49 protein-coding genes and 2 pseudogenes (2 of these 51 running past the window's edge) are annotated in these 57,671 nt (G+C 54.5%); 16 read left to right on the top strand and 35 right to left on the bottom strand.

All coding sequences use genetic code 11. The features are described from left to right. From ACL02P_RS23425 to ACL02P_RS23380, 10 genes are all read right to left on the bottom strand, one after another. Positions 1-1,021, bottom strand: the 5' portion of a protein-coding gene (locus tag ACL02P_RS23425) for a Gfo/Idh/MocA family protein (RefSeq protein WP_009226295.1). The gene continues 68 nt to the left of window position 1, outside the view; only the first 1,021 of its 1,089 coding nucleotides appear in the window; its start codon is at positions 1,019-1,021; its stop codon lies beyond the left edge, outside the window. Continuing rightward, a complete protein-coding gene (locus ACL02P_RS23420; RefSeq protein WP_009226294.1) occupies positions 1,018-2,052 on the bottom strand; it encodes a helix-turn-helix domain-containing protein in 1,035 nt (344 codons plus the stop codon). The genes ACL02P_RS23425 and ACL02P_RS23420 overlap by 4 nt, the downstream gene beginning before the upstream one ends. Before the next feature lie 35 nt (positions 2,053-2,087). Beyond that, a complete protein-coding gene (locus tag ACL02P_RS23415) occupies positions 2,088-3,077 on the bottom strand; it encodes a Gfo/Idh/MocA family protein (RefSeq protein ID WP_260069893.1) in 990 nt (329 codons plus the stop codon). A 242-nt stretch (positions 3,078-3,319) separates the two neighbouring features. After that, entirely contained in the window at positions 3,320-4,939 is a 1,620-nt protein-coding gene (gene groL, locus ACL02P_RS23410) for a chaperonin GroEL (protein WP_412838183.1), read from the bottom strand. Between the two features lie 57 nt (positions 4,940-4,996). After that, positions 4,997-5,278: a co-chaperone GroES gene (groES, locus tag ACL02P_RS23405; RefSeq protein ID WP_016313170.1), complete on the bottom strand. Its 282-nt coding sequence runs from the start codon at positions 5,276-5,278 to the stop codon at positions 4,997-4,999. Between the two features lie 1,574 nt (positions 5,279-6,852). Next, positions 6,853-7,611, bottom strand: a complete 759-nt coding sequence (gene tatC, locus ACL02P_RS23400) for a twin-arginine translocase subunit TatC (RefSeq protein ID WP_260069899.1) — start codon at positions 7,609-7,611, stop codon at positions 6,853-6,855. A gap of 107 nt (positions 7,612-7,718) precedes the next feature. Further along, entirely contained in the window at positions 7,719-7,940 is a 222-nt protein-coding gene (locus ACL02P_RS23395; protein ID WP_412838182.1) for a twin-arginine translocase TatA/TatE family subunit, read from the bottom strand. A 164-nt stretch (positions 7,941-8,104) separates the two neighbouring features. Continuing rightward, positions 8,105-8,590: a molybdenum cofactor biosynthesis protein B gene (locus tag ACL02P_RS23390; RefSeq protein ID WP_009226288.1), complete on the bottom strand. Its 486-nt coding sequence runs from the start codon at positions 8,588-8,590 to the stop codon at positions 8,105-8,107. A 134-nt stretch (positions 8,591-8,724) separates the two neighbouring features. Continuing rightward, positions 8,725-9,189 (bottom strand): cyclic pyranopterin monophosphate synthase MoaC, encoded by a 465-nt coding sequence (moaC, locus tag ACL02P_RS23385; protein ID WP_009226287.1) that lies wholly within the window; start codon positions 9,187-9,189, stop codon positions 8,725-8,727. Beyond that, the gene (locus ACL02P_RS23380) at positions 9,176-9,853 is read right to left on the bottom strand and encodes a 5-formyltetrahydrofolate cyclo-ligase (protein WP_009226286.1); all 678 of its coding nucleotides are present in this window, start codon (positions 9,851-9,853) and stop codon (positions 9,176-9,178) included. Before ACL02P_RS23380 ends, moaC begins: the two co-directional genes overlap by 14 nt. Before the next feature lie 264 nt (positions 9,854-10,117). Here ACL02P_RS23380 and ACL02P_RS23375 point away from each other — a divergent pair, with 264 nt between their 5' ends. Beyond that, on the top strand, positions 10,118-12,085 hold the full coding sequence (locus tag ACL02P_RS23375) for an ABC-F family ATP-binding cassette domain-containing protein (protein ID WP_009226285.1): 1,968 nt from the start codon (positions 10,118-10,120) through the stop codon (positions 12,083-12,085). 702 nt (positions 12,086-12,787) lie between these two features. On the opposite strand, the gene ACL02P_RS23370 is transcribed toward ACL02P_RS23375, so the two are convergent. Then, a complete protein-coding gene (locus ACL02P_RS23370; RefSeq protein ID WP_090728280.1) occupies positions 12,788-14,032 on the bottom strand; it encodes an IS110 family transposase in 1,245 nt (414 codons plus the stop codon). Positions 14,033-14,442: 410 nt separating this feature from the next. Here ACL02P_RS23370 and ACL02P_RS23365 point away from each other — a divergent pair, with 410 nt between their 5' ends. Beyond that, complete coding sequence (locus ACL02P_RS23365) at positions 14,443-15,324, top strand: hypothetical protein (protein ID WP_009226284.1); 882 nt, start codon at positions 14,443-14,445, stop codon at positions 15,322-15,324. Between the two features lie 302 nt (positions 15,325-15,626). Here ACL02P_RS23365 and ACL02P_RS23360 read toward each other — a convergent pair whose 3' ends face one another. Then, the gene (locus ACL02P_RS23360) at positions 15,627-16,928 is read right to left on the bottom strand and encodes an IS1380 family transposase (protein WP_089550006.1); all 1,302 of its coding nucleotides are present in this window, start codon (positions 16,926-16,928) and stop codon (positions 15,627-15,629) included. 149 nt (positions 16,929-17,077) lie between these two features. Between ACL02P_RS23360 and cysK the strand changes: the two genes are divergently transcribed. Both cysK and ACL02P_RS23350 read left to right on the top strand, forming a co-directional pair. Beyond that, entirely contained in the window at positions 17,078-18,022 is a 945-nt protein-coding gene (gene cysK, locus ACL02P_RS23355) for a cysteine synthase A (protein WP_412838181.1), read from the top strand. 50 nt (positions 18,023-18,072) lie between these two features. After that, positions 18,073-18,423: a rhodanese-like domain-containing protein gene (locus ACL02P_RS23350; RefSeq protein WP_036646112.1), complete on the top strand. Its 351-nt coding sequence runs from the start codon at positions 18,073-18,075 to the stop codon at positions 18,421-18,423. 199 nt (positions 18,424-18,622) lie between these two features. On the opposite strand, the pseudogene ACL02P_RS23345 reads toward ACL02P_RS23350, so the two are convergent. From ACL02P_RS23345 to ACL02P_RS23330, 4 genes and pseudogenes are all read right to left on the bottom strand, one after another. Continuing rightward, positions 18,623-18,709, bottom strand: a pseudogene (locus ACL02P_RS23345) (NAD(P)H-dependent oxidoreductase); the annotation flags it as partial. Between the two features lie 5 nt (positions 18,710-18,714). After that, positions 18,715-19,521, bottom strand: a complete 807-nt coding sequence (locus tag ACL02P_RS23340; protein ID WP_036646140.1) for an aminoglycoside N(3)-acetyltransferase — start codon at positions 19,519-19,521, stop codon at positions 18,715-18,717. A gap of 38 nt (positions 19,522-19,559) precedes the next feature. Next, positions 19,560-19,788, bottom strand: a pseudogene (locus ACL02P_RS23335) (pyridoxamine 5'-phosphate oxidase family protein); the annotation flags it as partial. A 411-nt stretch (positions 19,789-20,199) separates the two neighbouring features. Continuing rightward, positions 20,200-21,174 carry a hypothetical protein gene (locus tag ACL02P_RS23330; protein WP_412838180.1) on the bottom strand — a complete coding sequence of 325 codons (975 nt, stop codon included), beginning with the start codon at positions 21,172-21,174 and terminating at the stop codon, positions 20,200-20,202. A 220-nt stretch (positions 21,175-21,394) separates the two neighbouring features. On the opposite strand from ACL02P_RS23330, the gene ACL02P_RS23325 reads away from it, so the two are divergent. Then, positions 21,395-22,414, top strand: a complete 1,020-nt coding sequence (locus ACL02P_RS23325; protein ID WP_412838179.1) for a M23 family metallopeptidase — start codon at positions 21,395-21,397, stop codon at positions 22,412-22,414. 3 nt (positions 22,415-22,417) lie between these two features. Further along, the gene (locus ACL02P_RS23320) at positions 22,418-22,897 is read left to right on the top strand and encodes a bactofilin family protein (protein ID WP_412838178.1); all 480 of its coding nucleotides are present in this window, start codon (positions 22,418-22,420) and stop codon (positions 22,895-22,897) included. A gap of 94 nt (positions 22,898-22,991) precedes the next feature. Here the strand turns inward: ACL02P_RS23320 and ltrA are convergent, their stop codons facing one another. The 5 genes from ltrA to tsaE form a co-directional block, all read right to left on the bottom strand. Continuing rightward, positions 22,992-24,377, bottom strand: coding sequence for a group II intron reverse transcriptase/maturase (ltrA, locus tag ACL02P_RS23315; RefSeq protein WP_412838177.1), 1,386 nt, complete (start codon positions 24,375-24,377; stop codon positions 22,992-22,994). Between the two features lie 466 nt (positions 24,378-24,843). Then, positions 24,844-25,884: a tRNA (adenosine(37)-N6)-threonylcarbamoyltransferase complex transferase subunit TsaD gene (tsaD, locus tag ACL02P_RS23310; RefSeq protein ID WP_009226276.1), complete on the bottom strand. Its 1,041-nt coding sequence runs from the start codon at positions 25,882-25,884 to the stop codon at positions 24,844-24,846. After that, the gene (gene rimI / locus ACL02P_RS23305; RefSeq protein ID WP_036646106.1) at positions 25,878-26,372 is read right to left on the bottom strand and encodes a ribosomal protein S18-alanine N-acetyltransferase; all 495 of its coding nucleotides are present in this window, start codon (positions 26,370-26,372) and stop codon (positions 25,878-25,880) included. The genes tsaD and rimI overlap by 7 nt, the downstream gene beginning before the upstream one ends. A gap of 18 nt (positions 26,373-26,390) precedes the next feature. Then, entirely contained in the window at positions 26,391-27,272 is an 882-nt protein-coding gene (gene tsaB, locus ACL02P_RS23300; protein ID WP_412838176.1) for a tRNA (adenosine(37)-N6)-threonylcarbamoyltransferase complex dimerization subunit type 1 TsaB, read from the bottom strand. Next, on the bottom strand, positions 27,269-27,769 hold the full coding sequence (gene tsaE, locus ACL02P_RS23295) for a tRNA (adenosine(37)-N6)-threonylcarbamoyltransferase complex ATPase subunit type 1 TsaE (protein WP_260071596.1): 501 nt from the start codon (positions 27,767-27,769) through the stop codon (positions 27,269-27,271). Before tsaE ends, tsaB begins: the two co-directional genes overlap by 4 nt. A 488-nt stretch (positions 27,770-28,257) precedes the next feature. Between tsaE and ACL02P_RS23290 the strand changes: the two genes are divergently transcribed. Further along, positions 28,258-29,232 carry a Ku protein gene (locus ACL02P_RS23290; protein ID WP_009226271.1) on the top strand — a complete coding sequence of 325 codons (975 nt, stop codon included), beginning with the start codon at positions 28,258-28,260 and terminating at the stop codon, positions 29,230-29,232. Positions 29,233-29,278: 46 nt separating this feature from the next. Here the strand turns inward: ACL02P_RS23290 and ACL02P_RS23285 are convergent, their stop codons facing one another. After that, positions 29,279-30,226, bottom strand: coding sequence for a DNA ligase (locus tag ACL02P_RS23285; protein WP_412838175.1), 948 nt, complete (start codon positions 30,224-30,226; stop codon positions 29,279-29,281). A 228-nt stretch (positions 30,227-30,454) separates the two neighbouring features. On the opposite strand from ACL02P_RS23285, the gene ligD reads away from it, so the two are divergent. Further along, on the top strand, positions 30,455-31,354 hold the full coding sequence (gene ligD / locus ACL02P_RS23280; RefSeq protein WP_009226269.1) for a non-homologous end-joining DNA ligase: 900 nt from the start codon (positions 30,455-30,457) through the stop codon (positions 31,352-31,354). Between the two features lie 46 nt (positions 31,355-31,400). Here the strand turns inward: ligD and cls are convergent, their stop codons facing one another. Beyond that, complete coding sequence (cls, locus tag ACL02P_RS23275; protein ID WP_260071587.1) at positions 31,401-32,831, bottom strand: cardiolipin synthase; 1,431 nt, start codon at positions 32,829-32,831, stop codon at positions 31,401-31,403. Positions 32,832-33,011: 180 nt separating this feature from the next. Here cls and ACL02P_RS23270 point away from each other — a divergent pair, with 180 nt between their 5' ends. Both ACL02P_RS23270 and ACL02P_RS23265 read left to right on the top strand, forming a co-directional pair. After that, positions 33,012-34,010 carry a M23 family metallopeptidase gene (locus tag ACL02P_RS23270; protein WP_009226267.1) on the top strand — a complete coding sequence of 333 codons (999 nt, stop codon included), beginning with the start codon at positions 33,012-33,014 and terminating at the stop codon, positions 34,008-34,010. Between the two features lie 32 nt (positions 34,011-34,042). Then, positions 34,043-34,459, top strand: a complete 417-nt coding sequence (locus ACL02P_RS23265) for a bactofilin family protein (RefSeq protein WP_009226266.1) — start codon at positions 34,043-34,045, stop codon at positions 34,457-34,459. 75 nt (positions 34,460-34,534) lie between these two features. On the opposite strand, the gene ACL02P_RS23260 is transcribed toward ACL02P_RS23265, so the two are convergent. The 7 genes from ACL02P_RS23260 to ACL02P_RS23230 form a co-directional block, all read right to left on the bottom strand. Continuing rightward, positions 34,535-35,305 carry an ABC transporter permease gene (locus tag ACL02P_RS23260; RefSeq protein WP_009226265.1) on the bottom strand — a complete coding sequence of 257 codons (771 nt, stop codon included), beginning with the start codon at positions 35,303-35,305 and terminating at the stop codon, positions 34,535-34,537. Then, complete coding sequence (locus ACL02P_RS23255; RefSeq protein ID WP_157273505.1) at positions 35,298-36,206, bottom strand: ABC transporter ATP-binding protein; 909 nt, start codon at positions 36,204-36,206, stop codon at positions 35,298-35,300. Before ACL02P_RS23255 ends, ACL02P_RS23260 begins: the two co-directional genes overlap by 8 nt. A gap of 263 nt (positions 36,207-36,469) precedes the next feature. Further along, complete coding sequence (locus ACL02P_RS23250) at positions 36,470-38,341, bottom strand: ABC transporter ATP-binding protein (RefSeq protein WP_412838174.1); 1,872 nt, start codon at positions 38,339-38,341, stop codon at positions 36,470-36,472. After that, on the bottom strand, positions 38,338-40,146 hold the full coding sequence (locus tag ACL02P_RS23245; protein WP_009226262.1) for an ABC transporter ATP-binding protein: 1,809 nt from the start codon (positions 40,144-40,146) through the stop codon (positions 38,338-38,340). Before ACL02P_RS23245 ends, ACL02P_RS23250 begins: the two co-directional genes overlap by 4 nt. A gap of 143 nt (positions 40,147-40,289) precedes the next feature. After that, positions 40,290-44,888 carry a glutamate synthase large subunit gene (gene gltB / locus ACL02P_RS23240; RefSeq protein WP_260071597.1) on the bottom strand — a complete coding sequence of 1,533 codons (4,599 nt, stop codon included), beginning with the start codon at positions 44,886-44,888 and terminating at the stop codon, positions 40,290-40,292. Between the two features lie 506 nt (positions 44,889-45,394). Beyond that, complete coding sequence (locus ACL02P_RS23235) at positions 45,395-47,584, bottom strand: YhgE/Pip family protein (RefSeq protein ID WP_412838173.1); 2,190 nt, start codon at positions 47,582-47,584, stop codon at positions 45,395-45,397. A gap of 56 nt (positions 47,585-47,640) precedes the next feature. After that, the gene (locus ACL02P_RS23230) at positions 47,641-48,228 is read right to left on the bottom strand and encodes a TetR/AcrR family transcriptional regulator (RefSeq protein ID WP_009226259.1); all 588 of its coding nucleotides are present in this window, start codon (positions 48,226-48,228) and stop codon (positions 47,641-47,643) included. Between the two features lie 309 nt (positions 48,229-48,537). Between ACL02P_RS23230 and ACL02P_RS23225 the strand changes: the two genes are divergently transcribed. Next, positions 48,538-49,719, top strand: coding sequence for an MGDG synthase family glycosyltransferase (locus tag ACL02P_RS23225; protein ID WP_009226258.1), 1,182 nt, complete (start codon positions 48,538-48,540; stop codon positions 49,717-49,719). Here the strand turns inward: ACL02P_RS23225 and thpR are convergent. Continuing rightward, the gene (gene thpR / locus ACL02P_RS23220; RefSeq protein ID WP_412838172.1) at positions 49,716-50,282 is read right to left on the bottom strand and encodes an RNA 2',3'-cyclic phosphodiesterase; all 567 of its coding nucleotides are present in this window, start codon (positions 50,280-50,282) and stop codon (positions 49,716-49,718) included. The genes ACL02P_RS23225 and thpR overlap by 4 nt on opposite strands. 157 nt (positions 50,283-50,439) lie before the next feature. Between thpR and ACL02P_RS23215 the strand changes: the two genes are divergently transcribed. Next, complete coding sequence (locus ACL02P_RS23215; protein ID WP_412838171.1) at positions 50,440-52,137, top strand: methyl-accepting chemotaxis protein; 1,698 nt, start codon at positions 50,440-50,442, stop codon at positions 52,135-52,137. 68 nt (positions 52,138-52,205) lie between these two features. Here ACL02P_RS23215 and ACL02P_RS23210 read toward each other — a convergent pair whose 3' ends face one another. Further along, positions 52,206-52,670, bottom strand: a complete 465-nt coding sequence (locus tag ACL02P_RS23210; RefSeq protein ID WP_009226255.1) for a Dps family protein — start codon at positions 52,668-52,670, stop codon at positions 52,206-52,208. 255 nt (positions 52,671-52,925) lie between these two features. Beyond that, positions 52,926-53,306, bottom strand: a complete 381-nt coding sequence (locus ACL02P_RS23205; RefSeq protein WP_009226254.1) for a DivIVA domain-containing protein — start codon at positions 53,304-53,306, stop codon at positions 52,926-52,928. Between the two features lie 201 nt (positions 53,307-53,507). Between ACL02P_RS23205 and ACL02P_RS23200 the strand changes: the two genes are divergently transcribed. After that, a complete protein-coding gene (locus ACL02P_RS23200; protein ID WP_028539018.1) occupies positions 53,508-54,467 on the top strand; it encodes an MraY family glycosyltransferase in 960 nt (319 codons plus the stop codon). Between the two features lie 140 nt (positions 54,468-54,607). Here the strand turns inward: ACL02P_RS23200 and ACL02P_RS23195 are convergent, their stop codons facing one another. Beyond that, entirely contained in the window at positions 54,608-54,835 is a 228-nt protein-coding gene (locus ACL02P_RS23195) for a twin-arginine translocase TatA/TatE family subunit (RefSeq protein WP_009226252.1), read from the bottom strand. A 160-nt stretch (positions 54,836-54,995) separates the two neighbouring features. On the opposite strand from ACL02P_RS23195, the gene ytaF reads away from it, so the two are divergent. From ytaF to ACL02P_RS23180, 3 genes are all read left to right on the top strand, one after another. Next, positions 54,996-55,613, top strand: coding sequence for a sporulation membrane protein YtaF (gene ytaF / locus ACL02P_RS23190; RefSeq protein WP_412838170.1), 618 nt, complete (start codon positions 54,996-54,998; stop codon positions 55,611-55,613). A gap of 127 nt (positions 55,614-55,740) precedes the next feature. Further along, positions 55,741-56,688, top strand: coding sequence for a hypothetical protein (locus tag ACL02P_RS23185; RefSeq protein ID WP_412838169.1), 948 nt, complete (start codon positions 55,741-55,743; stop codon positions 56,686-56,688). A 69-nt stretch (positions 56,689-56,757) separates the two neighbouring features. After that, positions 56,758-57,003: an NHLP leader peptide family RiPP precursor gene (locus ACL02P_RS23180; protein WP_009226249.1), complete on the top strand. Its 246-nt coding sequence runs from the start codon at positions 56,758-56,760 to the stop codon at positions 57,001-57,003. A 44-nt stretch (positions 57,004-57,047) separates the two neighbouring features. On the opposite strand, the gene ACL02P_RS23175 is transcribed toward ACL02P_RS23180, so the two are convergent. After that, on the bottom strand, positions 57,048-57,671 hold the end of the coding sequence (locus tag ACL02P_RS23175; protein ID WP_412838168.1) for an ATP-binding protein. Its footprint extends 1,296 nt past the window's final position; 624 of the gene's 1,920 nt are visible here — the last part of the coding sequence; its start codon lies beyond the right edge, outside the window; it ends in the stop codon at positions 57,048-57,050.

Genomic DNA, 57,671 nt, shown 5'->3' with positions numbered 1-57,671 from the left:
TAATCGCCTGTTGGATCAAAATTTGCTCGCCGGGGATCGGCGCAGGACGACCGTCGCGAACCGCTTCTGCGAAGTCTCGGACCTTCTCGTCGAACAGGTTCAATTTGTGCTCGATGAGTGGAATCGGGGTCTGGGTGTTACGGCCGTATTCGTCGTGGTACAGCGTAACTGAACCTACCGAGCCGTCCCATACGCCGGACCATGGACCGCTGCCTGCCGGCGTGATTTTGAGCCCCGCATCGGTACCAAGGAACATCGTTGCGCCTAACGTGTCCATGTGCATCGCCCAAGAGATTTTGAACTGCAACACAAGATCGTTCTCGAAGCGAACCATCGCCACGCCAAAGTCCTCTACCTCGAATCTGGACGCTTCAGGATGATAGAGCGGGTTACGGCCAAAATGGTTCGACGTAAAAGCAGATACCGAAAGCGGACGAGGATACCCCAGCGTATTCAGCGCCATGTCCAGCGAATAGCAGCCGATGTCTGCCATCGCCCCGGCTCCCGCCAGCTTCTTGCTGATAAACGTGCCTCCCGGCATGCCACGCCGACGGCCGCCGCCCGTCTCGGCGTAGTAGACCTTGCCTAAACGCCCGGATTGCACAATTTCCTGCAGCAGCTTCATATTCGGGTCATAGCGGGGCTGGAACCCGATGGACAACATGTTGCCGGTGTCGCGCGCAACCTGGGTCATTTCCAGCGCCTCCGCCAACGTGACGGACATCGGCTTCTCCAGCAGCACTTGCTTGCCCGCCTTCAGCGAATCGACCGTTGTCTCATGGTGCGAGACGTTTGGCGTACAGATGCTGACGGCATCCAACTCTTGCTCGAGCAGCTTGCGATGGCCGTCATAGGCTGCTGCGCCAACCAATTGCAGCGCCTCCACGAAATCCGCGGCTTTGCCCGGAATCACGTCGGCGACTGCCACGATCTCTACGAACGGAAGCTTCCGGTAAGCCGCTACGTGGGCTTTGGCAATTCCGCCGCTTCCAATAATGCCGATACGCAATTGTTTACTCATATGCTCGCTTCCTTCTCTCGTTTGGAATGGGGCGCCGAATGCTCGCCCGCATGCATTTTGCGGTACGCGCTTGGCGTTACTTCATACTTGCTCTTGAACACCGGATACAGATAGTTTGGATTCGCAAAACCGTGGGCGATGGCGATCTCCTCAATCGCTTTGTCTGTCAGGAGCAGGTCCGAACAGATCGCGGTCAGCCGCGTATGCTCCAAATAATCGCGGAACGTCGTTCTCCCTTCACTGCGGAAGATCCGCTGAAGCTGCCGGGGACTGATCCCGATTGCCTCCGCAACCTGCTCCAGCGAGATCGGCATGCTCTCGTTGTCCTGAATGTATTGCGTGGCCAACTTGTAGCGATGGAAGCTCATATCCCGTTCTGGAATTCCCCTTCTGTCGTCGGCCCGGTCCAGCACGCGAACGGTGCGCAGCAAAATCTGCACGATTTCCTGCTTCAGCAGCGTGTAGAAGCCGATCGGCTGCTCCTCCAAAATACGGTACGCCTCCAGAAAACCGCTCATCGCATGGAACCGGTCAACGACCGGTGCGATGGGCAAACGATCCAACGAGGTGATGCACTCCTCCGCCTCCGCTGCCTCCAACTCGTCTCCCCAGCCGCCGGGCTGGGCGTCCGCCTCCAGCGGCTCGATCTCCAAATGAAGACAAAGCTCATACATCGGATCTTCCGGGTCCGATTCCTGGTAATGCACCAGATCCGGTCCGGTCAAATAGAATAGCCCCTCGTGGAGATCATAAGTCTGGTCAACGAGAATCACTTTGCCCTTGCCTTTCGGAATATAATGGAATTCATAGCCCGAGTGCTTATGAAATTGAATGATATGTCCAGGAGGAAACGAGGCCAGATGGCAGCGCAGCACGCGAATTCCGTAACCACCCCAGCGGAATTGCAGCTCCAGCCGGTCGAGTGCATCCTGCCTTTCCGCCATTCTGGCGTACGGAAAAGGACTTGCGCTCCCCGCCGCTTTACGGTCAACCGGCTTCTTCCCTGTCGATTCGCGATGATCTGCCCGCATCTTGATCCCTCTTTTCCTTCGATGATAATCCGTTATTATTCCGCCAGCTCGTCGATCCGGATCGGGCGGCCTTCCGCCACTGAGCGATTCGCAGCTTCCATGAGTTTGGTCAGATCGACAGCCGCTGCGATGTTTTCCGTCGCCTCGGTGCCTTGCTTGATATGTTCCACCCATTGGCTGAACGCATAAGGTAATCGGTCCTCCAGCGCCAGCTTCTCCCATTGTCCGCTCCCGCCGTTGTAACGAACGACAGGAACCTCATCCGGGAACCCGTACAGCAGCGTGCCTTCCGTTCCGTGAAGCTCGATGGAGAACGGCGAGTGGCTGTTCACGAAGCCCGCTTCGGCGATGCCAAGCGCGCCTTCCGCATAACGCAGGATGGCTACGGCATTGTCTTCGACTTCCTTGCCCGTCACATAACCGAAATTCGCACTTACACTTTCGGGCATACCCAAAAAACGCCGTACCAGGTACATCGGATGGCAACCCAAGTCAATGAGGGCGCCGCCGCCGCACTGCTCCTTCGAGAAGAAGTGCTCGGGCAGCCAGTTCGCGGTCGCGCCGTTATGCGACAGCCGCACTCGCGCCATGGTTAGCTTGCCGAGCTTGCCGCCTTGAAGCACGCGGTCAATCGTCTGCGTATAGCCGTCGTACAGGCGCGGCAGGGAAACCATCAGCTTCACCCCTGCTTTTCGAACCGCAGCAAGAATGTCCGATACTTCCTTCGCCGTAGGAGCGATCACTTTCTCCGTGAAAATATGCTTGCCCGCCTCCGCCGCCTTCACCATGACCTCGCGATGCATATTCGTTGGTGCATCCACGATGACCGCATCGATGTCGTCCTGCGCGAGCATCTCATCCAGCGAGGCATAATACGGTACTCCGTACTGCGCCGCTTTGGCCTGCCCGCGTTCGGGAAGTTCATCCCAGATCGCGGCCAGCTCCGTCTCGGGATGCTCTAGTGCCTGCTTCGTGTAATCTTCTGCATGAACGTGCCAATAGCTGATTTTGCCAATGCGAATCATTCGGTAGTAAGCCTCCTTGGTATTTGACTTAAAATATACGACAACATACACAGATTACACAACTTTTATAGCCATTATAATGAGCTTTCGTGCCATTTGAACTACAAATTGACGACATGAGGATATTGGTGGATTCGCTCCTGCTCTAATCTACACTGAGTGTTCATTTGCATATAATAATGAAAAAAGAAAAGAGGCCTCCCAAAAGAGAGACCTCTATAGGTTAGGCTTTACAGCCTATCTTACATCATGCCGCCCATTCCGCCCATGTCTGGACCAGCTGGTTTTTCTGGTTCTGGTTTGTCAGCGATCACCGCTTCAGTTGTCAGGAACAGGCCTGCAACGGAAGCTGCGTGTTGCAATGCGGAACGAGTAACTTTCGCAGGGTCAACGATACCTGCTTCGATCATGTTCACCCATTCGCCAGTAGCCGCGTTGTAGCCGATGCCGACTGGTTCTTTCTTCAGGCGATCCACGATAACGGAGCCTTCTTCGCCAGCGTTTGCAGCGATCGTACGAACCGGCTCTTCCAGAGCGCGAAGCACGATGTTGACACCCGTTTTTTCGTCGCCAGTTGCTTCAACCGCAGCTACTGCGTTGTATACGTTCACGAGGGCAACACCGCCGCCGGATACGATACCTTCTTCAACAGCTGCACGCGTAGCGTTCAGTGCGTCTTCGATGCGCAGTTTGCGTTCTTTCAGTTCAGTTTCCGTAGCTGCACCAACTTTGATAACGGCTACGCCGCCAGCCAGTTTAGCCAGACGTTCTTGCAGTTTTTCTTTGTCGAACTCGGAAGTGGTTTCTTCCAGTTGCGCACGGATTTGGTTGACGCGAGCTTGGATGTCGGCTTTGTCGCCGCTGCCGTCCACGATCGTCGTATTTTCTTTCGTAACGATAACTTGACGTGCGTTACCCAGTTGCTCAATCGTCGTGCTCTTCAGATCCAGACCCAGTTTCTCAGTGATCACTTGGGCACCAGTCAGAGCAGCGATATCTTGCAGCATCGCTTCGCGACGGTCGCCGAAGCCAGGAGCTTTAACAGCTACCGCGTTGAACGTACCGCGCAGTTTGTTCACGATCAGCATGGCTTGAGCTTCGCCTTCGATGTCCTCGGCAATGATGAGCAGCGGTCTGGATTGTTGTACGATTTTCTCCAGAATTGGCAAGATTTCTTGCGTGCTGCTGATCTTCTTGTCGGTGATCAGGATGTATGGATTTTCAAGTACGGCTTCCATTTTGTCCGTATCCGTAATCATGTAAGGAGATACATAACCGCGGTCAAATTGCATCCCTTCAACCACTTCAAGCTCGGTTGCGAACCCACGGGATTCTTCAACCGTGATTACGCCGTCTTTACCTACTTTCTCCATTGCTTCAGCGATCAGTTCGCCAACTTCTTCGTCAGCAGCGGAGATTGCAGCAACTTGAGCGATCGATTGTTTGCCTTCGATCGTTTTGGAGATCTTCTTCAGTTCTTCGACTGCAGCGCGAACCGCTTTGTCGATCCCTTTACGCAGGCCGATTGGGCTAGCGCCGGCAGTAACGTTCTTCAGACCTTCACGGATCAGCGCTTGCGCCAGAACCGTTGCCGTTGTCGTACCGTCACCGGCTACGTCATTTGTTTTCGTCGCAACTTCTTTGACGAGCTGAGCGCCCATGTTTTCGAAGGCGTTGTCCAGTTCGATTTCTTTTGCGATCGTTACGCCGTCATTGGTGATGAGCGGGCTGCCGAATTTCTTTTCCAGCACAACGTTGCGGCCTTTCGGACCGAGCGTTACTTTTACTGCGTTTGCCAAAGCGTCAACCCCACGGAGCATCGCGTGGCGGGCGTCTTCACTGAATTTAATCTCTTTTGCCATTGTTCAATTACCTCCCATATAGTTGTGTAGATATTCGTTCGGATACGAATCGGCGGATTAGCCGATGATCGCGTGGATGTCGCTTTCTTTCATAATCAAATATTCTTTGCCTTCATATTTCACTTCAGTGCCAGCATATTTGGAGAAAATAACGCGGTCACCTTCTTTAACTTCCAACGGAACGCGGACGCCATCTTTCAAAGTTCCGCTGCCAACGGCGATGACTTTACCTTCCTGCGGTTTTTCTTTGGCTGTGTCTGGAAGCACGATGCCAAATGCCGTTGTCTCCTCTTGCTCGATCGGTTGCACGAGAACGCGTTCACCTAAAGGTTTGATCATGAAAAAACAGCCTCCTTTTAAATATGTGGTGTTATGTGTAGATATTGTTATATATGTTAGCACTCAATCATCCTAAGTGCTAACAACCACTTTTATATTACTCAAGTTGCGAATAGATTTCAAGTTCCTTTGTACAAATTTTTTTCTTTGTTTCATGGGATGAAGTGCGCGCCTTCCTCATTGTATCCTTGAGCTTGGATAAATATTCCGAAGGAATGGACGAGCATGGCCCGCAGGATTACGGCGGCCTGGTGCCGGGGCTTGGGGCCGCATAAAAAGTGGGGAAGTCGCCGAGCAGCGTTTACGTCCGCCTTTGGGAGTTTGGGCGGCGAAAAGGTCGAGTTTGTAGCCCCCATAAGCGTTAGATTCACAACGCCCCCGTTTTGGGCCCAATAGCGTTGCTGGCAAGCGTTAGAGCGCAGGTTCGCTGTTGCTGCAGGTGTCTCGGCTGTCGCTGCTATTTGTTGCTGTTACTACTGTTGCTACTGTTGTTGCTGTTATTGTCACAGTCATAGTCACTGTCACTGCCAATACTCACTGCCACTGCCACAGTCACTTCTGTCACTATTCCTGCAGTTCTTCTGTTGTTGTTCCGCAAGTGACTCTGGGGTCGCTAATTTAGTTACTCCGCGAGTTCCCTGTTGCCAACTATTGACGCTGCCGTCGCGCAAGTTACTTTTACTGTTCTAGTTGCGCCTAACTGCGCTTACCCGCACCCGCCGGGCGCCGTGATCTGTTCCGGCTAACGCTTGCCACAGCGCTTATTCGGGCCAAATGAGGGGGATTTCTTTTCTAACGCTTGCCAGCGAGCTTATTTACTCCAAAGAACCCCGTTTCGAGGGTGAAACAGGCAAATAAGCTCGCTCATAAGCGTTAGATTCTCATCGCCCCCGTTTTGGGCCCAATAGCGTTGCTGGCAAGCGTTAGCGCGCAGCTTCGCCACTGCGCCTAACTGCGCTTACCTGCTCCTACCCGCCGGGCGCCGTGATCCGTTCCGGCTAACGTTTGCCACAGCGCTTATTTGGACCAAATGAGGGGGATTTCAATTCTAACGCTTGTCAGCGAGCTTATTTGCGCCAAAGGGCCCCGTTTCGAGGGCGAAACGGGCAAATAAGCTCTCTCATAAGCGTTAGATTCTCTACGCTGCCGTTTTGGGCCCAATAGCGTTGCTGGCAAGCGTTAGAGCGCAGGCTCGCCTCAACGGTGTTCGCCGGAGCCCATCAACGCACACAAGTTCCCTCACCGAGTCAGCGACCCCCTCACCGCGAGATCGACTCGCTCACATGGCAGTGGCTCGCTCAGGTTACAGTGGCTTGCTCACGTGACAGCACTCGCTCACCGCAACAGCAAACCCGCACCGGGACTGACATGACTTTGTAACGCGTTTTATTGCAACGCTAGTGCTTTGGGAGCCATTTGCTACCACCTTCTCTTCGCTCCAATCAAGGCAAAGAGCGGACAACAGCGGCTGAGCGGCGACTCCCCTCCACTACTGCGGCCCACACGAACCCCAGCGCCAAAGCCCCCAGCGGGCAAAAGAAAAACGCGCCCCGCTTACGCGAAGGCGCGTTCTCTCATTTATAGATTTCCGCCCGTACCGCATCCACCGCCTGCTGCTTCGCATAAACCCGCTTGGACAAGAGCACGCTCAGCTCGTAAAGCAGAATGAGCGGGATCAGCACCAGGAAGGCGGAGAACAAGTCCGCCGGCGTGATCATCACCGAGATGACCACCAGCGCGAAATACGCGACCCGGCGCATCTTCTTCAGCCGAAGCGGCGTTAAGATTCGCAGCTGCGTTAGAAACAAAATGATCAACGGCAGCTCGAACAACAACGAAATCGGCAACACGATGTTGGTCAGAAATTTGAAATAGTCAGCCATTCCGTAGGTCTCGACGAGTCCCAGCTCCTTGTTCAGCGAACCGGTAAACGTCATCGCCAGCGGGAACACCACGTAATAACCAAAGGCTAGGCCCGCCAGGAAAAAGACGAACACATAAGGGATGTACTTCGCGGTCGCTCTGCGTTCCTGGGGCTTCAGGCCAGGGCTGACAAACGCCCACACCTGGTATAACGTAAAGGGCAGCGTGATCCCAAATGCAACCAGCATCGCAATTTTCATATACACGCCAACGCCGTCCCAGAACGAAAAAGCGTTTAATTCGATGGTCACGCCGGATATGGCGTTTCTCGTCAAAAAGTGGTAGATCGGATCGACGACGAAAAATGCCGCCACCAGCACCACGACAAACACGATGCAAACCGCTACCAATCGCCGCCGCAGTTCTGTCAAATGATCTACGAGACTTTGCGCTTTGTCTTTCTCCGACATCTCAGGTTCTCCTTTCCCCGCCGGGCTTCCCGTCCCATCTCAAGCAAAATCCCTCCGCTAAGGAAGGGATCAAGGTTACGCCTATGCAACTGACTTGCTGCTCCCGGTTATTCGGGAAGACGGCGGTCGTCCGGTTTGGGGCCCTCTGCCTGCGGTTGCGGTGCGGGTTCCGCTCTTCTGGCTTCCTGCTGATCATCCACAATATCTCGGGTCGCCTCTTTGAATTCACGGAACGTGCGTCCAACCGCCCGCCCCAGATCAGGTAATTTATTTGGACCAAATAGCAGCAACGCCGCGATCACAATCAACAAAAATCCGCCTGCGCTCATGGGTAATTCTCCTTTCGTTACGGCATAGAAATCGACAAGGTCTTCCGATAAAATCACTCGCCCACATCATACCATAACGAATATCACAGTTACAGTCTATTTCTTTAACAACTTCGCGAAGTAGTAGAAAAATAAAGCCCGTAAATGTGTAAACGAAAATCGAATTATAAACGGAATTGCCCCGTCACCATCAGCAGCGCTTCCGGCAGTTGATCCATGATCGCTGCCAAATTTTCGTGCACGCCTTTGGGCGTTCCCGGCAAATTCACGATCAGCGTCCGTCCGCGAATGCCGACGATTCCCCGAAACAGCATCGCCGCAGGGTTCTTCTGCATCAACCGGTACCTCATGGCCTCCGCCATCCCGGGCACTTCACGTTCGATCACCCGCCTTGTGGCTTCCGGCGTCACGTCCCGAATCGCCAGCTCCGTCCCCCCCGTTGTCAGCACCAAATCAGCGTGAAAATAATCGGTCATTTCAATCAGTGCGGCGATAATTTCATCCGGTTCATCGGGGACGATCCGATATTCCACGATCTCGCCGCCCAATTCCTCCTCCACCAGCTCACGGATTACTTGGGCGCTCGTATCTTCACGTTCTCCCCTTGCTCCTTTGTCGCTGGCGGTAAGGATCGCTGTTTTCCAAACCATGAAGTCACCCTCCTCATCCATATAGGAACTCCCTTTGAAGTCCAACGTAATGCCGGATCATGTCGATTCATGCTGATTTCCAACTGTAAACTATCTTCTTTATCTATATCAAAATCCAGCAGCCGCCGCAAATATTACGAACGCACGTAATCCCCGCTTTTGCCGCCTGACTTCGAGCGCAGCAGCGTCGGACCGATGACCATGTCCTTTTGCATCGCTTTGCACATGTCATACACGGTCAGCGCCGCGGCAGACACTGCGGTGAGCGCCTCCATCTCCACGCCGGTTTTACCTTCCGTCTTCACCGTGGCTTCAATATACAGCTCGTCCCGGCCGTTATCGTCAAACGTAATGTTGACGCCGGTGAGCGCAAGCGGGTGACACATCGGAATCCAATCGGACGTCCGCTTGGCCCCTTGAATCCCCGCGACCTGGGCTACGGCCAGCACATCCCCTTTGCCGATCCGCCCTTCCTTAATTGCCTCGAGGGTTGATGGAAGCATGGAGATTTTCGTCTCCGCCACGGCTTCGCGGACGGTCGCCGATTTCCCGGAAATGTCCACCATGCGGGCGCGTCCTTGTTCATTAAAATGCGTCATGCCTTGCCCTGATTCCGAGTTTGCCAAGCTTATCACTACTTTCCTTCATATATATCGTTCCTTTTGCCGTAAACAGCAGATCCAAACGGAAGTCATGCGATTCCATCGGAATCGCCTCCGGCAGGATCAGCTCCTCCAAGGCGAGGGCGCCTAGGACGACCTGACTTAAGCCGCCGCTGCGACGGGACAATTCGTCGATCAGGCGATCGTAATACCCGCCGCCAAATCCAATGCGCCCCCCCTTCGGGTCAAAAGCCAGCCCCGGAACCACAATGACGTCGATCTCGGGGTAGCGCTCGGGAGGCCAAATGGCCGTATGCGCTGCCGGCTCCGGAATTCCCCAGGTGCCAGGTACTAAGTCAGCCATCCCCGTCAACTCATGCAAGGTTAGGCTCCGCTGTGCACCAATCTTCGGCACAAGCAACCGGTCCCCTTGGGCCTGGCAGCTGGCCAGTAAAGGCCGAGTATCCGGCTCGTCCCGGAAAGAAACATAGCAGAACACGTTCAGCTTCCCGCCGCGCCGTGCCCGCAAGGGCTTTAGCACCTCCAGCTCCGCGATCCGGCTGGCAGCCAGTGATTGTTCTGACCGGGAAGCGTCCGGGATTTGAGCGCGAACCGCCAGCATTTGCTGGCGCAGCTCCTTTTTGGCATCCGCTGGCTCCATGTGTAACCTCCCTTTCCGTTCCCGGCTCACGTTAGCCGGCCCTCGTTCAAGAGGCTTGGACGAACCCGGCTGATCTCTTCCTTAGTGTATCATTGTTATATCAAAATGAAAACTAAAGCATCCACTTTGCAAAAGCTGAACTTTCAAGCAATCAGCGATGCATTTCGCGTTGGTTTCATGTACACTGAAGGTACGTGTTTCACCGAATCTGTTCTATTTATCATGCACAGACTGCAAATCTTTTTTTGGAGGATCGAAACCGTTATGCTGCTTCAAGCTTCGAACATTACGAAATTGTACGGCGTGACCCCCGTGCTGGAAGGCATTAACCTGCAGGTGCTCGAACGGGACCGGATCGGTCTCGTAGGCGTCAACGGCGCGGGCAAATCGACGTTTCTGCAAATTTTGGCGGGCGAACTCTCTTATGACGGAGGACAAATTTTCAAAGCCAAAGAGACAACGATCGGGTACTTGGCGCAAAACAGCGGATTGCAATCGGACCGCACCATCTGGGAAGAGATGCTGGCCGTGTTCGCCCCGCTGATCGAAACGGAACGCGAGCTGCGCCGGATGGAGGAGCAGATTGCCGATCCGGAACTGGCCCGGGATGAGAAAGCGCACCAGGAATTGCTCGACCGCTATGCGCTGAAATCCGATTGGTTCAAAGACCACGGCGGCTATGAAATGGAAACCCGCATCCGGATGGTGCTGCACGGCATGGGATTTGGCGATTTTGCGCCGGACACCCCTATCGCAACGTTAAGCGGCGGGCAGAAGACCCGGCTCGCTCTTGCCCGGATTTTGCTCCAAGCTCCTGACCTGCTAATGCTGGACGAACCAACCAACCATCTCGATATCGAAACGTTAACCTGGCTCGAGGATTATTTGCGCAATTATTCCGGCGCCCTGCTGGTCGTTTCGCATGACCGCTATTTCTTAGACCGGCTTGTCACGGCTATCGTAGAGATTGAACGCCATCAATCGCGCCGCTACACGGGCAACTACAGCCGGTATATCGAGCTGAAGGCGGCGGAATACGAAAGCCAGCTGAAGCAATATGAGAAACAGCAGGATGAAATCGCCCGGATGGAGGCATTTATTCAGAAGAACATCGTTCGGGCTTCCACAACGAAGCGGGCGCAAAGCCGGCGCAAAGCGTTGGAGAAGATGGAAATCCTGGACCGACCGCTCGGCGATCCGAAACGCGCAAGCTTCTCCTTCGAGGCCGAAGTGATGACCGGCAAGGAAGTGCTGCACGTCAACAGCCTGTCCTACGCGTTTGCGGACAAATCCAAACCGTTATTCCAAAACGTTAACTTCGACCTGTACCGCGGTGAAACGGTTGCCTTGATCGGACCTAACGGGATCGGGAAGTCGACTTTACTGAAAATCCTGACCGGCGAGTTGCAGCCAACGGATGGGACCATCACCTGGGGAGCTAAGGTCAAGATCGGTTATTACGACCAGGAACAAACGCATCTGAACCCGGCCAACACCGTGCTGGAGGAAGTGTGGGGCGCATTTCCCCACATCGAAGAAGCCCGGATTCGCAGCGTACTGGGCAATTTCCTGTTCAGCGGCGACGACGTGCTCAAGAAGGTAGCGGCGTTAAGCGGCGGTGAGAAAGCTCGGGTTGCGCTGGCCAAGCTGATGCTGTTAAAGGCCAACGTGCTGATCCTGGACGAACCGACCAACCATTTGGACCTATTCAGTAAGGAAGTGCTGGAGTCCGCATTAATCGAATACGACGGGACGCTGCTGTTCATTTCCCATGACCGTTACTTCCTGAACAAGATGGCCGAGCGGATTGTCGAACTGCATCCGAACGGTGCAGAACATTTCTTGGGTAATTATGATGATTATTTGGCAAAAAAACAGGAGCTTGCCGAACTCGCCGCCGATCAGACGAACGCCGGGACCGCGAAAGCATCCGTAAATTCCGCTCAAAAACAAGCCGAGCCGGAGGCACCTGCCGCCAAGTCCGGCGCCGCTTCCTATGAAGCCGATAAGCAGGCCAAACGGGAGGAGCGAAACCGCCAACGCCGCATCGAGCAGCTGGAGGCGCTGATCTCCAAGCTGGAGGAAGAAATCGCCGAGCTCGAAAACGAACTGGCCCTCCCCGAGGTGTATCAGGATTATACGGCGGTTCAAGAACGGCAAGACGGGATCGACCGTAGGAAAGAACAGCTCTCCTCCGCCTATGAAGAATGGGAAGCGCTGGCCGAGGGGTAAGGTCACAATTTTTTAAACAATTGTTCATTTTTTCTCGTTCAAGTTATTCACAACTTTATCCCCATTATGCAGAATCAACAAAACTTCAAGACGGCCCGCTGGGCCGTTTTTTCGCGGGGATATCGTCGTTTTTTGTCGCATGCTAGTTTTATCCACTAAATTATTCACAATATCCACAGTTTTCTGAAAACACAACAAATCATTTTCTGAAACCTGCTCAATTCACTGGTACACCAAGCTTTCATCCTTTTTTCACAAAGATAGCTAACAAGTTGTGGATAAGCTTGTCCACAACTTGACAAAACTTTCGTCTTAGGTCTATCTCCTCAACTTTCTCCAAGCTGATGTTTTGCTTCACAACCATCCCAAGCTTCTGATGCTTCCTTCCCATTTTTCTTCCATTTCGTGATGATCTCTCAGCTGCGCCTCTTGAAACCATTCGAAATGCCTATTGCCCTGCGTATTTTAAAATCTTTATGATCTCTAGTAGAGTTGCGGCCGAAAAAACACATTCGCCGTCAAATATTCACCGAAAAGTCCAGCGGTATGATGTCAAGTCCTAGATTCGAGTAAATTGGAAATTTTCTATGTGAAAAGTGCTTTGAGTCTAGAAAAATGACAATATCAAACTAATCCCAGCCCAAATCAAGGATAATTCCAGATTTTTACTGGGAATGAGTAAGGACTTTGGCAAAGGGGGCGTCAATCCTTCGCAGTCGTTACCTTCTTCCGTGGCGTATAGAGTTGGCCGTTGCGTAGCAGCACATCGACCAGACGCACAAGTTTTCTTGCCGTTAAGACGAGGGCGCGTTTGTGTTGGTGCTTAGGAACTTCTTTGTACTTCTTCCGGTAATACTCACCGAATTCCTCATCGCGGTTTTTCACCGAGTTGGCAGCTTCAACCAGGTAATAGCGAAGGAATCGGTTGCCGGATTTAATGCGTTTGGTATCTTCGGCTTCAAAAGGGCCAGACTGATGTTTACGCCAGGAAAGGCCGGCATACTTGGCCACAGCCGCTTGATCACTGAAGCGATCGATGTCTCCAATCTCCGCGAGGATACCGGCGGCATACACCCGGTCAATCCCAGGGATGGAGCGCAAGCATTTGGATTCAGGCAGGCCTTCGAGAATGCGCTCTATGGCTTTGTCCAAATCTTTGAGCTGTGCCTGGATGCTTCGAATCACTTGAATGGATGTGCCAAGCACCAGGTCGATGGAGTCCTCAACCACTTTGGAAAGTCGATAAGAGGCTCTGGCAGCCTTCTGAATGCAGCGTGCGACGTTCTCCGGATCAGGGAAGCGATTGCGTCCCTTGTCCCTTAAATAGTCGGCCAATTCGGCGACATCCATCGTGGCAATGTCGTCAAGGCTGTACTTCTCGGAGAGCATCTCCATGAGCGCGTGACCGAATACCGAGCTGTCTACTTCGGTCGTAAAGGCGTTGCACTTGTAGAACAGGTTCTGCAAAAAATATTGCTTCTCACGCGCCAGGTTGTGGATCAGGTGGAATCGCATGCGCGTGAGGCGCTGGAGCGCAACATATTGCTCTTGCATGACGATGGTGGTGGTCAATCGTCCAAAGCGCAAGCGATCCGCAATCACCCAGGCATCAAGACGGTCGGTCTTGTCCATATCCGGGTAGGCTTCTCTGAATTTGCTGACCAGCTTCGGGTTGATGGTGAACACTTTGGCTTTACGGGCTTTGAGCGCCGGATCCTCATGCATGAACATGGCAGGATGCCAGCTGTAGACCGAAGTCGCTTCAAGGCCAATGTGAATCTCGGAAGACGAATGCTTGTCCGCTACAGCGACGATGCGATCTCTCAGATGAGAAGCGCCGTCGAGATTATTCTTGACGGTGAGCGTTTCCAGCTTGTCTCCGTCGGGATTCATAAAGCACGCTTCCAGTTCTTGTGAGCTGACGTCAATACCGACAAATAACTTCAAATGGAGTTCCTCCTTTCTGTTGAGGGATTCAGGGAATGGACGCTCCGGGATGCCTCCGGCGCACACGCAGATCAATCACCCTCGCCTATGAGAACACACTTCAGTCCATGAGCTGCCCCGGCACTGCTATAGCCGGGCATGGGTTGCCGAAGGGAACAGCCAGCGGGTAAGAAGTTCAGACGTGTACCGGAGAAACAGACTTTTAATGTAGACGTGGCTACAGGAGGGATACGAATTTCCCCGAATGGACCCTAAGTTCCATTGTCCAGAGACATTCCAGAAAGTCCAGTCCCCATTCAATTTTCAAAGAACGATTTGCTGGAAAATTTCAAGGAATCTCTCCAGCCCCTACGGGGCTGGAAGCTGAAAGAAAAGAGCTTTCAAAAGATACTATACGAGGAGAGAATGGAATGAAATTTGTCAAATGCGCTTCAATCGCCGCACTGGGCGTCAGCCTCATCTTTGTGGGAGGATGCCAAATGCTTGGCACATCCAAAGGCGCTTCTTCCACGACTTCCCCTTTTACGGAATCCAAGCTGCCTGGCGGAGGTCTGGCCCTTCCGGAAAACGAACGGCTCCATCTGTCAACGAATAAGCAATGGATCGAAAGTGAAGGCCATCTGTCCGACCTGATCCGTCTGCAATGGACAGGAGACCGCGCCAAACCGGCAATCGCTTGGGCCGATGAGGAAGGCAAAGACAAAACGGCGATTATCTCGCATGATAAAGCGAACAATCCGGAACAACATGATCATAAGCATATTTCGATCGAAACCACGATGTCGCCGACTGGGGAATATAAGGATCAGCTGTTTACCCGCCTGGAAATCCCTTATGATACCGACGTCGCAGAGATTCGCACCCATTCGTCCAACTTCAACGTCATGGACGGCATTTTGCGGGTAGCTGGCGAAGGTAATCGGGATGTACAATTCGCCGTCACCGGCAAGGATAATGCCACGGCTCCGCTCTGGAGCCTGCGCGCCAACAGCGCTGAGCTCAGCGGCAACAACGCCGGAGCGGATTTTAACCTGATCCGTTATTCGGATAAAGGAGAAGCGATCGACAGTGCGCTTACGGTCAAACGCGAGAACGGCCAAGTTGGTATCGGCACAGAGGATCCGCAAAGTGCACTGGATATCCAGGGGGACGGCATCCGTATTCGCGAGTCCCGCACGCCGGCTTCCTCCAAGGCTCCAGGGAACCCCGGAGATATCGCCTGGGATGAGAACTATATTTACGTCTGCGTTGCGAAAGACACCTGGAAACGGACCGCTTTATCCACTTGGTAACGCAAAGGTCTGAAAATCCAGCTCGATCCTATTCTGCCGGGCCCCACGCGTTGGGTTGCCCGGCTTTATTCTGCTCTCCAAGGGGCGCTTGCTTGAAACCATAAGAGGTTCCCGAGTAGAATAATAAACCTGAATTTCGAAAGCGCATAAGATCAATGCAAGATGCTGAAGCAATGACGACTTGTGATGTAAAAATGCAGGAATTTTCCATGCCCAATGGAGACGGGAGCTTGTAGCGGATGGTCTTTCCCCCTCCCCAATGAAGAGGCAGTCCTGATTTCCATGTAAAATTTTGCTTATCATTATTCTAACTGCGCCACTCGAACCTCGATTCGTTTCCAGACATAACGGCTGGGAAAGTCCCTCGCAAGCTTGAGTAGGATAGAGCGGCCATGCCGAATGAGCGTCGCGGCGCAATGAAAGAATTCCAAGCGGAACCGGGCAATCGTATAACCTTGATGCACTGGCTCACAGCAGTCGCGTTTGAAGCGCTCGAACAAATTGTAGGCGAGCAGCTTGATCAACAGATCCAGTTCGTTGGCTTTAAAATCGCCTGTCGCAATGCGATCGATGGAAAACCCGTTCTTGGCTTCCTTAATGTAATTTTCCATGCAGCAGCGCTGATTGTAGAATCGCCACAAATCGATCGGTTCCCATTCCAGATTAGTCACCATGGCTTCGTACTGCCAGTCCGAATCGAATACAATGCGGCCTTGGCCCTCCTCGAACACTTGCGCCTTACGGATGATCGCTACACGACGCGCCTTGTTCCAGGAGGTCGCTTGGTAGATCAAGCAAATACCTTCGATGATCCACTCTTCGTCGACATATCGCGTCCAGTAACGACAAGCCCCAACTTCCTTGGCCAGCCGCTGGGTCCATTTCAGCTTGCCGACATAGCCGATGTGGTGCTGCTCCCACAAGCTGTAAAAATCTTCACCGCCAAAGCCTTTGTCGAACCTTGCGTACTTCACTTTGTGTTCGTCGAGCAGTCTAAAGGTTTGCCGCAGGAAGTCGGCCGCATCGGTGGAAGAGTGCGTATTGCCCGGTCGAAGCACGGCGTTCAAGTTTAGTCGGCTCTGGCCTTCAAAGGCAAGCAGGGGATGATAGCTCTTACGCCCGGGCTTGTGTGGATTTGTGCCTTTGGCCGCGCCGGACTGATCGCCATACACGGTCTCTACCGTGGAATCCAGATCGAGAATCAGCTCAGGTGGCAAGCAGGGTCGAATGATCTCTTGATTCAGCCTCCGCAGTTCGTTAACCAGAGAGGGACAGAAACGACCAAGCCGGATCAATTCCTTGTACAACAGACTGTGATGCGGGCAGCGGCCGCCGAGAAAGCGCCTCAGCAGCACGTCGCTTTGCAAACGACGGAAATGAAAAATCCGTTCGCAGCCAAGCATCCAGCCAACGATGAGATAGAGCAGAATACGGTAAACGGGGAAGAGGGAGTTGCGCGCTTTGCCGCCGGAGAGGCTGCACATCGCCTCCGGCAGTTTGATTTTTTCGAGAAAGGCCAGGAAGATTTTGATGCCGCCGCAGCTCGTTGCGTTTTGTAGTGAAAATTCTGTTTTAATTTTGCTGATCGTTGTGGTAGACTTCACCTATAAGGTGCTCCTCTCTTTGGGTGTAGTGTTCCAAGTAAACACCATTCTACCAAAGATTCGGAGCCCTTTTCATATTTTCAAGAAGCGATACTTTCGAAATTCAGGATAAAATAACTTTAAATTTAAGAGAGAGGGGCCAAACCGCCATGACTCGTAAAACGGTCCGTAACGTCACCGACTTGATCGGCGAGACTCCGGTCGTCAAATTAAACCGGCTCGTCTCACCGCAGGATGCGGACGTATACGTCAAGCTGGAGTTTGCCAATCCAAGCGGAAGCGTCAAGGACCGGGCGGCTGCCCACATGCTCAGGACGGCCGAACAAGCAGGTCTGCTCACTCCCGGCGCCACGATCATCGAGCCGACCAGCGGGAATACGGGCATTGGGCTGGCTATGAACGCCGCAGCCAAAGGGTATCGGATCATTCTGGTCATGCCGGACAACATGACGAAGGAACGGATTCGCCTGCTGCAGGCTTACGGAGCTGAAGTCGTGTTGACGCCTGCAGCGCAGCGGATGCCCGGTGCGATCGCCAAAGCCAAAGAACTGCTGGCCCAAATCCCCGGCAGCTTTATGCCGCAGCAGTTCCAGAACCCTGCGAATCCGGAAATTCACCGGCTTACCACCGGGCCGGAGATCGTGCAGCAAATGGAAGGCCGGCTCGACGGGTTTGTCGCAACGACTGGCACGGGCGGCACGATTACCGGGACCGGGGAATATTTGCGAAGTAAGATCCCAAACCTCCATATCACCGTTGTTGAGCCGCAAGGCTCGCCAGTGCTGTCCGGCGGAGAGCCGGGGCCGCACAAGCTGGTGGGAACCAGCCCCGGGTTTATCCCGCCGGTGCTGAATACCGCCATCTATGACGAGATCGTCCAAGTCAGCGATGAAGATGCACTGGAGACGACGCGGCGCTTGGCCGCTCGCGAGGGCATCTTAGTTGGGCCGTCGTCCGGAGCTTCGGTGTGGGCAGGAATCCAATTAGCCAGACGGTTAGGCCCTGGCAAACGCGTATTATGCATCGCACCGGATACCGGGGAGAGATACTTGAGCATGGGGATTTTTAACGAGCCGACAGGCGCCGAAGGTTAAACGAAAGAAGTAATCTACTATCCTACTCTATGGAAAAGAGGACTGATACCATGCCCCAAATGATCGGAGGCATCTCCCATATCGATAAGGACGAACTGCACGCCTTGCTTCAGGATCCCGCCAACGAAACGATCGTAATCGACGTGCGCGAGCCGTTTGAATACGAAGCCGGTCATATTCCCGGGATTCCATTAATCCCAATGGGTGAAATTCCGGACCGGCTGGATGAGCTCGATCCGAAGCAGGAATATGTGTTTGTGTGCCGCAGCGGTTCACGCAGCTACGAGGTAGCTCGTTACTTGCAGGCGCAGGGCTTTGAACGTGTTCACAATTTTCTGGGCGGGATGCTTGGTTGGGACCTTGAGGTCGAGTACGGATTCGACGAGGATGCAGCACGTTAACCGCAGAATCCAGCGGAACATCATCATCGAGCAATACAATAGGGACAGTCCCGAGAGAGCTTCCAAGCTCTACGAGGCTGTCCCTTTATTTTAGAATCAATGGACGAGTACGGCTCTTGGCGACCGGATAAATTCCACATCCTTTTCTGCTTCATGTGCCAGATCCGCCTCACTCGCATGTTTGACACTGTAAGCAACGAAAGCCGAAAGTCAGGACATCGTCAAACCACTTCTTCAGCAGAGGTGGGCAGCTATACCAATAAAATGGGAACTGGAACACAATCCGGTATCCTATGAAACCCGGTGACGCTCCAACCATCCTACCGCATAATCTACCAATTCCCGTTGGGGCATCAGCAGCGCGGTGGCCCCGGCTACTTGTCCCTGCTTCACCAACCCGGTGTCCCGCGCAAAGTCGGCGCCCAGCCGCTCAAAATCCTCTGAATCGTACTCCAGCTCGGTAAATTCTACCCAACGTCTTTCCCCATTCACCAGCAACGGCGCCTTGGCCGTGTAGGTCTGCTTCCCTGGATAGTTCGCCCGGCACTCCGCCAAATGGATCGACGTATTGTTCTCGTGCCCTACTCCAAGCAGCAAAACCTCTCCGCGCAGCTCGTAAATCCGCGCGAGCGGCGAGCGCTCACCCAGCCCGAACTCCAAGCCGTGATCTGCCGTGATCTTCAGGGCCTCTCGGCCTCTGGCTGCAAACGACACCTGCGGATGACCGCTGCGAATCGTGCCCTTCTGCCGGCGAAACGTGTCTGGGATGACGCCCATATACCATAGCGGGGTCAGGTCAGGATCGTAGGCCGGCATCTGCTCGCGAATCGTATCCCACCACGCCTGAGGCACCGGCGGATTCTGCCAGCGGGCCGGATCCCCAAGGTCGCTCGAATGGGTTGGCATCACCAAGGTGCCTTGCTCGCCCAGCGCCGCCTCCAAAGCAAGGACGACCGCCGCAGGACCGCCGCACACCCACTTTCCTAACGCTTTAAACGAGGAATGGACGAGCAGCGTAACTCCTTCCTTCACGCCTAGAGCCCTCAAATCCGCCTGCATCGTCTCCACCGTGTACAATTCCCCTTGAATTTCCTCCATCATGTTTCATCTCTCCTATATTGCTCTACTCAGCGAACGACGACGGCAAGCCGTCCAGGCTGACGGGCTGCCGTTTCGTTCGCGCTGCCTGTCAAATCCAAGTAAGCAACCTCGTTAGGCAACAGAATCCGAAGCGCATCTTCCCCTTTGGGCGACAGATTAACATGCCCCTCGGCACTTAGCGGTGCTGAGACCACAAAAAAGAGATGCTGCCGGCGAATAAAACGCTTCATGCTCCGGCAACAACGAATCAAACATTTTCCCCATTGTGATCCCTCCATCAGGACTCTTGTGTATATCCAAACCAGCTTGCAGCTCATATTGAATGAGATGGGCTGGTTTCGCAGCTCTCGTCGACATCGGGACGATCCCGCGTCCACGGGGCAATCAGCCGACACGCGAATAAAGGTATTTTAGTAGCTCACGGCTCCCAGCCTCCTTCGGTTTTTCCTTATTATACCTGAAGGATTAAATTTAAAGAATATCACCGGTTCCAGGAGCTTCAAAACCAAAAAAAATCCGGCGGTACACACACCGCCGGGACAATGACTAGGAGTTTTACGCCGGGTTATGTTGTTGCCCTGCCTTGTTCTTGGCCAGCTTCAAGTAACCCTGCACGTTCAGAATCTCGCTATTCTCTTCAAACCGCAAACGCATCGGGCCAGCCGCTTCGATCAGTTACGATTTCAGCGCTGCCGCGCCGCCGCCAAGCACGTAGAAGCATTCGATATCGGGGTATTTCTTCCACCGCTTGCGGATCAGATCGACCAGCTTCTGGGCCGCCCGGCTAAAATACATGTCAACAATTGGCCGGATGTCCGCTTGTCCTTCCCCTACTCTTTGGATGATGAACTCACGGTTGCGGATGCGCCCGATCAGCTTCGTACGGCTCGGGAAGCGATAACCGAACTGATCCTCAACATCGCGGATAATCGAATCCAGATATGTAGCGAGGCCAAACTGCTCACCGGTACTGAACTGATTATCGATATTCATCCGCTTCACCACCGGGAAATCGGTGGTCAAGGCGCCGATCTCGCAAATCCCGATGCAGCCGTTATGCAGTTCTTCGTTCCGTACTTGTAGCGTATCGTTTGTGGCCAAATGGAACAGGGCAGCCGCCCCCTCGACCGAAACGATCGTACGGCGGATGTTAATGCGCACCGTACGCCCGCGCAGCTCCGGCGTGGACAGGAACGTCACTTCGTGCTCCCCGGTTAACCGCTCCTCGAACGCTTTGTGAAAGGCCACATAAGTGCGTACCGGCAACCCGGTACCAAGAATGTATTCCACCTCTTCGATCCCGGTTCCCGTGGTCGGATAGGTTTGTCCGGCAAGGGCCGCATAGGCTAACGCCGTCAGCGCCACGACCAGAGACTGATCGCTGGTCGCTTTGTTGTCCGTTTCCTCCAGTTCGGAGTTGTCCTGGTCCTCCATCGCTAATAGGCCTACGAAATACCGCTGGTTATTTCTCTTTAATTTAGGGCTATAGACTCGAACATCCAGCGCCTTCAGCGGAGAGTCCTCTTCTTGCAGCACATGTCTATCATATCCGGGAGAAACGATACTCGGAATAATGATCGGTCGTTGCGAACCGTCAACTACTACCTTAACGCTGTCATTGCCAACGTCGATTCCGGCAATTCTGATCATAATTACCTCCTCACATCTAGGAAATAAGACATTTCCAATCATTTCTCATTTCGCTTCCCTTCGACAAATTCCTGCTTTACCCGTGAAAATAGTTACAAAATTTTTTTAAATGAAAAAGGGATTTGCCACAATTTGCCGAAATAGTTGTATTGGCATTAGAAAGATATGATCTTGGTCCTACATAATGACAGGCTCAACTCAAGATGATCAGGAGGAAGAAATGAAGTTTCGATTCAAAAAAAACGTGAACCGGCGCTACACACTGCTCATTGTACCGGAAGGTACCAGCCCCGTGTTCCGTTTAAAATTTCGCTTTTTCTACTTATTGGCCATTCTGGTCGCTGCAGCTGCGCTGCTCACTTCGGTATTGGTCCTATATGCGATGAACCGCACCCACACGAACCGGATTGGGACGCTTGAAGCCCAGCTGTCGGATTCGTCGAACCAGTTCAGGAACACCGTCGTCAACAAGGAGCAGGAGATTGACCGGCTGTTAAATGAGCTGATGGAACTGTCGGAAAAATCGAAAACGATCGAATCGAAAATGAGCGAACTGGAGCAATTGGAAGCCGAGCTTCAATCGCTAACGAACGGTGGGGCCGGCAAAGCGAAGGACAAAACAGCAGCCGCTACCAGCACTCCGGCGAAGGCCTCCCTCGCTGACGAAGGCGGAGTTGGCGGAGAATCGATTCCGCTGACCGATCAGGACATCGCGAATTGGGTTCAGGAGACGAAGGAGAGCATTACTACCTCGCTGAAGGAGATGCCCGGTTTACAGCAGCGGCTGGAGCAGACCAAAGTGGCCGTCGAGGAATACAAGGCGCTGATGGCGATCTTGCCAACCTATTGGCCTACAGATTCCACCCGGGTCACCTCCGATTACGGTGAACGGGAAGATCCATTTACCGGGCGGTTAACGAAGCATGCCGGAATGGATATCGGGGGGAGCATCGGCGACCCCATTTATGCTGCAGCCAACGGCAAGGTCATCGAAACCGGACGCACCAGCGCTCGCGGCAACTATGTCACGATTTCCCATCCCTCGGGATTGAAAACGAACTATATGCATTTGAGCAAAATTTTGACCAAGGTTGGCGCCACCGTCAAACAAGGCGAGATCATTGCGGAGCTAGGCTCCACCGGCCGCAGCACCGGACCCCATCTGCACTTTGAGGTCGTCAAGAACGGCAGTACGGTCGATCCGGCCAATTACCTTAGAAAACCCGGAGAGGAAGAGTGATCCATGAAATTAAGGAATAATGCAAAATCCGTGAAGCTGGACCCGAACACGACAGATACTTTGATCGGGGAAGGCAGCATTTTTGAAGGAAAAATCCGCTCGGACGCCGGCGTGCGCATCGAAGGGCAAATCACCGGCGACATCGAATGCGAAGGCGATGTGACGGTTGGGGAGAAGGGCGTGGTCCATTCTAATATTTTGGCCCGCAATATCATCATCGCCGGCACCGTCAACGGCAACGTTCATGCGAAAAACAAGCTATCGATCACATCCAAAGGCAAGCTGTTCGGGAACATGGTCGCCTCTTCCCTTTCCATTGAAGAAGGCAGCGTGTTTGAAGGGACCAGTAAAATGGGCGGAGCGGACAAGGTCGACAACGAGGCATTGAAAGAAACTGCGGCTGCAGTTGCTGCTTCCGACATAACCCCTCCTGCCAAAAATAACGCCAAGCAGGAAAACGACAACGTTTATAAAACCTGGTGATACCAGGAATCGAAATCGGGTAGGAGGCTACCCATTAATTGGGCAGCCGACCTCCCACACCACCGTACGTACCGTTCGGTATACGGCGGTTCCATTAGGAATGCGCAGTAACTTGTCGATAATAATCAGAAAAGAAAAGGAATCCGAGGTTCTTCAGCCTATTGTTACCGAGGGACTTCGAGAGGATTGGGCTATTGGAGATTCTCCAATAGCCCTTTCTTGTGTTTGCGTATTCCCACGCCTTCTGTTCATGAATTCCGAGCGATATAAGCCTTTCGAGTTTCGTCCTCACTCGTTTCCATTGCTTCCAGAAGACCATTCGGATACGCCTTCTCATCCATTTATCAGTGGTTTGGAGTAGTTGTTTCATGTCAGCAAGCTTGAAATAATTTACCCATCCCATGATGTAACGCCTAAGCTTCAGCGCCCGGTCGGTGTTGCCCATTCCGTTGCTTCTCGACGTTAGCTCTTTCACTTTAGCTTTCATCTTGGATACGGATTTGGGATGGATTCTGACCCGCGTTTCCCCTTTGCTCTGGTAGAATGAGAAGCCAAGAAATTTAACTTTTGTCGCATCGTCCACAATCGTTTTCTCCCGGTTTACCTTGAGAAACAACTTCTTCTCGATGTAAGGGAGAATTTTCGTCAGGGTACGCTCCGCACTCCTCCTGCTCCGGCAGAATATGAGCATATCGTCTGCGTATCGCACGAATCGATGTCCTCTTGCTTCCAGTTCCTTGTCCAATTCATTCAGCATGATATTGCTGAGAATCGGACTTAGGTTCCCTCCCTGCGGTACGCCGATTTCCGCCCGGAGATACTTATGGATGAGCGAGATCACTCGTCCGTCTTTGATCGTTCTTGAAAGCACCTCGATGAGCTTGCTTTGGTTGACGGTGTCAAAGTATTTCTCCAAGTCCATATCTACCACGTAACGATATCCCTCTTGCACGTATTGTTGGCTTCGTTTCATCGCGTGGTGTGCGCTCCGTTTGGGTCGGAATCCGTAGCTGTTGTCTGAAAACTGCCTCTCATAAATTGGCGTAAGCACTTGGGCGATTGCCTGCTGGATGACTCGGTCAACCACTGTTGGAATGCCAAGGTTTCTCTTCTTTCCGTTCTCTTTGGGAATCTCTACCCTTCGAACGGGATTCGGGCGGTACTTGCCGCCCAAGATCAGTTGCTTGATGGTCTCGCCGTTGTCTCTGAGATATTGTAGAAGTTCTTCTACTCCCATCCCGTCGATTCCGTGCGATCCCTTGTTCGCTTTGACTCTCTTGAATGCTTCGTTCAAGTTGTCCCTGCTAACGATTTTCTCAAGCAACCGGTCCTTCGACTCGGTTGCGTTGGTGTCGTCGGTTTCGGTTATCCTCGCAGGACTGTGCACTCCCGCATATCCTTCGTGTTCCGCACTATTCTTTTGCAGAGAGTCTTCCGTTGGAAGTTGGCTGCCCTTGGCTCCTGTTTCGGTAACTTTCATTGACTTCACCTCCTAAGGTTCAGCCCTTCCCTCGAACCGTCGACTGTTCGCGGTACTATGGCGTCTGCTGACTTCTCATGATAAATCTTGTTTCAACCGTGATTCGAAGTGCATCTCCTCACGTCCATGAGACCTCCCACGGTAAGACGATTCACTTTCCTTCCATATACCCACATCATTTACATTGGTACGTCCGTGTAGTTAATTGGACTTCGTCTTGTTTAGCAGACTCATCCCGTATCCTATGCCTGATGATGTTCGTGTTCCTTGGGCCGGAAGTTTGCCTCCAGCTTCCTTTGGATTCCACCTCGCGGTGGACACCCTTGCTCTTGGCTAGTGGTTGGTAACTACAAACCCCCACAGTGGACTTTCACCACCTAGTTAATCGCCATGCGTGGCACACTAAGAAAAAAGGCCGGACAGTTTGTCCGGCCTTTTGTTTTGGGCGATGGGCCCGATTTGAACCTTAACCCTGGCCGACAGACCAGCCCTCCAGCGAAAGGGAAGGCTCGGCTTTCAGCTCCAGGTCGGAAAATTCACCGCTGCGCCATTTCAAATAGGCGGCTGCGCCAATCATCGCGGCGTTGTCGGTGCAATACTTCAGCGAAGGAATCAACAAGGCGATGCCTTCGCGCTCACAGCGCTCGGTCAACGCCGCGCGCAGCCCGCGATTGGCAGCGACGCCCCCGCAAAGCAACAGCTGGCGGGAGCCGGTTGCCTTGACGGCGCGGACCGCTTTTTCCACCAGCACTTCGATCACCGACTCTTGGAATCCGCGGGCAATCGCCGCTTGGTAGCCGTCCTCGCCGCGCATCTTGTGCTGGTTCACCGCGTTTAGTACAGCCGATTTGAGTCCGCTTAAGCTGAAGTCGTAAGAGTCCGGCTCCAGCCAAGCCCGAGGCAGCTCCTCTGCTTCCTCCGCCTCTGCAGCGAGCTTGTCCACGAAGGGGCCTCCGGGATAGGGGAAGCCCAACGCCCGGGCCACCTTGTCATAAGCCTCGCCAACGGCATCATCGCGCGTCCGTCCGAGCAGGCGGAAGCTTCCTTCCCGCTCCATCAGCACCAGCTCCGTATGACCGCCCGAGACAACCAGCGCCATGGACGGATACAACATCTCCGCCTCCAAGCGATTGGCGTAGATGTGACCGGCGATATGATGAACGCCAATCAGCGGCTTGTCCAATGCGAAAGCAAGGCTCTTGGCCGCCATAATGCCGACGAGCAGCGCGCCAACCAAGCCGGGCCCTTCCGTCACGGCGATCGCTGACAGCGATTCCGGCGCAATTCCCGCCTCCTGCACCGCTTCCTCCAGCATCCGCGTAATGCTCTCGACATGCTTGCGCGAAGCGACCTCCGGCACCACGCCGCCAAACGCCCGGTGCGTTTCGATCTGGCTGGCGATGAGGTTGGACAGAACCTCCGTCCCGTTCTTCACCACGGCGGCCGAGGTTTCGTCACAACTCGTTTCCACCGCCAAAATATACACATCTTGCTCTTGCTTTACCACGAACCTTCGCTTCCTTCCCCGGTTTCCGACTGCGACCTTGGCAGCTCGCACCACATTATGATTGCATCTTCATGATTATCGGAATAATACCCTTTTCGCACGCCTGCCGGGGTAAAGCCCATTTTCTCATAAAGCGTGCGGGCAACGATATTGGACACCCGCACCTCCAGCGTCATCCGGACCATCCCCAGCTCAATGGCCCAGTCCATCATCCGACGCAGCAGCTTCTCCCCGAGATGACGGCCGCGATAAGCGGTACGAACAGCAATGTTCGTGACATGGGCCTCATCGAGGATCGTCCACATCCCGGCATACCCAATCGTTTCGCCGCGATATTCCATGATTTGATACCGTGCAAAATGGTTATGTGTTAACTCGTTGCGGAACGCTTCCTCACTCCACGGGAGCGTAAACGATTCATGCTCGATCACCATGACGGCCGGCAGATCCGCCAGCGTCATGTTGCGAAATACGATATCTTGTTCCAGCTTCGCCGCCCCCTCGCCTTAAGCGTTCCGCAGCCGTTTGGCTTCGGCTTCGGCCAGCTGCGTATAGTTCGGCTCCAGCGCATGTACGTCGTCCGCCGGCAGCGCGGTGCGCGCCACGCCGGCGATGCCGACCCATGCGCCCTCCAGCTCGTAGGGCACGAGCTGGACGAGCTCGCCGAAGGCGGCGATCAGCGGCGCGATCGCCGCCTCATGCTTCTCGGTCTCGCCCACGAACCAGAGGCGGGCCGGCCGTTCCTCTGCGGGCAGCTGCTCCAGCTGCCGCTTCAGCTCGTCGGCCCACCCGTCCATGAGCCGGATCGCGTCGGGTTCGAGACGCTCCGGCAGACCGCCCGGCGCTGGTGCAGCGAACAGCGCCGAATAGGCCTGGCCGCGCCGCGCGTCGATCAGCGGCGCGATCCAGTGGCTGCCGGCGGCGGTGGGGGCGGATTCGCCCCCGGCATCGCCGCCGGCAGCCAGCGCCGGCCGTGCTGGGCCGGCCGGCGCGCCCCGCCGCGCGGCGAGCTCGCCCAGCGCGGCGTCTTGCCCGCTGGCGCTGGCCCAACCGCCCAGCGCCAAGGCGGCCAGGCTCGAGACGCCGTAGACCGGCAGCCGTAACGACCACGCCAAGGTTTTGGCGGTCGTGACGGCAATCCGGATCCCGGTGTAGGAGCCTGGCCCCACCCCGACGGCGATCCCGTCCAGATCCTGCTTGGCGAGCCCCGCCGCCTTCAGGCAATCTCCGATCGCCGTGACCAAATATGCCGAATGGTTCCGTTCGGCATGGATCGTTCGCTCGGCCAGCACGCGGCCGCCCTCCATCACCGCCACCGCCAGCGAAGAAGTGGCGGTGTCCAACGCTAACAGCCGCTGCGATGGCCGTATATTTTCATGTTCGTTCATGGCTCGGATACTCCAATCTCTTTCAGGGCTGGCCCCCATTGCTCATAGGTTGCCCCCTGCACGTTGATATGCATACGCCGCCCCGTGGCCGACACCGTCTCGATGTACATCCGCAGCACGTCCTCCGGGAGCAGTTCCTCAATCAAGCTGGCCCACTCCACCAGCGTCACGCCATTGCCGTAGAAATACTCGTCCAGCCCCAGCTCATCCGCCTCATCCAGCGACAGCCGATAGACGTCCATATGATAAAAAGGCAGCCTGCCCTCATACTCCTTAATTAAAGTAAAGGTCGGACTGTTCACGGTGTCCTTCACGCCGAGGTGCTTCGCGAACAGCTGGGAAAACGCCGTTTTGCCCGCGCCAAGATCCCCGTCCAGGGCGATCACCGTTCCCGGCTGTGCCAGCTTCGCCAACGCCTCCGCCAGCCGCTCCGTCCCCTTCAGATCCTCGGCTTCGTATACCCACCGCGCTGAGGTGCTGCCATTGTTTTGATCCATGCTCACCTTAGCTTACCACCTTTATCACGTTCCAACGAAATCGCCATTCCTTCGAGCACCTAAGCTGCCTAAGCTGACCCAAGAGCTGCCCCAAGCTCACCCCAGCTCCGCTAACGGACCGAGATGACCTTAACCACTGATTTCCCGGACATTTCCCGTGTTAACGGACTCAGGAGACGTTATTCCAACGTTTTGGAAGAATAAGCAGCCCAAATCCGGTAAATAAGGTCTTTCTTGTCCGTTAAATTCCAGAATTCCGTCCTGCAGGCAAATAGCGTCATTGGTGTCCGTTACAGTTCATGTCTCAAATCCTTGCTAGGCCTGTCCTCATTATATCGGTCCGCCGCACCCCCCGCAACCGCAGAGCACCGGAACGAAAGATTCACTAACCCTGCGTAAATAGAAAATAGATTTCAAACCATACTACGGAATAACAGCAATTTCGTAAGCGAGGATTTGAAGGAAGCGCATAGAAAGGGGTTTACACCATGCATACCGTCTGGAAAGGAGCGATCAGCTTCGGGCTGGTCCATGTGCCGGTCAAAATGTTTTCGGCCACCGAAGACAAGGACATCTCCATGAAATACATTCATAAAGTGTGCGGCAGCCCGATTTCGTATGTACGGCGTTGTCCGGCGTGCGACGTTGACGTGAATTGGGAAGACATTTCGCGCGGTTACGAATACGAGAAGGGCAAGTACGTCCTTTTTGAAAAAGAGGAACTGGAGCAGCTGTCCGCCCACGCTGAAAAAACGATCAACATCATCGATTTCGTGGATTTGAAGGAGATTGATCCGATTTATTTTCAGAAGACGTATTATCTGGCGCCGGACCAAGCCGGAGGGAACGCCTATCAGCTGCTGCTTGAAGCGATGCGTGAAACAGGAAAAATCGGAATCGCCAAAATCGCCATCCGCTCCAAAAGCAGCTTGGCCGCCATCCGCGTAATGGAGGGATGCTTGGCCATCGAAACGATCTTTTATCCGGACGAGATCCGTCCGATCTCCCAAGTGCCTAACTTACCGGAGAACATTCAAGTGAACGACAAAGAGCTGACGATGGCAAAAATGCTGATCGAGCAGCTGTCCACCCCGTTTGAGCCGGAGAAATACACCGACGACTACCGCGAGGGGTTACTGCATCTGATCGAGCAAAAAGTGGCCGGCGAGGAAATCAGTCTGGCACCGGCCAAACCGGAGACCAACGTCATCGACCTGATGGCGGCGCTGCAGGCAAGCATCGAGGCGGTGAGGCCGGTCGCGACCGATCCGGGTCCCGCCGCCGCTGCTCCGGCAAAGCGCACACGCAAGCCGGCCGCCAAAAAAGCAAAGACCGAGCCGGAAACCAAGCCTGCCGCAGGAAAGGCCAAAAAGGCCGGCACAGACAACGAAACCGTAACGCCAACCGTGGCGGTGAAGCCGAAGCCCAAACGCCGCACCACCACCAAGCCGGAGGCGAAATAGACCGAAGGCCGTCACCGTCACCACCTGTTGGTTCACCGGCCAGACGCTACATGCTTTGCTCCATATTACAAGCCTCGGGCGGGACATTCGCCCACCCTTGGATGATCGGGTGGCGCATCGTGCCGCCGGGCGTCCACTCCATGAACTGCACCTTTACAGTCAGGGCCGGCTGAATCCAGACGGCCCCTTCGATGCGTTCAGGGACGTTGGCAAACGGACGGTCCGGGATGATCAGCGGCTTCACGTTTTCGGTCAGGTCGCGCCAGTCCGCCACCTTCCATTTGCCACTGCCGGCATGGCCGATGTAGATAAACCGACCCTCCGGGTCGTACAAGCCCAGTAAAATGGCGTTCACCCCACCATCGCGATATGTCACCCCGCCGATGGCGGCATACAGGTCGCGGGCCAGCTTCTTCTTAACCCAGCGGGCATCCTTGCCTCCAAACGCATAGGTGCTGTCGAGCCGCTTCGAGACAATCCCTTCCCAGCCCCGTTGCTTCATCAAGTCGAATAACAGTTCTCCGTCCGCCACATTGGGGACAATCTGCACCCGCTCGGAGGGGATCACCAGCTCCTGCAACAGCTGCTGGCGATTCGCTAACGGCTCTCCGTTCACCCACTTGCCATCATAGTGCAAGATGTCAAAGATCATATAGATCGCAGGAATCCGCTGGGCTGCAAAGCGAATTTCCTGCTCCCGCCGCAAGCTGTCCCGCCGCATAATCTCGTGAAACGACGGCTTGCCGCCCGAGAGGGCAATCATCTCGCCGTCAAGAATCACCGAATGCGCCCGGCAAAACTCATGCGTATCGAGAAACTCCGGGTACTGCAAACTACGATCGTTGCCCTTGCGGTTAATCAGCTTGACCTCGCGGCCGTCATGATAAGTTAACATCCGCACCCCGTCCCACTTGACCTGGGCCACCCATTCTTCGCCTTGCGGAATCGTATCGCTGCGAATCGGTTCAAACGGTGTGATCGGTTTCCATTCCATGCGGCGCTCTCCACCTCCCCAGCTCCAATGTGCACAATCCTTGTCTTTACCTTCTCCAACCCCGAACCTCCGCTTGTTCCCCAGTTTGCCCCTGCCTCTCTTGAACCATTCCGGGCGTTAGTTCGCTCATAGTTTCCCCGTCCCCAGGCAAGCCTAGAACCAACAACCCTAAGCAGGGCGAACATCTTTCATCCGATTTTCATCCGATTTCAGCAAGGAGGAACCGTCATGCCCCGAACAATTAAAGGAACGATCACCGTCGAAGGTGAAGAGATTTCCGTCTCCAACCCGGATAAGCTGTTATGGCCCGAAGCCGGCATCACCAAGCGGATGTATTTGGAGAAGCTGGCCGAGCTGTCGCCTTACCTGCTGAAATATTGCCGCAACCGGCTGCTGACCACGATTCGTTATCCCGGCGGGATTCACGGCAAGTTTTTTTACCAGAAAAATGCCCCCGAACCGCTGCCGCCCTTCGTCCGCACCGCCGTTCACGAGAACATCAATTATGTCGTGCTTGACCGGCTGCCGGTGCTGCTGTGGCTCGGCAACCTGGCTTGCATCGAATTCCATCCGTCTCTGCATTATGCCGGAGAGGAGTTGCCGTGCGAATGGATGATTGACCTGGACCCCACGCTGGAGGACGAGCCGCGAATTATGGAGGCGGCCGCTTTGGTCGGGGAGATTTTGGCCTCGCTCGGCTTGCAATCCGTGCCGAAGACGTCCGGCGCTACCGGCGTGCAAATCATCGTGCCAATCGAATACGGCATCACCTTCGACGAGCTGCGGATGGTTGGACATTTCGTCGCCCGTTACGTCACCGAAAAACACCCCAACCTATTTACCATCGAACGGCTAAAAAAAGACCGCGGCGACAAAATCTACTTCGACTACTTGCAGCATTACGGCGGCAAGACGCTGGCCGCCCCCTATACCCCGCGCGCCCGGGCAGCCGCCAGCGTGTCGACCCCGCTGACCTGGGATGAGGTACGGCGGAACCCCAAGCCTGCGGATTTTAACCTGCTGAATATCGGTCAACGACTGAAGGAACGGGGAGATTTGCTCGAGACCATCCCTCCCCAGTCCCTCAAGCTGATCTTGCAGCATTTAAAATCCCCCGGCCGGTCTTAAACAAGGGAAGCCTTCGCTGCACAACGACAACGGCTGGCAACCTCCGCTACAGCAACGGCGACAACAGCCGCGCCAGCAGCTCAAGCAGCTTCTGCCCTTTCGGCCGCCGAGCGAATTCCTCAAACCGAATCGGGATCGAATCGGCCAGATCCTGCTTGAAGTCGCTCTCCAGCCGGGTGATCGTCCCCGGATCAAACAACAACGCCGTCATTTCAAAGTTATAAAAAAAGCTGCGCATATCCATGTTCGCCGTCCCCACCGAAGCGAGCAGGTCGTCGATGAGCATCACTTTGGCATGAATAAAGCCCTTCGTATATTGAAAGAACTTTACCCCGGCCCCCAGCAGCTCCTCCACGTAAGACAAGGAAGCCAGCTTCACCAAGCGGCTGTCCGGATGGTAAGGCATGATGATGTTCACTTCGACTCCGCTTAATGCCGCCGTTTTCAGTGCGGAATATACGCTGGGGTCGGGAATGAAATAGGGCGAAGCGATCCAGATCCGGCGCTTCGCCACCGCAATCGAATTAAAGCACATTTCATGAATCGGGTTACGCGGCAAATTCGGGCCGCTGGTCAGGATCTGCACTTGCTCCTGCCCAGGCCCTTCATGGGGCGGAAACAGAGCAGGGTCCCCGAGATCCTGACCCGAAGCCAGCAGCCAATCCTCCAGGAAGGTGAGCTGCAAATAATAAACCGAATCTCCTTCCAGCTGCAGATGCGTATCGCGCCAGTACCCCATTTTTTCATAAAGGCCTAAATAGTCGTCACCCACATTAAGTCCGCCCACGAACCCGAACTTTCCGTCCACCACGAGGATTTTGCGATGATTGCGGTAATTGACCCGGCGGTTCCGCACGGCAACCCGCGCTGGCAGAAAGAAGTAGACCTCCACCCCTGCAGCCCTCAGCCGCTCAATAAACGCATGCTCCAGCTTAAAGCTCCCCAGCCCATCGCAGATCATCCGGACCTTGACCCCTTCCTGGGCTTTCCGGACCATCACTTCTGCAAAGGCCGAGCCGATCATGTCGCTGCGGAAAATATAAAATTCAAGATGGATATGATCTCGCGCTTGCTCCATCCGCTCCAGCATGGCCCCAAACGCCGTTTCCCCGGCGGAATACACTTCCGTTTGGTTTCCGCCTGTGATCGGGTTTGCCGCATGATGCGTCAGCAGCTGATATAGCCGTTCCTGATGAAGCATTTCCGGGTTGCTCATCTCCTCCAAGCGAACCGGGCTTGCCAACTGGTCGCGCAGCAGCATCCGTAAGCTATGGAACGGGACGGGGCCCCGGTGCAGCAGTTTTTTGCGCTTCCTATAGTCCCGGGCCATGAAATAGTAGAGGACCGGACCCAAGGGAGGGCACAAAAACAAGATAAACAACCAGGCAACCGCCTTGGCGGGATTGCGGAATTCAAGCAGCAGGATCAGTGCGACGTGTACGATAAAAAGCAGTAAAATGCCAATCAGCCAGAGCATGCCTTCCACCCTCCCCTGCCATCATCATTAACCATCCGGGCTGCGGTTTATTCATGACAGATTTCGAAAATAACGGATCCCGCCGCACTTATATTAGACAGGACCTGTTTTTTTGACATGATTTAAGAATCATAGGAATAGATAAGTTATAGAACCAACGAAGCGTAGGGAGGGGATGCCATGAGGAGCGTAAGCGTACCGAATCCCAACCGGATGACGCTGCTTGTCCTTCGGGATGCCAGCCGGCCCGTCAAACAGATGCAAGTCTCCAAGCCGCTTGTCGTTGCCGTGCCTTTGCTGGCGCTGCTGTCCATTTCCGGGCTGATCGTCAGCCTGCAGGTTCATTCGGAACAGACCGTTTCCCGCCTGGAACATCAGCTGGAGCAGCAAACCCTAGCCTTTGAAGCGGTGGTGACCAACAAAGACGAAGCGATTCAGCGCTTGCAGAACGAAGTGATCTCTTTATCGAGCCAGTCCAAGGAAATGATGGACCGGATGGAGCGGGTAGCCGAGCTCGAAGCAGAGCTTCAGAAATTTATCGATAAATACGGAGAGGGGGATGCGAAGAATCTCGGCAAGCTGTCTTCGTTGTCCTGGGATGAGACGCTGGACGCTCTTGGGGACAGCGGGGTTGGCGGCGAGTTCATTGCCGTACATGACAACGAGATCGAGAGACTTGCAGCGAATACGCGAGACGAATTTGCCGCGATGAACGAAATGCTGGACGAGATGGAGAAGCACGTGCCGCTCACCTTGAAAAAAGCGAAGCAGACCCAATACTCCCTCTCCGGCACACCCTCGGAATGGCCCACGTTGTCCACGCGGCTAACCTCTAATTTTGGTTACCGCACCGATCCGTTTACCGGCCGAGCAGCTTTCCATGCGGGCATCGACATTGCCGGTAAAGTCGGGGACCCCGTGTATGCCGCGGCTGCAGGCAAGGTCGTTACCGCCACCAGGGACGGATCCCACGGCAAATACATCGTGATTGAGCACCCGGGCGGTCTGCAAACCTGGTACATGCATCTGAGCGACATCGATGTTTCCGTCGGGGATGAAGTGAAGAAAGGGGACAGCATCGGCAATCTGGGCAGCACCGGACGCAGTACCGGACCCCATTTGCATTTTGAGATCGTCAAGGGCGGCAAAGCCGTTGATCCGATGCCTTATTTGAAGTAATCCGCATGTGGAAAGGAAGTTGATGAAGCGCTATGTTCAAAGACAAGAAAGCCCCCCGTCTGACCGATACCCTGATCGGCCAAGGCAGCCTGGTAGAAGGCAAGCTGGAGTGCAAGTCCAATCTGCGTGTGGAGGGTCAAATCCATGGGGAGATCGACTGCCAGGGACAGATCATCATCGGCGAAACCGGCGAGGCCATGTCCAACATTAAAGGCGCCGATGTGATCGTCGCCGGCAAAGTCATCGGAGATGTCACCACTACAGGGAAACTCACAATCACCGCAAGCGGTCAAGTCGACGGCAACGTGGATGTGGCCAAGCTGATCATCGTTGAAGGTGGACTGCTGAACGGATCGAGCAAAATGGAACGGGTGGCCCCCGCCCCCACCCCATCGGCTTCTAGCGGCAAAGGCAAGGTCAAGAAAGCCGCGCGCCCCGAAGCAGGGTAGACCAATCAAAGATGACAAGAAGCTCCCGCCCATTGAGTCAGGCAGGAGCTTCTTATTTTTTGCAAGGGAACAAGCTTATGCAGCAACGTCACGCTTCTTGAATACGAGCCAGGCCACCGCCAGGAACAGCAGGACGTAGACCGCCAGCACCGTGATGGAGAAGCCCAGCGTCATCCCGGCCGGTCCGACCTGCCCCCCGCGATATTGGCCTAGATCCATATTGGTAAACAGCAGATATTTGGCCCAAGCATAACGCGACGGGTGGAACAACAACGTAAAGATGTTGCCCGCAAACAAGATGAAGAGCGACAGTCCGATGGCAATGCCGCTAGAGCGAAAGACCGTCGACAGCATAAACGAAAATGCTGCAATTACCAGCAAATCGATATAGCTGTACAGCAGACTTTCCAGAATCCGGCTCAGCGGGCTTGCCCCTAGGTATTGCGATGGCTCATTCGGGAAAATCAGGAACGAAACGGCCAGGGCGATGGCGAAAAATACCGCGCTCATCGCCAGCGTAAATAGCAGCACGGCCAGCAGCTTGGACAGCAGGACCTTCGTCCGCGTCCAAGGACGGATCAGCAGCAGCTTGATCGTTCCCCAGGTGAACTCACCGGCTACGATGTCAGCGGCAATAACGGCGGCATAGATGCTGACGAGATAATACAGGAAACTGAGTTGGTCCAAAGCGTCCCAGGCGCTCAGCCGCTGGCTGCCGCCGTCCAACGAGAACAGCACCCCAAACAGGATCGTCAGCAGGACAAGCAGCCCAAACATAATCCAGGTGCGAACCCGCCGGTAAATCTTCATGTTTTCGTTTTGGACCAGCGCGAGAAAATTATTCAATGTCCTTCCCTCCCGTCAGCTCCAGGAATTGATCCTCCAGCGAACGCGTCACCGCCTGGATGGCGTACACGTCAATGCCCGCCAAGACCAGCTTCGCGTTGATCTCCGCCGCAGCCTTCCGGTCGGCGGACACGATCAGCCGGCCGCCTTCGAGGCGAGCGCCTGCGATCAGCCCTACCGCGCGCTGCGGATCGCTTACGTCGAAGGCCGTCTCCTGCGCCCGGCCTTCGACGGCTTCCGGGTGCAGGGACTTGACGTCCACCAGCCGTCCCTGCTGGATAACCGCGACCGTGTCGCACATCAGCTCCATTTCCGACAGCAAATGGCTGGAGACAAACACGGTCGTCCCTTCCTCCCGCGCCAGCGCCCGCAGATAATCGCGGAGCTCGCGGATGCCCTGCGGGTCGAGCCCGTTGGTGGGCTCGTCCAGCACCAGCAGCTTCGGCCGATGCAGGATGGCCTGCGCAACCCCAAGCCGCTGGCGCATGCCCAGCGAATACGTCTTGACTTTGTCATGGATGCGGTTCTGCATGCCAACCCGCTCGACCGCCTCCCAGATCCGCTGTTTCGTGACCCCCGGAGACATGCGGGCGTAATGTAGCAAATTCTGGTACCCGGTCAGGAACTTGTACATCTCCGGATTCTCCACAATGGCGCCGACATGCGATATCGCCTCTTCGAAACGATCCTTAATGCTGGCCCCTTCGATCAGGATATCACCTTCCGATATCGACATCAGTCCGACCATCATCCGGATCGTGGTCGTTTTCCCGGCTCCGTTGGGACCCAGGAAGCCGTATACTTGTCCTCTCGGGATATCCAGCGTTAATCGGTCGATCAGCGTCTTGCTGCCGATGCGCTTGGTGACGTCCCGCATGCGTACGACGGGTTCCTGCGTCATCTCCATAGGATACTCCCCACTCTCTTTTCGAACTGTATCCCGTTAAATCAGGATAATTTCCCCTATTCTACCATAAGGCTTCCGTCAGCTAAAGCTCCGGGCAGTGATGAGGGACTGACAGAGGGCTGACATAGGTCAATCTACCCGGGTGATTCACCCGGACGATTTACCCAGGCGATCTACCAGAGATTGACCCGGGCCATAATGCCATCAGCCGCCCCCTTCAGACCTCCTGTTGGCGCTTTGGGCTGGGATTTGCAGTCTTATGCCCCGTCGGCCTGCGGCTCCTCGCCGTACCAGAGCTGGCGGAAGCTGGCGCTGGTGGCGAGCAGCTGCTCCGCCGTGCCTTCGGCTTCAATCGTGCCGTCCTTCAGCACGATGATATGGTCCGCGTGCGAGAGCGCGGCCTTGCGGTGCGACACCACGAGGCAGGTTGCCTCGCCTCGGGATTGGAACAACCGCTCCCACAGCTTACGTTCGGTTTCGACGTCGAGCGCGCTCGACAGGTCGTCGAACACGTACAGCTGTGCCTCGCGCACGAGCATCCGGGCGGCCGCGGTCCGTTGGACCTGGCCGCCGGAGAGCTTGACGCCGCGCGGTCCGACCATCGTGTCGAGGCCATGCGCGAGCTGCGCCACGTCGTCCTCCAGCACGGCGACGTGCAGCGCCTGCGTCAGGCTGCCCTCGTCCTCGGGCAGCCCGAGCAGGATGTTGTTCCGCAGCTTGTCGCTGTACAGGCGCGGGATTTGCGCCGTATACGCGCTTTGCGGCGGAACAAAAAAGTCAGCCGGCGTACGGACGATGCGGCCGTTCCAGCGGATCTCCCCGGCTTCCGCCGGCAGCAGGCCAAGCAACGCCCGCAGCAGCGTGGTTTTGCCGGAGCCGATCATGCCGGTGACGACCGTAAACGATCCGCGTGGCAGGCGCAGACTGACGTTCTCGATGCCCCGGCCGGTCTCCGGATAGCGATACGTCAGTCCGCTCACTTCCAGCAGCTGCAGCGGCTCCGCCGGCAGATCGGCTGCAAGTACATTCCGGTCGTCCTGCTCTAACGGAGATCCAGCCGGATACGTCCCCAATCCCGAGACGCTTAACGCAGTTGCTGCGCCCTTCATCCCGTGATCGGTGTCCGACTCCCGCCGCTTGCCGATTCCGATGTACGCCGGAACCGTCAGCAGCTTGGCCGGAGCGCCTTGAAGCATGTGCTTCAGGCGGGAGAAGCTGATCGCCATTTGCTTATAAAACGTCATAAAGTTCCCGACGTTCGAAATCAATTGGGTGACAAAGGTTAAGTAATAGATGAACAGCGACAAGTCACCGACGGAAAACGATCCGCTGCGCATCTTGTAACCGGCCAGCACCAGAATCAGTCCGGTTCCGAGGTTGACGGAGTTCGTAAACACAGAGGACAGCGATTCGGTGATCAGCTTATCTTTGACCATCATCTTCCGGCGCTCGTCGCTCAGACGTTCGAACCGCCGGACGATCCGCTCTTCCGCTCCCGCGACTTGAATCGCCTGTACGTTCGCGAACATCTCGCTGATTGAGCTGGTTACATTCGCTGTGGCAGCGCGGCTGGCAGCCCGGTACTTCTGAATGCGCGCCGTGGCGATTTGCGCGGCTGTCACGACCAGAATGAGCGGTACAAAGACGAAGAACGTCAACTGCGCATCGATTGAAATCAGAATATAACTGGAGATCACAACAAAGCCCATCAGGCCAAGCATATCCACCGACCAGCTCATCGCTTCCTCCGCTTGATCCACGTCATCGCGGAAATTGCTGATCGCCTCCCCCGGTGCGCAAGGGATCGCTTTGGCGCCGGGCTCCCGAAGCACATGGGCCAGCATATTTCGCCGCAGCAGCATGCTGATCCGGAATCGGTAGCTGCCATCTGTCCAGCAGCCTACAGCGATCATCGCGATGCGCGCCAGCGCCACGCCGATAAGCAACGCCGTTAGTCCCTCAACTCCGAATGGGAGGTTGGCGCTGCCTTCCAAATCATCGAAGAACGCCTTCGTAATCAGGCCCGGAAGCAGCGGGATCATATGAATGATCGTCCAGGAGAGCAGGTTCGCGATATAAAAAGCCGGACGATTCAGCAGCAATCTCCAGAAAAAATGCCGCGTGCTCATGCCAACACCTCCTCCAGGCCAACGGACAGCATCCGGCTAAACCGAGAACCGGGGTCAGCCGCCAGCTCTTTGCGTGGTCCATATTCCACGATTCGGCCATTCTCCAAAATAAGGATCTGATCGGCTCGCTGCACGGTTGATAAACGGTGCGCGATGATCATGCACGTCCGCGACTCCAGCAGCCGGGTGATCGCCGTCTCGATCCGGTTTTCGGTCAGCGGGTCGAGACGGGAGCTGGCTTCGTCCAGGATAACCAGCCCCGGGTTCGTCAGGAATACCCGAGCAAACGCCAGCAGCTGCGCTTCCCCAGCCGACAGACTTCCCCCTCCGGAGGAGAGCACTGTATCCAGTCCATCAGGCAAAGCAGCATACCACTCCTGCAATCCCAACTCATTTAACACCGCGATGATGTCCTCATCCCGTATGCTTTCATCAAACAGAGCCAGATTATCGCGAACGGTGCCTTCCATAATCTCGATGTTTTGCGTCACCATCGCCACCCCGCTCCGCAGCTCGTGCAGCTTGCACTCGCGGATGTCGATGCCCGACAGCTCGATCTTGCCCTGTTGGGGATCGTAGAAGCGCAGCAGCAGCCGCGCCAATGTAGATTTTCCGCTGCCAGTGCGGCCTAGCAAGCCGAGCGTTTCTCCCGGCTTCAGCATCAAATCCACCTCATGCAGTGTCGGCTCTCCGTCTTCCTCGTACGAGAACGTCAGGCGGTCGATTTTCACGGATAACGGCCCCTTCGGCAGCGGTGCGCCTGGACCGTCGGTAATCCGCGATTTCGTATTCAGCAGATCCCGGACGCGGATTAGACTGGCGTCGGCTTTTTGCAGATCATCCAGCTGGGTACGGATCTTCTCAATCGGCTGAGCCAGCAGCTCCGTGTAATAAAACACAAGGTAGATCGAACCGATCGTCAGCTCGCCCCGTCTCCACAACCAGGCGCAAACCAGAAAGGCGGCGGCATTGCCCAGAGCGAACACGAGAATCGTTGTCCCCCACATCATACCGAAGCCCACCGAGGCGCGAACGCGTACCGGCAGCATCCGCCGGGCCATGGCATAGAAGCGTTCCAGCACGTAACCGGCCGCCCCGTTCGCCCGGGTATCCTCGGTGCCTTCCAGCTGTTCACCGATAAACCCGTAAAGCTCGGCATTTTGGGCACGCCACTTGGTCCACACCGGAACCGTAAACTCACGAATTTTCCGAATCATAAAGATGGCACCAACGACAAATAAGCTCATCGCTGCACCAATCCAGATGCTTTCACGGAACAGCAGCAACAGGATGCCCGTCATCAGCAGCAAATTGCCCAGCATATGGATCAGGAAGCTGGAGAAGAAGTTGGCCAGCGCGTTGACGTCGCCGTCCACCCGTTCAATCAAAGAACCGGAAGTGTTCGACTTGTGGAACGACATATCCAGCGACAGGCAATGTCTGACGAGGTCCGCGCGCAGCTTGTTTGTTGTCGTCCAGCCCAGGTTCTCGCTGAAGTAGGACGCGCACACCGATACGAGCTGTTGGATCAGAGAGAAGCCGATGAAGAGTCCCGCCGCGATATATAAAGGCTTTAAACTTCCATCCCCCTGCGCGGTATCGATAAAATAACGAATGACTTGCGGATTAATCAGCTGCAAAGCGATCGAGATCAACAGCAACGCAGCCATACTGAACAGCAGCTTGCGTTGCGTGAACACGTATTTCTCCAGCATTTCGAGATAATGCCCTAGAGGTCTCGTCCTTCGTTTGCCGCCTTGCGATGCAACAGTTTGTTCAGCCAAAGGCCGCTCCCCCTTTCCCATTCACTTCCTAATATTCTCCAAATCATATTACACGAAAAACGTATGTTCGCACAATCGGTTTATTTTTACCTAACAAAACCGCCCCGCAGTCTTGTTCAGACAACCGGGGCGGTCAACTTCCTCATTGCTATCGCTAAAATCTATTAGTTGTTGCCGGCACGGGCCAGCTCGCGCGCATTCGCTTCAAATGCAGCGAGCAGCGCGGCTTCACCCTTCAGCCCTTCATTTTCAACTTTACGGATTTGCTCCAACATCCGTTTGTAGTCCTTCGGAATGACGCGGACGAATTTCGGCAGGTACTCGTTCCAACGATCCAGCACGCGGCGTCCAACCGTACTATCCGTGTACAGGATGTGACGGCTGATTAACGTCCGCAGCTGATCGATTTCCGCCGGATCCTCCACCGACTCGAGCAGCACCATTTCCAGGTTGCAGCGGCCCGCAAAATCTCCGCTCTCATCAAGCACGTATGCGATCCCGCCGGACATCCCGGCTGCAAAGTTCCGGCCGGTTTCACCCAAGATGACAACCCGTCCGCCGGTCATATATTCGCAGCCATGGTCACCGACGCCTTCAACGACGACGTTGGCCCCGGAGTTCCGCACCGCAAACCGTTCCCCGGCAATCCCGCGGATGTAAGCCTCCCCGCTCGTTGCACCATAGAACGACGTATTGCCAATGATGATGTTCTCCTCTGGGACAAACGTTGCACGCGGCGACGGCTTCACAATCACCTTGCCGCCGGACAGCCCTTTGCCGGTGTAGTCGTTGGCATCGCCTTCGACGGTGAGGGTCATGCCTTTCGGGATAAACGCCCCAAAGCTTTGGCCCGCAGAACCTTCAAAATGGAACGTGATCGTATCCTCAGGCAGCCCTTGCTGTCCATAACGGCGGGTAACTTCGTAGCCTACAATCGTCCCGGTCGCCCGGTTCACGTTGCAGATCGGCAGCCGGGCGCTGACGGCTTCGCCGCGCTCCAGCGCAGGCAGAGCCAGCGGCAGCAGCTTCGTCATATCCAACGTCTCTTCCAGCCCATGGTTTTGCTGTTTCGTGCAATAGCGGCTGCTTCCTTCCGGAAGCTCCGGCATATGCAGCAACGAGCTGAGATCAACGCCTTTCTTCTTCCAATGATCCACCGCCTTCACCGCATCCAGGCAGTCGGTGCGTCCGATCATTTCTTCCAGTGTGCGGAAGCCCAGCTCGGACATCCATTCGCGCAGATCCTCTGCCACGAAGGTCATAAAGTTGACAACGTGCTGCGGATCTCCGGTGAAGTTTTTGCGCAGCTCCGGATTTTGCGTGGCAACCCCTACTGGGCATGTATCCAGCTGGCATACCCGCATCATGATACAGCCAACCGCCACCAGAGGTGCAGTCGAGAAGCCAAACTCCTCAGCCCCAAGCAGTGCGGCAACAGCGAGGTCGCGGCCGTTCAGCATCTTGCCGTCGGTTTCCAGTACGACGCGGTCGCGCAGGTTGTTTAGGATTAGGGTCTGATGCGTTTCAGCCAGCCCCAGCTCCCACGGCAAGCCCGCATGGCGGATCGAGCTTTGCGGCGAAGCACCAGTGCCCCCGTCATAACCGCTGATCAGAATGACGTCCGCGCGGCCTTTAGCAACGCCGGCAGCAATCGTTCCGACGCCGGCCTCTGCAACCAGCTTCACGTTGATACGCGCTTTCGGATTGGCGTTCTTCAGATCGTAAATCAACTCCGCCAAATCCTCGATCGAATAGATATCATGGTGCGGCGGCGGCGAAATCAAGCCAACCCCCGGCGTGGAGCCGCGTACTTCCGCTACCCAAGGATACACCTTACGGCCCGGCAGCTGACCGCCTTCACCCGGTTTCGCCCCTTGCGCCATCTTAATCTGGATTTCGTCGGCGTTCACCAAGTAGTGCGATGTAACACCAAACCGTCCCGACGCCACCTGCTTGATCGCGCTGCGGCGCAGATCGCCGTTAGCGTCCGGCACATAACGCGCCGGATCCTCGCCGCCTTCGCCGGTGTTGCTCTTGCCTCCGATGCGGTTCATCGCGATCGCAATCGTCTCATGCGCTTCTTTACTGATCGAGCCAAACGACATCGCCCCGGTCTTGAAGCGGCGCATGATCGAAGCAGCCGATTCCACTTCCTCCAGCGGCACCTTCGGCCCGACCGGCTTCAGCTCCAGCAAAGAGCGCAGCGTCAAATGTTTATTGTTCTCGCCTTGCACCAGCTCGGCGAATTTCTTATACAGTTTATAATCGCCCGTACGGACCGCCTGCTGCAGCAAATGCACCGTTTGCGGGTTGAACAGATGCTCTTCCCCGCCGCTGCGCCACTGGTATTCCCCGATGGAATCCAGCACCTTGTCATTGCCATCCTTATCGGTAAAGGCACGGAAATGATGGGCGAGCGTTTCGGCGGCCACTTCTTTCAAGCCAATGCCCCCGATCCGCGACGGCGTCCACGTAAAGTAACGGTCTACGAAGGAAGGCTCCAGGCCAACCGCTTCGAAAATTTGCGCCCCGCGGTACGATTGAATCGTCGAGATGCCCATTTTGGACAACGTTTTAACGACCCCTTTGGTCGCAGCTTTAATGAAGTTGTACACCGCTTTTTCATGCGAAATGCCCTGCAGCATCCCTTGAGCAATCATATCCTTTAACGATTCGAACGCAAGATATGGATTCACTGCGCTGACGCCGTAACCAAGCAGCAACGCAAAATGGTGTACTTCACGCGGCTCGCCCGACTCCAGCAGCAGGCTGACCTTGGTCCGCGTCTCTTCACGGATCAGATGGTGATGCAAGCAGGATACTGCCAGCAACGCCGGGATAGCCGCGTTCTCCGCATCCATATCGCGGTCGGACAAGATCAGGATATTATGGCCCTTGGCGATGACCCGATCTGCTGCTTCGCATAACGTATCCAACGCCTTGCGCAGCCCCTCCGCTCCTTCGGCAGCCGGGAACAGGATTGGAATCGTGATCGCTTTAAACCCTGGCCGGTGCAGATGGCGGATTTTCGCAAAGTCCTCATTGGACAGAATCGGCGAATCCAACCGGATTTGACGGCAGCTCTCCGGCTCCGGCTGAAGCAGGTTGCGCTCCGGCCCAATCGTCGTTGCGGTCGAGGTAACGAGCTCCTCGCGGATCGCATCGATCGGCGGGTTGGTAACCTGCGCAAACATCTGCTTGAAGTAGTTGTACAATCGCTGCGGATGTTCGGACAAGACGGCGAGCGGCGCGTCGTAACCCATCGAAGCGATATTTTCCTGACCGGTTAAGGCCATCGGCTCAAGCACCTTCCGCAGGTCTTCATACGTATAGCCAAACGCCATTTGACGGCGCGCAATGTCTTCATGACTCTCCGGCGGCAGCTCTTTCGCTTCCGGCAGATCTTCCAGCTCAACGAGATGCTCGTTCAGCCATTCACGGTACGGATGCTCCTTCGCGATGGCGGATTTCACTTCCTCGTCGGAAATGATCCGGCCTACCTGCGTGTCGACCAGCAGCATCCGGCCCGGACGCAGCCGGTCCTTATAGAGCACATTCTCCGCCGGGATATCAAGCACGCCAACCTCCGAGGAGAGGACGATCAAGTCGTCCTTCGTTACGTAATAACGCGATGGACGCAAGCCGTTCCGGTCCAAAATCGCCCCAATCTGGATCCCGTCGGTAAAGCCCATCGCCGCAGGCCCGTCCCATGGCTCCATCATCGTGCTGTGGTATTCGTAGAACGCCTTTTTGTCCGGGTCCATGTCGTCCCGGCCAACCCAAGGCTCAGGCACCATCATCATCGCTACGTGAGGCAGGGAGCGTCCGCTCAAGTACAGGAATTCAAACGTATTGTCGAACATCGCCGTATCCGAGCCGTCCGGATTGATGATCGGTTTTACCTTTTCCAAATCGTCGCCAAATTTCTCGCTCTTGAACATCGACTGACGGGCATGCATCCAGTTCACGTTGCCGCGCAGCGTATTAATCTCGCCGTTGTGAATCATAAAGCGGTACGGATGCGCCCGCTCCCAGCTTGGGAACGTATTCGTACTGAAGCGCGAGTGCACCATCGCGATGGCCGATTCCAGTCTCTCGTCCCGCAAGTCGAGGTAGAATTGCCCAACCTGCTCCGTGGTCAGCATCCCTTTGTAGACTACTTTCCGGCACGATAAGCTGGGTACGTAAAAAGCATCCCCTTGCTCGGCGCCGCTATAGCGGATCGCGCGTTCAGCCCGGCGCCGGATCACGTACAGCTTGCGCTCAAAGTCCAGATCCTCCTTCAGATCTGCGGAACGCTCGATAAAAATCTGGCGGACGAACGGTTTAGCCGCTTTGGCCGATTGGCCCAGCATATCGTCGCGAGTTGGCACCGTACGGAAGCCAAGGACGCGTTGTCCTTCCTCCTCGGCGATACGCACGAGCTCTTCCTCCTGCTTAGCCCGAACCGCTTCGTCATGAGGCAGGAACAGCATCCCAACGCCATATTGTCCTGCCTCCGGCAGTGTAAATCCAAGCTTTGCTGCTTCAGCGGCAAAAAAACGGTGCGGGATTTGCAGTAAAATACCTGCGCCATCCCCCGAATTCGGTTCGCTGCCTTGGCCGCCCCGGTGTTCCATATTCGCCAGCATGGTCAGCGCTTGGCTGACGATATCATGGGAGGCTTTCCCTTTGATATGAGCCACGAAGCCCATGCCGCAAGCGTCTTTTTCGAAAGCGGGATCATAGAGTCCCTGCTTGGGAGGTATAACGGTATGTTTCATCATCTGACGCAACCTTTCTATTTAGAGGTAGTTCAAACATCATTAGCGAATAGAATGGATCAGTCCCTATGTCCTGCGACTACGCCGGATAAGCCCGGTTCAATCTTTCTTTTTATTCTAACGGAAAATGTCACATCTGTTTTTGCATTATATTCTCTTTATTTTGCACTATTGATTAGAACTTTTAGGCCGTGACAGGGCGGTTTTGCCACGAAAGCGTCACCATATGAAGACGTGTGGTTGTCTCTGCGTGTCTATTTGCACCATTATCCCTTTTTTTAAGGGGTAGGAGCGAACCTGTTGCCCGTTGCTCATAAGGTCCGTAACCCGACGGGAACTTTGTTACTATAGAGTTTATGTCCCGGTAAAGAATGTGTCCCGGCCAAACTCGACTGATGATTCGGGATCATCCTGCAAAAGGCTCGGCTCAGGGATATCTACCCACCTACAAAAAAGATCCGCCCTCCGGAATTCCAGAGAGCGGATCTTCTGTAATCATGATTTGATTAGTGCGACTGTACGCTCAGGTTGGCTTCAGGACTGCGTTCTGTACTGCGTTCGTGGCGCAGGAAGTACACCAGCGTAAACGCCAGAAATACAACGCCAAACGCAACCAACCATCCGATGTTTTCCCAAGCCATCGGCATATCGCCGGTGGAGATGACCGCCTTGAAGCCTTTGACGCTGTACGTCATCGGCAGGATCGGGTTGAAGGCTTTCATCCAGTTCGGAATCAGTTCGAGCGGGAACGTTCCTGCGCTGGTCGTCAGTTGGAAAATCAGCATCAGGATCGCCAAGAACCGTCCCGGGTTCTCCATCCAGGTTACAAGTGCTTGAATGATCAACATGTAGCACAAGCTGGTGACAAAGGCGAAGAGATAGAAGAGCGGAACGCTCTTGACCTCAAGCCCCAATCCGTAAAGAACCAGTGCAGACGCCAGCAAGGACTGTATCAGACTCATGCCGGCAAAAGTCAGCGTACGGCTTACGAAGCGGCTCCAGCCGCTGGCTTCCGCCACCGAAGTGCCTCTGACCGGCACAACCAGCGTCGAGATCAGCGCCCCAACGAACAGGCCCAGCGACAAGAAGTATGGTGCAAAGCCGGTGCCGTAGTTAGGTACTTCATTAACCTTCTGCTCGTTGATCTCAATCGGCTGAGCATACATGTTCACAAGCGCATCGGTTTTCTTCACGCCGGAGGTTTGTTCTGCGGCATCGGTCAGCTTCGAAGCCAGCTCGCCCGAGCCTTCTGTCAGTTGATCCATGCCGTCCTTCAGTTCACCCGCACCTGCATCCAGCTGCTTCGAGCCGTCCGCCAGCGTGCCTACGCCGCCAGACAATTGCTCAACACCGCCGAGCAGTTGTTTGGCACCTGCGCTCAGCTGTCCGGCACCGCTTGCCAGCTTCTTGCCGCCAGCCGCCGCTTCCGACAGCTTGCCGCTAAATTGCTCCAGGCCGCTCGCCAGCTTCTCTTGTCCGGCGTTCAGCTCGGTCATGCCTTGCAACAGCTGCTCTTGGCCCGCCGTTAATTGCTGCCCGCCTTGAACCAACTGCTGCTGGGCGCTGTGTAGGTCTTGGCTGCCTTTCAGCAGCTGCTGATTCCCTTGGTGCAGCTGCTCGCTGCCTTGGGCGACCTGCTTGCTGGCCGCGATCAACTGCTGAACCGCCGCGTTCTTCGCCAGTTCCGGATTCGCTTGGGCCAGCTGTTCCAAGCCTTGCGCCACGCTGTTCGCCCCTGCGGCTACCTTCTCGCTTCCTTGCACCGACGCTTCCAGGCCGGATTGCAGTTGGGCGCTGCCTTGTTCAGATGCGGACAAGCCAGCTTCCAGCTTCTTCGCGCCTTCCAGCGACGATTGAAGGCCTGCCTGCAGCTTGGTACCGCCTTGATGCGCTTGCTTTGCGCCAGCTTCCAGCTGTTGGCTGGCCGCTTCCAGTTGCTTCAAGCCGCTGGCGAGGCTGCCAGCACCGTCCTTCACTTCATTGATGCCTTGATATAACGACTGCGTACCTTTCTCCAGAGGCGCTACGCCGTCTTCGAGTTTCATCGTGCCGGCGACGAGCTTCGCCAGATTTTCTTTCAGCTTCTTGGTTCCATCATCGAGCTTCACCGCCCCTTCGTTGAGGGTGCTGGCCCCGTCGCCCGCCTCACTGAGGCCGCCGGAGATTTTCTCCACTTGGTCAAACAAGGTTTCCGTATAGGCTTCCGTCACTTTGGCGGACACTTTCGATTTGATCTCTTTCACAGCCGTACCGCCGATTTGCGCGGCCAGGAAGTTGTAACCTTCGTTTGGCTCAAAGATCAACTGAGCCGGCGACGGATTTTCATCCATCAATGTGGTCGCTTGTGAAGAGAAATTGTCCGGAATGATGATCGTCATGTAATACTCATTATTCTTCATCCCGGTTTCCGCTTGCTCGCGGGTGACGAACTTCCATTGGAAGTCGTCGCTCTTCTTCAGTTCGGCAACGAGGTCCTCGCCGACCTTCAGTTCCTTCCCCTCGTATTGCGCGCCCTGATCCTCGTTCACCACCGCTACCGGCAGCTCGTTCATCTTCCCGTACGGATCCCAGAAGGCCGTCAGGAACATGCCGCTGTACAGTACGGGAATGAACAGCACAACAAGAATCGGGATGAACACTTTAGGATTTTTAAAGGTGGCTCCCATATCCTTGAAAAATACACTTAATGATTTCATTTTTGCTTTCTCTCCCCTTGGTGGCTTCTTTCTCTAAATTGTTGAATGTAGTTCCTTTAAACTTCCCTTGGCAGAAGCAGGCCTCCAGCCAGAAAATCGCGGATAAACTCCTTGATTTGTTCTTTGCTCAAAGGCGGATTATTCTTGTTCCAGTCCGAGGTTAACGCGATATAGAGCTTAAACACAACGAAAGCGAGCAGCTTGGGATCATACGAGCGGATCTCTTGCCGCTCGGCCGCCCGGGACAGATGGCGCTCCAGATATTCCAGAATCGCGTGTTCGATCTGCTCCAATCCCTCCTTCGCTTTCGGAGTGCCGAAGTCGCGAACCTCTTGGGACAACTTGATGAGGAGCTCATGCTCACGGCGGAATTCCAGCAGCGCATCCATCGCCCGATGCAAGTTCTCAAAGAAGGGCTTCTCCTCGTCAATCTCCGGCTCGATGACCCGCTTCATCTCCATAATGACGGAACGCAGAATTTCATCGAACAACTCCTCTTTGTTCGTGAAGAAGGTGTAGATGGTTCCCTTTGCCACATTTGCTATTTTCGCCACTTGGTCCATCGTCGTCGCTTTGTAGCCAAATAAAGCAAAGGACTTTTCTGCTGCTTCGATGACGAGTTTACGGCGATCTACCACAGCCATCCATGTCACCTCCCTGCGCTTGGAATAACGGAAAAACATTTCCCGGCCAAAAATGACTAAAATTCATTTTCGGTCATTTGGTCAATTCATACTTTACTCCTCTCGCTTCAGAAATGCAAGATGTTTTTTTCAGAATTTTTCATTCACTTTCACCAGCTTGTTCCAAGGCCCTTTTCCCTTGATTCTCCCCGACCTAGGTCCAGTGGGTCGACCCGTCCCCAGCCCCTTTAAACCGGAATATAAACAACATAAACTTAGTATTAGGAAGCAATGAATCGGAACGATCTAATAGAAGCAGGTGATATCCTCATGCGAAAAAGAAGAGTGTTGATCCTATCGGAAGGCTTTGGAAGTGGACATACGCAGGCCGGACATGCGCTGGCGGCCGGACTGAAGCGGAAAAACCCGCAAATCCAGACGAAGGTGCTGGAGCTGGGCTCGTTTCTGAATCCGACGGTGGCGCCCCTAATCCTATCCGCGTATCGGATGACGGTAAATACGAGCCCTGCGTTGGTAGGCCTTTTTTATAAGCACAAGTACGAGAAGCCGGTAGGCAAGTTTGCCCGTTTGGCCTTGCACAAAATGTTCTATACCCACGCGGCCGAAGTCATCGCGCAGCTTCAGCCCGATCTGATCGTCTGCACGCATCCGATTCCCAGCGCCATCATGTCCTACCTGAAGCTCACTTCAGATCTGAACGTGCCGCTGTGCACGCTCATCACGGATTACGATGCCCACGGTTCCTGGATGAGTCCCGGTGTGGATCGGTACCTCGTCTCCGCCCCTGAGGTCAAAGCTCTGCTCGTGCAGCGCGGGGTAGCCCCCTCCAAGGTGCAGGTGACAGGCATTCCCGTGCACCCGGATTTCTGGAGCAAGCAAGAGAAGGCGTCCGCCCGGGAGGAATTGGGGTTAAAGAATATGCCCACTGCCCTTGTCATGGGCGGCGGCTGGGGATTGCTGCTTCGTGAGGAGCTGCTGGACAAACTGGCGGCTTGGCGAGAGGAGATCCAAGTCGTCTGCTGCACCGGCAGCAACGAGAAGCTTGCTGCTCGACTACGTGCGCATCCGGCCCTTCAGCATCCAAACATGAAGGTGATCGGGTTCACGCGGCAAATCGGCAAATGGATGGATGCCTCCGACCTTCTGATTACCAAACCCGGCGGAATGACCTGCACCGAGGGAATGGCCAAAAGCATCCCGATGTTGTTCTTTGAGTCGATCCCAGGTCAGGAGGAGAAGAATCGCGAATATTTCGTTCAGCACGGCTATGGGGCTGAGCTGACTTCACCGGACGTGCTGGACGTATGGTTTGAACAAATCCGCAATCGGCACGCTTCGGATCTTCAACCCGGACCGGAGCCTGCCTTGCTGCAACCCAGCTATCAGCCTGACCGCTGTGCAGAAGCTGTCCTTCATCTGCTGTATCAGGCAGCCGCTCCGGTCCGCGTACGCCTGCAGACGGCCAGCCCTGCCGAGCAGCAGGCCAACTAAGTCAACAGCGCAGATCCAACCACCTCATACATCGGACGCTTGTGCATATGCGTCCGATAGATGACCAGACGATCGGCCCTCCAGCTGCCGAATTCCGGTTGGGTCTGCAGCGCTGCAGGATCTAATCTGGCCCCTTCTCGATATTTCCGGGCCAACGTAATATGCGGGCTGAAGCGCCGTTCCTCCGGCACAAAGCCGAGTGCCCGGTTCTCCGACGTCACCCGGCTGTGCAGGCTCTCCAGCCCGGCCACCTCACCGCGGACGCCAGCCCATAACACGCTGGGACTTGCCGGACGTCCAAAGGTACCAATCCCCGCCGCTTCCAATTCCAGCGGGCCCATCCCCGTTGCTGCCCGCGATAATGAAGCCAGCAGCTCGTCCAAACGCCCCGGAGCCGTATCTCCCAGAAACTGCACGGTAATATGGTAGTCTTCGGCATGTACCCATTTTTTGAAATCCAATCTCGTTTTTTGCTCGCTGCACCACTCCTCCAGCTTATACTTGACCTCTTGCGGAAGAGGGATGGCGATAAATAATCTCCATTTTTCTTCATTTACTGACATGACTCGTCACCTTTTGTGATATTTTTCTCACTTTTTTCACTTGTTTCGACAATTAGAAGTGCGATTAGTTACATCCAGCGCATCGATTCTCTATATAATGTGTCTTAGTGTTGCTGGCATATACAGTCTTCAAGCCTATGGGGATTGGAGATGGAATATGAGTTTTGCTCAAAAAATTACCTCTGTTCTGATCGGACTACTGCTTCTAGTTGGTTTGCTGATCGGGATATTTGCTTATCAAACAACGTATCGTGAGGTCGAGACATCCGTCGGTATTGAAACGGTGGGCTGTGCCAATATTACCACCGGGCTTGTAGATCCGGAAGCGGTTGCCCGTCTTGCCTCCGGAGACCGTACCGGCCTTGCGGAGCTGGAGAAACGATTAAACTGGACGGTAGAGCATAAGTCGTTGTTTAAGGAAGTGTTTTTGATGTCGCTGGACGGCACCATTCTTGCGGCTGACCAGAACCTCAAAAGCCGGGGATATCAAGCGGGAGACGCTTTTTATTTCAATGATCAGGACCGGGACATGATTCTTGAGATGAAGCATCCTGTGTATACCAAGGTCTATTCTTATGACGGCGTGAAGCTGCTCAGCGGTTACGGCCCGATCTACATAAATCATGACCCCGACCAAGAGATCATCGGTCTAATGGTCATTAACTTCGACGCCTCGATCATCGGGGAGAGAACTCGCGACATCCTGCTCCTGCCTTTTATCATCGGCATCGTTGTCCTGCTCGCCGCAGTTGTTTTCGTGTACTTCTTTATCCACCGGATGATTCGGCCGCTGGAAACGTTGTCCCGGCAGGTGGAGCGGGTTGCCGAGGGCGATTTGACCGTACAGACGAACGTGCTTCAAGGTCAGGATGAAATCGGCAAATTAACGCAAAATTTTGCGAAGATGGTGGGCAGCTTGCGGCAGTTGATCACCGAGGTGAACGTCACTTCGATGCAGGTGGCCTCGTCCTCGGAGCAGCTATCCGCGAGTGCACAGCAAACCGGAAAAGCGGGTGAGCAAGCGGCTGAAATTACCCAATCCCTTGCCGAAGGTGCGGAGCGACAACTTACGAACCTGGAAACCGGGGCGACCATGCTGCGTGACATGTCCGATCGGATTGGGCAGATCGCTCGCCATGCCGAAGGCGTCTTAACATCGGCGCAGCAGGTCTCCGCCGCATCAAACCAAGGGGAACAAGCCATCCAGTCCAGCGTAGAGCAAATGTCCACCATGGAAGCCAAAATCGTTCAGCTCTCTGCGATCATTGAGGAGCTGGGCAGCCGCTCCAAAGAAGTGCAGAGCATCCTGGACATCATGACCGACATCGCCGCCGAAACCAACCTGCTCGCGTTAAATGCTTCAATTGAAGCGGCCCGCGCCGGAGAATACGGCAGCGGGTTTGCCGTAGTCGCCTCCTCGGTCCGCAAGCTGGCGGAACGTTCCGCAGCCTCGGCGAAGCAAATTAGCGAGCTGATCACCCACATCGTTGGGCAGGTAGAGCTCACCGGCAGCGCAATGGACGAGACCGTCCGTGAAACGAAGCGAGGCGTCGAGCTGGTGCGCAGCGCCGGAGCTTCTTTTACCGACATCGCAGCCTCGTCGGAAATTACCGCTGCATCGATCGCTGATATCAGTGAAGCGGTTCGGCTCCTGTCCGACAACTCGCAAAGACTGGTGCAGTCGATTGACGAAATCGTGCGGTTTGCGGGCCATACGGCGGTCGGCGCACAGGACATGTCCTCATTCTCCCAGCAACAGTTGGCTGCTATGGAGGAGGTTGATGCTTCCGCCAGCTTCCTGTCCGGTCTAGCCGAACGGCTTCATACGATGATCGAACGCTTTAAAGTGATGTAAGTTGCTAAAAAGACCTTGCCCAGCAAGAAGGCTTGCTGGGCAAGGTCTTTCATGTATCCACCAAGGACTTATTTGCCAAGGTAGGCGTTCAGCATCCAGCGGTGTTTCTCCAGCGAGGAGACGATGCCGAGCAGCAGATCGCTCGTGGCTTCATCTTCCGCTCTTTCTGCCGCTTCCATGCCTTCCTTCAGCTCGCTGTCCAATTTCGCAAAATCCGCTACGATGGCTGCTACCATTTCATCAGCGCTTTCCTTGCCGCTGGCTTCGGAGATGCTGGCCGTCGCAAGGGCTTCGCGCAGGGTTGCGATCGGTGTGCCGCCAATGGCCAGCAGACGTTCGGCAATATCATCGATATAACCAGCCGCTTCGTTATAAAGGGCTTCGAATTTCTCATGAAGCGTAAAGAAGTTTGGACCTTTCACGAACCAGTGGAAATTGTGCAGCTTCGTGTACAGGACCGTCCAGTTCGCGATTTGCAGGTTCAGTTGTTTCTGCAGTTCTTGATTTGCTTGAGTTAAGGTTTGGTTTGCCATAGTGAATTCCTCCATTCAACATATCAGTTATTTGATAAGCCATTGTGACAAATACCTAAAACTTGAACTAACTTAAATTTAGACTAAATCTAAATCTTGTTTATATCATACCACTCCACTTTTAGATATGCAACCATCATTTTCATGAATATTGCATGAAATTCCAACAAGCATCAGGTTTATTCTGCACCTCTTCCGCCCTTCATATACAAAAGAACCGAACCGGTACACTCCTCCGGTTCGGTTCTACTCCATTTACCGCTCGCCGCGCAGATGCAGCTTAAATTGCTCCAGGCTTCGCTCCACTTGGCGAATGCCGTCCTCCACCAATCTGCGATCCACCGCATTTTCCAAATCAAAGGAAGGCCTGCGGGCCAGAGCCTTCTTCTCCTCTTCCCAATACGCTTGCCGGCGCTGGATTTCTTTATATTTGTCCAGCAGATCGGTAATAATATCGTAGAAGCGTTCATAATCAACGATAATGTCATCCAGGAAGCGATCGACTTCCTCCTTATCGTAGCCCCGCATTTTGGCGTCAAAATCTTTTTCGTGAATGGAGAGCGCATCCAGCTTGATTCCTAATTGTCGAAACAAGCTTTTCTGGTCTTCCAGCTTGCGCGCGTAATCGTCTTGCATTCCAAATCCCTCCGTACCTGCCTAAAAGGTTATCCAGCGCAGTTAATCTGCAAAAGCAGTCGTATCTACTCTAATGTACCACATTATTGCCCTTTCGTTCATCTCCACGTTAGGATGCGGGTGATACAAGTATTCGACATTGTCCCGTTTTCTTTTTATAATAGTCAATAGCCTGAGTCTAACATCTGGTGGTGAGTAGCGATTTTATACTTATGTACTTTTCTGTTATCGTTTCTGATCGTGTATTTTCTGATTCCCCCGCTCGGTAAGTTGGCCTTCCGTCTGGATTTCGTGGACAAACCCCGAGCGGACGTCGAACGGAAGATCCATCGTCAGCCAATTCCGCTTACAGCCAGCTATGCGATATTTGCCGGATTCTTTGTTGCATACCTGCTGTTTACGCGCAACTTCTCCTGGGAGACGGGAGCATTGTTTGCAGGCGGAGTGCTATTGCTGGCCATTGGGACCGTCGACGACTGGTACAAAACGAAAGGCAAAGACTTTCCGGCGCTGCCTAAACTGATCGTCCAAGTGTCCGCTGCAGTGCTGGTTTATGCATCCGGCATCACCTTCAGTGGCTTTGTAAATCCGTTTAGCGGCGATTATGTCCTGTTGCCGGCCTGGCTTCAGTTCATTTTAACGATTCTCTGGATCTTTGGCGTCACCACCGTCATCAATTTCTCGGACGGATTGGACGGCTTGGCCGGAGGATTATCCGCGATCTCGGCCGTGACGCTGTTTGTGGTGGCCTTAACCAAAGGGCAAACCAACTCCGCGATGCTCTCGGTTGCCTTGATCGGGGTGACGCTGGCCTACCTGCGGTACAATAAACCGCCGGCCAAAGTCTTTATGGGCGATGCCGGAGCTACGTTCCTTGGGTTTATGCTGGCGGTGATCGCACTGGACGGCGCCTTCAAGCAAGCTACGGTCCTGTCCCTGTTTATTCCGGTGCTTGCCCTCGGCGTACCGATTTTCGATAATCTGTTTGTCGTGATCAAGCGGATGCTGCAAGGAAAATCACCTTACGTCGCCGATGCCAGCCAAGTCCATTATCGGTTGCTTCGGGCCGGATTAAATCAGAAGCAGGTGGTTATGTTCCTGTACCTAATCAGCACCTGTCTGGGACTGTCGTCCATCATTCTGCTGCTGTTGCAAGTCTAACGAAACGAAATGAAAGCGAACGGCCTTCTAGTCGTTCCAATCCAAAAGCGCGTGCCCGGTTTCTTCCCGGTAGCACGCGCTTTGTATTGTACGGAATCCCCCACAAAAAAAGACCCCAAACAGGGTCTTTGTTAATGGCATCAGGATGATTTATTCGTATCTGCAGCGGGTTGAACTTCCGCTTTCTGCGGCTGCTCGTCTTCGAGAATGTCCCCACGTGCGCCTCTCTTAAACTCCTTGAGCATCGTGCCAAAGCTGCGCCCTAATTCCGGCAGCTTGCTGGGACCAAATAACAACAATGCTGCGATAACTAGAAGCAGCAAATGAGACGGACGCAACAAGTTTTCAAGCACATTTATCACTCCCATCGAGTATCCTTGTGGACATTATACTACTTTATTGAATACAATGGAAACCCTTTATCATCAGTTCCGGCTGTCCCTGCAAACAAGACGACGCTAGGCCATAAACCATTTCCCTCTTCTGGGCATATGCTGTGTCATCATGTATTGCAAAGGAGCGAACATCATGGGTTCTTACAGTCTGTTGGCCGTCATCGCCATTGGACTCGCGTCCAACTTGGATAATGCGGGAGTCGGTATCGCCTACGGAGTACGAAAAATCCGCATTCCTTGGTATTCCAATCTGGCCATCGCCGCCATTTCCTTTTTGGCCACTCTGGTGTCGGGTTATTTCGGAAGCTGGTTATCCTCGTGGGTCCATCCCTGGATCGGACAGTTGCTCGGAACGATTGTGATCGTTGGGGTTGGTGTATGGGTGCTGTTGCAGCCATTTCTGGAGAAGAAGAACATTTCGATTCAGGAAGAGGATGACGTCAATCCGCTGACCCGCTTGCTGCGCAATCCTGAAGAAGCAGACAAGGACAGCTCCAAATCCATCAGTCTTGGCGAATCGATTGTCCTGGGGATCGCCTTGGCCATGAATGCGCTGGCCGGCGGCTTTAATGCCGGTATCACCCAACTGAACATCTGGTATACTTCGCTGTCCGTTGGTTTGTTCAGCTACCTGTTGCTGGCCGCATGCGCCGGCTTTGCCGAGAAGGTCGCCGCGGAGAAATTCGGTAACCGGGCCACTGTCATTTCCGGCCTGCTGTTAATCCTCATTGGCATTCATCAACTCTTTTAAACATCGCACACGATTAGCGAAGCCCCTTTTATCCTAAGGGGCTTTGCTGAGTTTCTAGCAAACTACCTTGTCTACAAATTTTCCTATATAATGAAGAGGATGGTTCCTAATAAGGGAGGTTCGATTTATGAACTGGAATTGGTTTCATAGCTATGAAAAGGATTTAGCGGCGGCTTTCAATCAGGCCGAGACGATTCTTTCCGGGCTGCCGGAGGAATTTCGAGGACATGGCCTCAATTACTTGGGGAAATTCCACGCGTTGAAAAAATCTGGCTCCCAGAACTACATATGCTATTTACTGCCATTCTGGATGCAGGAGGCTGCCGGCGCCAAGCCGGAGCTCAGCCGCGAGTTAACCGTAGCCATGATCTTGGTCATGCTGCATTACCATTTAATCGATGAAGTGATGGACAATCCAGAGGCGGGGGACAAGTGGAAGCTGCCGCTGGCGAATTTGCTTCAACTTGAATTTACTCGCATTTACGCCGCTTTGTACGCTTCCGATTCCCCGTTTTGGAGTTATTACCGGAAATATGCTGCAGAATGGGCGGAAGCGGTCTTGTTAGAAAATCAACATGATTTCTTCCAAGACAACCCGGTTCGCATTGCGCATAAAGCTTCCCCTGTAAAGCTGTCCGTGGCTGGCATGCTGCTCCTGACCGAACACGACCGGCTGATTGCTCCTTTCGAAGCCGCCGTTGATGCCGTATTGGTGACGCTCCAGATGCTGGATGATTGGGAGGATTGGGAGAAAGATTTACGAGAAGGAAGCTATAATTCTCTGATTTCCGTCGTGCAGCACGAACTGCAAATTCCATCGGATCGCAGACCTACACCGGATGAAGTCAAACACGCCTTGCATGTGCGGGACATCCTGTTCATTTTTGCCGAACGAACGGATCAGAATGCAGCAATTTTAGAGGTGAATGCCCCGGGTCTGACGCACTTACACGAGTTCCACGACTATCTCAGAACCAATCTTCGGCAGGGAGCAGAAAGTTTAAGAGATGAGCGGAGTTTGCTAGCCCAAGGCGGTTTAGCCTATTGGTTGGCAAATCAGAAGATCCTATCCTAGCGTTCTATCGAATTCCATGTTATAGTAATAAGGAAAATATAACTATTTTTTCTGAGAAAGGGTGATCTTATGACATCAGGAGCGCTCCTTCAAACGCAAGTTGTTGAAAAAGCTTGGCAAGATCCTAGCTTCAAAGCGAAGCTACTTGCCGACCCGAAAGCTGCGATCCAGGAGGCACTCGGTGTAGTTCTCCCGGATCACATCAAAATCAAAGCAGTAGAGGAGAGCACGGACGAATTTTACGTCGTACTGCCGCCTCAACCGGAGAAAGTTGTTATGAGCAAAATCAAACCAGCAGGAATCTGGGGCGAATAACCCCTACCGATCTTCGCTAGCACTCAGGCAGGGACCGAACGAACTTATCCCATCGCATACTCCTCAACTTGAACGGAGGGGAAGCGGATAACGACTTCGGTCCCTGCTCCTTTTTTGCTCGTAAAATGAATTTGACCGTTCATCACCTCAATAATCCGGAACGTCACCATCAAACCTAGCCCCGTCCCCTTCGTTTTGTTGGAGAAATAAGGCTCACCCAAGCGGGCCAGCACTTCTTCGTCCATCCCCTCGCCGTTGTCCTTGATATGGATCACCACATCGTCGTTTTCTTCATAGCTCCAAATTTGGATGTCGCCTTCGCCCCGAAGTGCTTCAATACTATTCTTGATGATATTGATAAATGCTTGCTTGAATTTGGAAGAATTGCCGCGCACATAAAGGTTTTTAGGAATATGAACCGTGATTTTACCCCCCTGCAAATTCGCTAGAGGAATCAGGATCCCTTCGATATGAATAAATTCTTCCAGCACGTTCAGCGTCGTCACCTTGCCGCCTTCCGGCTTGGCGAAAGTGAGGAAGTCCGTAATAATCGCCGAAGCGCGATCAAGCTCTTCCAACGCCATGCTTAAATACACCTTGTCCGAATTCTGCTGCTTCTCAACGAGCAGTTGCAGAAAGCCTCGGGTCACCTGCAGCGGGTTGCGGAC

Origin of the sequence: Paenibacillus sp. MB22_1 (genome assembly GCF_047200555.1) — a bacterium.
GTDB lineage: Bacteria > Bacillota > Bacilli > Paenibacillales > Paenibacillaceae > Fontibacillus > Fontibacillus phoenicis.
Note: the sequence above shows the minus strand (reverse complement) of the source record. Positions and strands in the feature narration are given on the sequence as shown.

Excerpts from the sequence above, each read along its gene's own strand:
- ACL02P_RS23420 (WP_009226294.1), bottom strand. The coding sequence starts at position 2,052 with ATGCGGGCAGATCATCGCGAATCGACAGGGAAGAAGCCGGTTGACCGT.
- ACL02P_RS23415 (WP_260069893.1), bottom strand. The coding sequence starts at position 3,077 with ATGATTCGCATTGGCAAAATCAGCTATTGGCACGTTCATGCAGAAGAT.
- groL (WP_412838183.1), bottom strand. The coding sequence starts at position 4,939 with ATGGCAAAAGAGATTAAATTCAGTGAAGACGCCCGCCACGCGATGCTC.
- groES (WP_016313170.1), bottom strand. The coding sequence starts at position 5,278 with ATGATCAAACCTTTAGGTGAACGCGTTCTCGTGCAACCGATCGAGCAA.
- tatC (WP_260069899.1), bottom strand. The coding sequence starts at position 7,611 with ATGTCGGAGAAAGACAAAGCGCAAAGTCTCGTAGATCATTTGACAGAA.
- ACL02P_RS23395 (WP_412838182.1), bottom strand. The coding sequence starts at position 7,940 with ATGAGCGCAGGCGGATTTTTGTTGATTGTGATCGCGGCGTTGCTGCTA.
- ACL02P_RS23390 (WP_009226288.1), bottom strand. The coding sequence starts at position 8,590 with ATGGTTTGGAAAACAGCGATCCTTACCGCCAGCGACAAAGGAGCAAGG.
- moaC (WP_009226287.1), bottom strand. The coding sequence starts at position 9,189 with ATGACGCATTTTAATGAACAAGGACGCGCCCGCATGGTGGACATTTCC.
- ACL02P_RS23380 (WP_009226286.1), bottom strand. The coding sequence starts at position 9,853 with ATGGAGCCAGCGGATGCCAAAAAGGAGCTGCGCCAGCAAATGCTGGCG.
- ACL02P_RS23375 (WP_009226285.1), top strand. The coding sequence starts at position 10,118 with ATGCTGCTTCAAGCTTCGAACATTACGAAATTGTACGGCGTGACCCCC.
- ACL02P_RS23365 (WP_009226284.1), top strand. The coding sequence starts at position 14,443 with ATGAAATTTGTCAAATGCGCTTCAATCGCCGCACTGGGCGTCAGCCTC.
- cysK (WP_412838181.1), top strand. The coding sequence starts at position 17,078 with ATGACTCGTAAAACGGTCCGTAACGTCACCGACTTGATCGGCGAGACT.
- ACL02P_RS23350 (WP_036646112.1), top strand. The coding sequence starts at position 18,073 with ATGCCCCAAATGATCGGAGGCATCTCCCATATCGATAAGGACGAACTG.
- ACL02P_RS23340 (WP_036646140.1), bottom strand. The coding sequence starts at position 19,521 with ATGGAGGAAATTCAAGGGGAATTGTACACGGTGGAGACGATGCAGGCG.
- ACL02P_RS23330 (WP_412838180.1), bottom strand. The coding sequence starts at position 21,174 with ATGATCAGAATTGCCGGAATCGACGTTGGCAATGACAGCGTTAAGGTA.
- ACL02P_RS23325 (WP_412838179.1), top strand. The coding sequence starts at position 21,395 with ATGAAGTTTCGATTCAAAAAAAACGTGAACCGGCGCTACACACTGCTC.
- ACL02P_RS23320 (WP_412838178.1), top strand. The coding sequence starts at position 22,418 with ATGAAATTAAGGAATAATGCAAAATCCGTGAAGCTGGACCCGAACACG.
- ltrA (WP_412838177.1), bottom strand. The coding sequence starts at position 24,377 with ATGAAAGTTACCGAAACAGGAGCCAAGGGCAGCCAACTTCCAACGGAA.
- tsaB (WP_412838176.1), bottom strand. The coding sequence starts at position 27,272 with ATGAACGAACATGAAAATATACGGCCATCGCAGCGGCTGTTAGCGTTG.
- tsaE (WP_260071596.1), bottom strand. The coding sequence starts at position 27,769 with ATGGATCAAAACAATGGCAGCACCTCAGCGCGGTGGGTATACGAAGCC.
- ACL02P_RS23290 (WP_009226271.1), top strand. The coding sequence starts at position 28,258 with ATGCATACCGTCTGGAAAGGAGCGATCAGCTTCGGGCTGGTCCATGTG.
- ACL02P_RS23285 (WP_412838175.1), bottom strand. The coding sequence starts at position 30,226 with ATGGAATGGAAACCGATCACACCGTTTGAACCGATTCGCAGCGATACG.
- ligD (WP_009226269.1), top strand. The coding sequence starts at position 30,455 with ATGCCCCGAACAATTAAAGGAACGATCACCGTCGAAGGTGAAGAGATT.
- cls (WP_260071587.1), bottom strand. The coding sequence starts at position 32,831 with ATGCTCTGGCTGATTGGCATTTTACTGCTTTTTATCGTACACGTCGCA.
- ACL02P_RS23270 (WP_009226267.1), top strand. The coding sequence starts at position 33,012 with ATGAGGAGCGTAAGCGTACCGAATCCCAACCGGATGACGCTGCTTGTC.
- ACL02P_RS23265 (WP_009226266.1), top strand. The coding sequence starts at position 34,043 with ATGTTCAAAGACAAGAAAGCCCCCCGTCTGACCGATACCCTGATCGGC.
- ACL02P_RS23255 (WP_157273505.1), bottom strand. The coding sequence starts at position 36,206 with ATGACGCAGGAACCCGTCGTACGCATGCGGGACGTCACCAAGCGCATC.
- ACL02P_RS23250 (WP_412838174.1), bottom strand. The coding sequence starts at position 38,341 with ATGAGCACGCGGCATTTTTTCTGGAGATTGCTGCTGAATCGTCCGGCT.
- ACL02P_RS23245 (WP_009226262.1), bottom strand. The coding sequence starts at position 40,146 with ATGGGAAAGGGGGAGCGGCCTTTGGCTGAACAAACTGTTGCATCGCAA.
- gltB (WP_260071597.1), bottom strand. The coding sequence starts at position 44,888 with ATGAAACATACCGTTATACCTCCCAAGCAGGGACTCTATGATCCCGCT.
- ACL02P_RS23235 (WP_412838173.1), bottom strand. The coding sequence starts at position 47,584 with ATGAAATCATTAAGTGTATTTTTCAAGGATATGGGAGCCACCTTTAAA.
- ACL02P_RS23230 (WP_009226259.1), bottom strand. The coding sequence starts at position 48,228 with ATGGCTGTGGTAGATCGCCGTAAACTCGTCATCGAAGCAGCAGAAAAG.
- ACL02P_RS23225 (WP_009226258.1), top strand. The coding sequence starts at position 48,538 with ATGCGAAAAAGAAGAGTGTTGATCCTATCGGAAGGCTTTGGAAGTGGA.
- thpR (WP_412838172.1), bottom strand. The coding sequence starts at position 50,282 with ATGTCAGTAAATGAAGAAAAATGGAGATTATTTATCGCCATCCCTCTT.
- ACL02P_RS23215 (WP_412838171.1), top strand. The coding sequence starts at position 50,440 with ATGAGTTTTGCTCAAAAAATTACCTCTGTTCTGATCGGACTACTGCTT.
- ACL02P_RS23210 (WP_009226255.1), bottom strand. The coding sequence starts at position 52,670 with ATGGCAAACCAAACCTTAACTCAAGCAAATCAAGAACTGCAGAAACAA.
- ACL02P_RS23205 (WP_009226254.1), bottom strand. The coding sequence starts at position 53,306 with ATGCAAGACGATTACGCGCGCAAGCTGGAAGACCAGAAAAGCTTGTTT.
- ACL02P_RS23195 (WP_009226252.1), bottom strand. The coding sequence starts at position 54,835 with ATGGGAGTGATAAATGTGCTTGAAAACTTGTTGCGTCCGTCTCATTTG.
- ytaF (WP_412838170.1), top strand. The coding sequence starts at position 54,996 with ATGGGTTCTTACAGTCTGTTGGCCGTCATCGCCATTGGACTCGCGTCC.
- ACL02P_RS23185 (WP_412838169.1), top strand. The coding sequence starts at position 55,741 with ATGAACTGGAATTGGTTTCATAGCTATGAAAAGGATTTAGCGGCGGCT.
- ACL02P_RS23180 (WP_009226249.1), top strand. The coding sequence starts at position 56,758 with ATGACATCAGGAGCGCTCCTTCAAACGCAAGTTGTTGAAAAAGCTTGG.